Source organism: Cupriavidus pauculus, assembly GCF_022179805.1.
Classification (GTDB): domain Bacteria; phylum Pseudomonadota; class Gammaproteobacteria; order Burkholderiales; family Burkholderiaceae; genus Cupriavidus; species Cupriavidus pauculus_E.
The window spans coordinates 1-51,546 of record NZ_BPUO01000001.1 but is presented as its reverse complement, the minus strand read 5'-3'; the positions used below and the strand labels follow the sequence as shown (position 1 = coordinate 51,546).

The following is a 51,546-nucleotide window of genomic DNA, read 5'->3' as shown; positions in this document are numbered from 1 at the left end:
AAGGCGGAGGCCCAAGCTTGGGCGTCTCAGCGCGAGACTGAACTGCGTTCGATCAGCGGCGGGACGGGGAGCAAGACCCACACCGTGCGCGACGTTCTGAAGACCTACGCCGAGAAGGTGAGCCCGGCCAAGAAGGGTGAGCGGTGGGAGGTCATCCGGCTGGACCTCATTGGCGACATTGCCGTCTTGGGGCGGAAGTTCGGAGACATCAAGCTGGCGGACCTCCAGCCCGCCCACATTGCTGCTTGGCGCGACGTCAGGCAGCGCGGGACGGACGAGCAGCCGGGTATCGCCGGCGCGTCGGTGTCGCGCGAAATGTCCCTGATTTCTCACGCCTTCAAGGTGGCGCATGAGGAGTGGGGCTGGCTGACACACAACCCCATGAAGAACGTCCGGCGGCCGCCCGACTCGCCGCCGCGCGACCGGCGCATCTCCGACAAGGAGATCGAGGATATAACCCTGGCCCTGGGCTACTACGAGGGTCACCCCGTCGCTTTGTCGTCCCAGCGAGTGGCCGTGGCGTTCCTGTTGGCCATCGAAACTGCAATGCGCTCTGGCGAGCTACTGGGCCTGACCTCCCACACGGTCGACTTGGAGCGGCGCGTCGCCCATCTTCCGATGACCAAGAATGGCGGTGCCCGGGACGTGCCACTCTCCACGCGCGCCATCGAACTGCTGAAGATGCTGCCGGAAGTGGACGACGGCAAGCCGCTGTTTGCGCTGCCAGCCGCCAGCCGGGATGCCCTGTTCCGGAAGGCAAAGGAAAAGGCCGGCATTGCCGACCTGACGTTCCACGATACCCGCCACGAAGCCATCACCAGGCTCTCGACGAAGCTCGACGTGCTCGCGCTGGCCCGGATGACCGGGCACACCAACCTCAGCGAGCTGCGGACCTACTACAACGAGTCCGCCGCCGAACTGGCGCTGCGGCTGGGCTAGTCCGGCTTGCGAGGGCGGCCCATCTTGCCGCCCTGGTACGACTCCACCCACTTGATGACCTCGATCGCCTTCCAGCGCGGCTGAGCCTTGCCGAGGCTGCCCGGGTTTGGAAGACGGATCGGTGCCGGGAAACCGGGCACGTTCACCACGCGTTCGCGCACCACCTTGGCGGGCCGCTGCAGGTATTCGCCGATCTCTTTCGTTGACCAAAGCTGCGCCTCAAGCGGGATGTGGGCCATCGGGCGGATTCTCTTGTCCAGTTCCTCGATGATGCGGTCGAGTAGTTCTTGTTCGCTCATTTCTCACTCCATTCCTGCGTTACATCATCCACGGGAGGCCCTGCGCGGCAGCGCGAGCCTTCCGTTCTGCCAATTCGGCTTCGAGTGCCGCGTCCAGCGCGGCGGGGTTGTCAGAAAGGCTCCCGTGGGCGTCGCAAAGCTCGACATAGCGGTCGACAGCTGGATTCCAGTTCCTGGCCAGATGGACGATCACGGCACCTGGCTGGCCGGCGGACCGTGGGCACAGGCGGCAAAGGTTCTGATGCCGGCGCTCGCCGACCGGGCGGGAGCTTCGGATCAGCGGATACTTTGCGCGCTCGGTGGCCACCTGGTCGTCGGTCAGATCGCGTGCGGCCAGTTGCAGGGCGGGCATGGTCGGAAAGCGCTGTTCGGGCAGCGCCTCCAGCCAGAACGAGTTCACAAAGGGTTTGCCGTACGACTCGCGTCGCGCATCCAGGTGAACGCCAAAGCCATCCTGATCGGCATAGCGGTAGAACGCCAGGCCGTTGGCGCCGTGGCCGTGGACCGTAGAGTAGAGGGTGAGGTCGTCAGGGATGTTCATGGCTCTGCCGTGCTGCTTCCTTAGCCAGATGTCGCTCGACCCATTCCCGCATGCGCTTCCAGCGCATCGGGCCCAGGTCGCTTTCCGGTATGTCAACCATCGTCCGGACGATGTGATTTCCGTACTCCGGGTAGTACGGGCGTACCGGGCCCGTGATCTCCACATCCACGTGCTTCCACGTGACCATGGCTTCGTCGTTCTCAAAGACGATCTCGCGCACCATGGCAGGGGCGAGATCGAAGGCCTTGGCCACTTGGTCAGGGTCTTCCGGATCGATAGGCGCCATGTCCAGGCCGCGAAACGCACCCAACACGCCTAGCGTGCAAAACTCGCCGTCAGTTGTGACGAGCGACTCGGCAGCAAGGACCTTGTTTGGCATCGCGTCCATGGCGGCAGCGATCTCCTTCAGAGCCTGCTGCCCGCGCTTGCCACGAATCGCCCGCTCGACGGCGCCGCGCCACAGGCCGAGGTTCTCGCAATCGTCGGTGTATCCGCTTCGGCTCATGCCGACACCTCCATCTTTGTTGGGCTGCAGCTGTAGGGCAGCATTAGCGGGTGAGCTGGCGTGCCGTCGGGAAGGATCCGCAGGGCATGTGCCGCAAAGCCTGTTCGTGCCATCTTCTCCAGCATGGAAGATGCCTCCGGCCGACCACGAGCATTCGCACCCCAGGCTGCAACTACGATGCCGTCACCGTGGATGGTGTCGAGCATCGCGTGGGATACGTGCTCATGGTTCTTCGGACCGACGGGCCAGCCCGCCGCCTTCAATGCCTTCGGATCCGTCGCACGATAGGCGTACAGGTTGACCACCTCAATTGCGCTGAAGCCAGCACGCGAGGCGAATCCCATGCATTTGCGGATGGTCGGGTCGTCGACTTCCGCGTCGGCCGTGCTCGGGTTGAGCATGACGAACAGCATGCAGCCGCCATCCGCCCAGCGCCGGCCGAGCCGATACCGGTAAGTGCCGCACTCGGAAATGATGGCCGTCTTTTTCATGCTTCCACCTCCGCATGCTTGCGGGAAATGGCGGCGTCGATGGCGGCGCGTGGGTCGTCGCGAAATACCTCGGCCACTACACGCTCATGTGGTGCGGCCTGGTGGTGTTCGACGACGCGCCAGCCGACATCGCCATCACCTTCGCTGCTGCCGATGTCAAAGCAACGTAGATCCCAGCTTTCGTCGATGAGTTTGTCCATGCGATCTGAATCACGCTTTCGCTGGCTCTCAGCTTGGCGCTGCCGGCGCGTCTTGTGCGGCTCGGCCGGCTTCTTTCGAATGAAGAGCGCAACGGGGCCATCCTCGGTGTCGTAGATGTCGGAAAGCATCCACCCGTCACCATCTGGCGGCGTCGGCGCCCACGGGGCGCAGCTCGCGCCCTCCCACACTGCTTCGATGAGTGCTTCATCGTCGCAATCCGTTTCCATGCGCACGGCCTCGCATTCGATACCAAATGCCAGAAGGAACCCGCGCACATCGTCGCCCTCATCGAGTTCCGGGAGCGCCGGGTTTGACAGCATGCCGCGCTCGTCTCTGGTGAGATCACGGGGAGCCAGCATTCGGTCAGCTAGGCCGACTAGGTCGAAGGCAACGGGCGTCACTTGTGCCGACGACTGTGCGAGCCAATCACGCACAGCGCGCATTTTCCCTTCCTCGACGCCTTCCAGGTAGGCCGATCTCTCGCTAGGCGTGCGAGGCGTCAGTTCGTCGCTGTACTGGATTGCAGGTTGTGCATCCTGTGCCCTCGATGCTGCATAGACGTCGGGAACATGCTGAGGGAGAGGTGAGTGCTTTGGCTTGGCTGCCTGCTTCGCGCGGATTTGATCTACCTTGGTCCAGACGCGGGCCAGCTCTGTTTCACCTGCAGCGTGCATGTCTAGCGACTGCGCGAGGCAAAGCGCGGCCAGCGTTACCATGACGCCACCGACCTCCTGGTGCTTTTCGCCAACCGGGCGGGAGAAAACGTAATCGACGAGCTGGTGCGCCTCACTGCGGGAGCAGCCGCACGCCTGAACCAGTTCCAGCGCCTCTTCGAGGAAGCGGTGGTTGCGTTCCTCCGCATCTGCCGAGATCTCCGCGCCGAAGCATTCGAGCATCCAGGGCTTCACGCGCAATTGGAAGGTCTGCTGGATCGCTTCGTCGATTGCGCGTAGCAGTGCGGTTCGGTACTGCCCCATTGTCTGGAAGGTGGCCGCGATGAAATTGTCGGCGGCCCAGTTACGAAGAGAGGCGAGTGTCATTGGAACAGTCTCCCGTGGATCTCGTCGAGCTTCTCCACTTCGTCGGCGGTCAGGTCGACAATGCTGGAACGCTGGACCTTTTCCTTGAGGCTTCGGACAAAGCTGGCTTCGTCCATACGGAGGTCGCGCGTGTCGATCCGCCTGGTGAGGCGATCGATCATCGTCGCGGTGCTGACGATTCCCATCGGGAGATCTCCTTCTGCAATCCGTTGCATCCAACGGAGGGTTTGGTGGGTGCCCCAAGCCATGGCGGCTATGAGCGCAGCGAGCAGGGCGATTGCGAACGCAAGCCGGGTCATGCCTGCCTCCGGTCCGCCTTGCGATAGGCTTTGGTGAGGGCGAAATCCACGGCGTGGCCCCGGCCCCGGATCACCTTTGCGAGGCAAGCGCGGTCTACGTGGCTGGCCGTAGCCTGGCGGGTGAGTCCCAAGTAGCTGTTGGCCGCATCGAAGACATCGGCGTCTGGCATCTGCGCCAGGCGTTGCGCCGCGACATTCACCGAGCGGGCGCGGGTATGACGTGCCCATGGCCGTACTACCTGCCCAACAAAGTCGATGCCGCGTGCGGCCGTTTGCAGGATCGTTTTCGTTGGGTTCAGACGTGCGTGCAGCTCGCGCGGCAGGAAGTCATCGATGCGCGACAGTGCGGCATTCAGCCACTGTGGCGACTGGTGCAGGATCAGAAAGTCATCGACATAGCGGATGTAATGCCGCGCGCCGATCTGGTGCTTCACGAACTGATCCAGCTCGTTGAGGTACACATTCGCGAAGAACTGGCTGCTGAGGTTGCCGATTGGCAGTCCCAGGTGTGCCGGCTGCTCCATGAGCCGCTTGTGCGGCGGCACGAGTTCCATCATCGAGCGATCGCCGAGGTAGACGAAATCAGCCCGTGGGTCGTGCATCAGCACAAGCTCGGCTAGCCATTGCCAGAACGGCTCAGTGATCTTCACGCGCAGCAGCTGCAGCAGGATGCTCTTGTCGATGCTTACGAAGAAGTTGGCTAGATCGCACTTCAGGTAGAACGCAGGCCGCGACCAGTTCTGGGTGATGCTTCGCACCTTCGCTTCCAGGCGGCGAGCGGCGTACAGGGTGCCCCGTCCCTTGATGCAGGCGCAAGAGTCGGCGATAAAGGAGCTCTCGAAACGAGGGCCGATCTTCCGGTACAGAAGGTGGTGCACGATGCGATCGCGGAACTCTGCCGCCCACACTTCACGGGGCTTTGGTCGCGTGATGACGAAGCACTTCGACCGTCCCGGTGTGTAGATACCTTCGGCCAGCTCGTCGTACAGACATCGCAGGTTTTGCTCCAGGTTGACCTCGAACGCCAGCGCGCTCGCGCTGTTGCGCTTTGTGCGGCGGCAGTCGATATAGGCTTCGAGCAGTTCGTAAAACGAGAAGGGGGCGCTTTCGTTCCAATCTGCGGACGGCGCGAGCGCGAAGCTCGTTGTTCTGGTGGTTGTTGTTCTGGTTGCCGTTGTTGAAGTTCTGATACCAGGCCCAGCCGTATCCATCATGCTATCCACGTCGCCCGTCCGATTGCTCAGCTGGGAAACTGCGCCGGACGCTGCCCGGAAGCTACCGGAGGTATCCGTGATGCGCCTGTCGGTGGCCTCGTGAGCCAGCGGCATGACCAGATTGAAAGATCGCTCAGTCATGGCGGCCTTGACCTCCGTGAAGCGGGCGATTTGCGAACTTTTTCCAGCCGTTTGCCTGCTTGCCAATCCCGGTCGTGATCTCGATGGCCTTGGCGTAGCCGGTCCGGGAAATCAGTCGCTTGTCCATGCTGAGACGCAGAAGCAGCTCGATCACTTGCAGGCGCTCCAGCAGTTCCACCAGATGCGGCGACTTGTCGGCGGCGACATTAGCCCGGAACACGAGCACCATGATCTCAATGCACTCGGCGTTGATCTTTTCGCCGATGCTGCGCTTGAAATCGCGGGCCATGTTCTTGACCAAGTCGGTGACAACGTCCAGGAGACCGTATGCCGCCTTGTAGATCGGAAGTTGGGTGTGCAGAGCCACGGTGGTTCAAATGGTTAAATTACTGAAGGAATGAATCTGCGGACGGCGCGAGCGCGAAGCTCGAGGTCCTGGGGGTTGCCGTACTGGCGGCCGTAGCCGAAGTACTGAAACCAGGCCCAGCCGTCGTTTTCCTCGTGCTCCTCACCGGACCAGTACCAGGCTGACTCAAACTCGCCCTTCAGGTTGGAAAACAGGAGGGATTGCTCGCGGCGTGTAGGGAGCGAAGCGTCGCGGTCACCGGCCCAGATGCAGGCATCCTTCCACGTGGCGCTCTCGACTTCGCCGGGCAGCAGGATTAGGTGGTAGTCCGGCTGTCCTTCATCGCCGAGGACGAGGCCCGCGTAGCGTTCACCTGGCGCGAGCGGGATCTTCACGCCGGCGACGGTGTACTCCGTGGGCAGCAGCTGTTCGCGGAAGGCCTCGATCATTGCGGCTACGCGCGAGTGTTCGGCCTCGATCTGTTCAAGCGTGATCATGTGATGCGCTCCAGAGGAATGGATGAAGGGTTAAATGGGCAATCTGCGGACGGCGCGAGCGCGAAGCTCGCTGCCCTGGTGGCGGTAGTCCTGGGTGCCGTAGCCGAAGCTCTGACACCAGGCCCAGCCGTCGTTGTTGTGGTGGACTTCGTTGCTCCAGTACCAATCCTTCTGAAACTGGTCGCGGAAGTTGGCCCACAACATGGCCTGCTCGACGCGGTTCGGAAGATCGCCGCCAACCGACTTGGCCCATTCCATCTGGGCTTGCCACGTGGCGTCGCCGTTGTCGCCCGGCAGCAGGATCACGTGGTGGAAGTCACCGTTCTTGTCGCCGATGGCACCGACATAGATTTCGCCCTCGGACAGCGGCGGGATTTGCAGTTGTTGCATGCGGAGTCCTATTGAGTTGCGTGGGTACTGCGTTGGGTCGGGTACTTGCGGCGGGGAGGGTCTCGGAGGCTTCCCACGGTGTTTAGTGACTTGGGGCTGTCGATGCCGCTTTCCCCGGTTGATCAGGCCGCCATTTCGAGCGGGAAGAGCGTTGGAGCGTCGTCGGGCTCGCCAATGAAGTGGCCATTGATGTCCGACATCGCATAGATGCCGTCGGAGCGCATCCACTGGATGCGGGTTTCACCATTCGGCCCGGCACCTCGGAACAGGCGAATCGGCGAAGCGAGGATCACTGCGCGGTCGCCGTCATAGCTGGAGTCGGCCACGGTGAGCGGAACGGCCAGCTTGATGTAGGCAAGTTCAAGCTCGTCCATCTTGGCCACGTCGCCGCGTCTTGCTGCCTTGGCTGCCTGCCGCTTGAGTTCGTCGATAGTCATGTCAGGGTCCTCGTTACACGCGAAGGGAGGTGAGAATGCCGCGCCAGCTACCGTCCTGAAGGAGGTAGACGGAGAAGTCCTGCTTCCCCTGGCTGGCCCATGAAAGCGCGACGTCGTCGGTCTTCACCTGGCCGAGCAGGCGCAGGAGATTCGGGCCGTCGAATGAGTTGTCTAGGTGCGCTTCTTCGCTACGCGCCTTGACCGGAATTTCGGCGTCGACGGCCTGCATGCCGTCGGTGATCGTGATTGCGCAGTCAGCGCCGTCTTGCTCGAAGCGGATCACGCCCTTCTGATCGAAGACGCGATGCAGCGGGCAGATCTGCAGCAGCTCGTCGCGCGAGAACGTCACGAACTGGTCAGCCTTGGGGATCATCCGGCGCCAATCGAAGTACTTGGCGCCCTGGTGTCCGCACTCGATGCGGATCCCGTCACGGCTCCCAACAATGTGCTTCTCATAGATCTCAAACCGGGTCGCGCCAACCTTCGAGAGCAGATCCGCACCATCGGCCGCAAGGCAAACGCCGAACGGCGCGATGGTCTCGCCGAACTCTGCCGGCGCTACCAGCAATGAATTCGCGGCCAGCATGAAGCTGTCGCAGCCGACCATGTGTACCGCCTCGCCGTCGCACTCGATCCATAGGTTTCGCAGGATGGGCTTGTCATGGCGGAACATCCCGGCCACGGCGAACGACACCGTCGGGATCATCTCCGTGAGGCCCGGCGCGTCGAGCACGGCAATGGGCTCGCCTTCGATCCTCGCTTCAGGAAAGTCCCGCCCAGGCAGGGACGGAATGGTCAAGCGGCACGAGCCAGCGCGCGCAATCACCTTCGCGTCCTTCGCCGTGAAACTCACATCCTCTGCGGTCATCCCGACCAGGGCGGAAAGCTTGTCGGCGGGCAGGCAAATGTCGATGCAGTCCCCGAAGATTTCAGCAGGAACCGTCGCTTGGACGGTCATGTGGGTGTTTGATCCCGTGAGGGTCACTGCCTGGACGTCCTCCGTGGCCTGCAGCCTGATGTGGGTCAGAATGTGCAGCGGCGATTTGGACGGTGCAGCCTGGCTGGCGGCCTTGAAGGCATCGCTCAGGTGCTTTCTCGTTATGGTGAGCATCAGCGACTCGGTGTTCGTTGCTTTGGTCTTGGTCTTAGCCATGGCAGATCTCAGTGGAGGCGGACGTATTCGAGGTCGCCGTTCGGCAGCAGGCGGCCGCTCAGCTTCCAGCCCTTGGCGCGCATCTCGCGCACGTGGTCGTGCATGAAGATCTCGGTGTTCATGACTGCCTCCAGATACGGGTGGCGGTGGGCGCTTCCGGATTGAAAGCGGCATAGAGGCCGGAGAGGGCAATTACGCCGATGGCGGTACCGACCCAGAAGGCGATGGCGCGGAGAAGCTTCACGCTGGACTCCCCGTAGCGATGGCCATGGCCGCGTCGATCTGCCTGAGGACCAGGTCGTATGCAGCGATTCCCGCTTTGCCCAGCTCGTCGTGGACTTCACCGGTTTGGAAGTTCACATGGCAGTCGAACATGTTCTTGCGATCTTGGTAGATCGTCTGCCGTGCGGCGGCGAGCGCGTCAAACATGGTCGGTGCCGCGGCGATCAGGCGGGCGTCGGCCTCTGCGCCGCCGGACGTGTCTTGGCGCAGATGAACCAGGATGAGATTCGGCTTGCTGGCCGCGCGCACGATGTGCGTATAGGCGTCCGAGTTCTCCTGGTAGAACCAGGGGCCGGGGGTGTGCGTGGCGCTCATGCTGCGCTCCCGGTGGCTTCAGCAATGACGGCGGCGCCTGCAGCCTTGCAGGCAGCGCTGAGGCGGGCGGCAGCGGTGGCATTCCGCTCGCCCCACACCAGCCGCTGGTTGATGGTCATCAACTGCCAGGCGTTTCCAATGATGATCTGCGCGAGTTGGTACTCGCGGAGCAATTTGTCGTAGTCATTGGCCGCGGCGGCCTGGCGTTGAACAGCGTGATCGTTGTTCATGCCGCCTCCTTGATCTCAACCGGAGCCTCGGCGCGCGCCAAGTCTTTCGGCGCCATGTACATGCGCAGGCGGAGGCGGCCCTTCTTGAAGAGAAGCGTCGCGGTGTGAGTGCTGTCATCGCGCTCGCTGAGCACGAAGCCAGCCTTCAGCAGTGCCCTATACAGGCGCACACCACCATCAAAGATGGAAGCCATGACGTGGAGCGTCAGCTTCTCTCGGAAGGCAGGCGTGAGCGAGTCGGCGTGGATGTCGTAGCCGGCGGCCTTGATGGCGGCGTGCTCCGCATCGAGGAGCAGCAGTGCCGGGGCCATAGCCTTGAGTTCAGCCTGGCGGGCGCGGAGCTTGTATTCCGCCATCGCCGCGCCCTGTTGGGAGAGCGGCAATGCCAGGATCTGTTCGTGGGTGAGGGGCTTGGCCATGGCTCAGACCCACCCACGCGAGGACGCAAAAGCGAACGCTGCGACTATGCCGAGCGTCTGCAACATGATTCCGATAGGTACGAGCAGATCCATCCCTCTATCTCCCAGTGAGCGCCGTGGCGCGTCGATGGAGGGAACTATACACCAACGAATAGAAATAGCAATACGCGAATGAATAGTTCGGGCCGCTACGTCCCCTCGAGGCGTTTGGCCCGCGCGAGTCGGCGCGCCAGGTCGGTCAGATGCTCCACGGAGAGGAGGTCGTCTTCCGAATAGGCGCCGTTGACGAAGGCCCTGTAGGTGCCGTCGTCCTGGCGGAATAGGTGGATTGCGTCTTCTTGTTTGGTGCGCGGTAGCGCGGCGGAACGATCAATTCGGCCTGTCCGGCGTTTGTGCTCGGCGAGGCTGACTACGTTGCTCATGTGACCCCTCATACGCAGGCATTCTTGGCGGCCTGAAGTTCTGAGGTACTCACTTAACTCGGATGGGGTGTGGGAATAACCCCACGTCCGTCGGATGCAACGGGTTTGGCCGGCTAGGTGGCCAATGCCTCTGCCGCCCAGGGGCGAAAAAAAGCCCGCTATCGCGGGCGTCGTCTAGCGATGGCGTGTCAACGGGTTTTTAGCCGCTTGTTGCTTTGTGGCACGGGGTCTGGCTCTCCACCTGAAATCTCTTTGGCGGCTTTTGCCCTAACGTCGTCAAGGTTGATGTCAAAGGGCGTATCGAACACCGAGAAGTCGCTCGTCTCGGTGGATTGCTGCAGGGCGCCCAGCAACTTGGACAGGACTGCCGAGGGAAGAAGTCCGATCAGGTGATTTGCTGCCTCTAGCTGCGCGCTCCTCACCCGTTCCTCTAGCGACATATTGGCCGCCACCAGAAGCCCGGCGCTTCCCTGCCTTGGGTCGACGTTGGGTGGATCGTCGCCGGGGCCTTCAGCAAGCCAGGTGGCTGGAACATTGAAGGTGGTCGCAATCTTCTTGATCGTCCCGAGCTCCGGAGTGTCCGTCTGTCCTTTGAGTATGCGATTGATCGTGGGCTGGGGGACGCCAGTCATGCGTGCAAGGGCGCTCTGGCTCTTCACGTTCCGGGCGCGCATCAGGCGATCAAGGCGGGTTGCGATTGTCATGGTTCCGATATACGGCGGCGAATAGCGATGGTCAAACATCTATTCACGCGCGCATTGACAAGCTATGCGGCAATGAATAGACTAAGGCATGGACAAGACCCACCAAGTCAAGCTTGCCGAACTGAAGGCTCACACCGGGATGAGCGAGGTAGCGCTTAGTCGCCGCCTGCAAATTTCCCAGCCGACGGTGAACCGAATTCTGAACGGCCAAGGGGACTGCAAAGGCAGCACCCTTGTCGCGATCGACCGGATGCACGCCGAGGTGTTTGGCCGGCCGTTGGCCGCCTGACTAGTTCCCGCTCTGGCCGTCTTCCAGTGCTTGTGCGATGCGTTCCAGTCGCGCGAGCAGTTCACGCACGTCCCGGATGCAGTCATGAAGGGCAGGGCGCTGATCGACAGGCTGTTTGCGACCGCGGTGGGGTTTGCCTTTTCCAGTAGCGAGCCATTGGGCGGAAACGCCGAGGGCGCGCGCAATGGCTTCTGTGTGGCGGCTGCCCTGCGCGTTGCGGTTTGGGTCAGCCAGGTACTGGATGGATTGGTACTCGATGCCGACGCGCAGAGCCAGAGCGCGCCGAGAGGTCGGCGGTTCGGTCTGTTGCATTGCCCAGCGGAGGCGTTCGGCGTACGTGTACATGCGGTTGAGTGTGTCATTGCCTCTATGCAGATGTGTCTGTGTTTTGCCGGTAGAAGCTTCTGCCGGGCCGGGCGAAGTGATCACCTGGCAAAAAAATTTTCGGCTCCGCGCAACTGTGGATTCAACCGTGGAACCGATGAAATCTTTCTATAAGGACAAGAACGATGCGGACAGCGAACCTGCTTGAATGCGGCCCCAGTACTGGCTTGCAGCCAGTCAGCGAGCAGCAATCGGGCGCGCAAGGCCCGTTTCTCTCGCCCAGCCTGATCGCGGAGTGCAAGACGTTCCGTGACGCGTGCGCGCTCGCCTGGGAACACCGGGCGAACCATGGGCTGACGAAGCAGATTCTTGCGGCCATGGCTGACCTGTACCCATCGCACTCGAGCGACTACTTCCACCGGGAGAAGGTGAATGCCAACGGGAAACCGAGGCGGGACCTGCCGGCGGAAAAGATCGCGGACGTGGAGCGCGTCCTTGGTAACCGGGCAATCAGCCAGTACCTGGCGCGCCGAGCGATGCTGACCTTGATGGAAGAGATCGCAGCGAGGATCCATGGATGAAGGGGTGGCGCTGCGGATTGCCAGGAGCGCAGTCCGGCAGGCGATGAAAAAGCACGGAGACAACAAGCAACGCGCATTCCTAGAGCTGCAGGAGATGGCCAAAGCGGATGCGCAATTGAACGAGGCGTTCACCAAGACTGGCTGGCTTGACCTCAAGGCCGAGCAGTCTGTGAAGCACTAGGGGAGCGGGGATGTACGAAATCATGAGCCGCGCGGCGGTGCGCGAGCAGGGCGCCGAGGCGTTCCGGCAAGGCCGCGCGGCGGGGGAGAACCCGTACATGCCCGGTACCGACGCCCACCTCGAGTGGAACGCCGGATACAAGGACGAGAAGTACAAGCCGACCAGACAGCAGGCGTAGGGGAGAGGGCATGCACACACAAGTCGCGCACACCAGCATTCAGACATACCGGGACATTGGGAAGGACGGCACGGTCTCGGCCAGACAGCGCCAGATCATGCTGGTCATCCAGCCGTACCCGGCCGACTACTCGCTGCAGGAACTGTGCGAGTTGACCAGCCCGCCCATCAACACCGTCAGCGGCCGTGTCAACGAGCTGCGCACCAAGCTGGGCGAGCTGGAGCACGGCCCGGCGCGCGAATGCCGCATCACCGGACGCACGATCAAGCCGGTCCGCCGCCCGCATCCGCAGGGGGCGCTGTTCTGATGGTCGTCGTCATCATTGCGAACGGCAAGGCCGTCCGCGTCAACCCGCTGCTGCACCCGGACCTGCTGTGTCACGGCCAGCAGTGCTATCTCCGCTTCCCGGGCATCTGCCGGAACCGCCCAGACACGGTGGTACCGGCCCATTCCAACCAGCTGAAGCACGGCAAGGGGAAGGGCATCAAGGCTGACGATCGCATGTCGGTACCCGGCTGCTTCTGGTGCCATACCGAGCTCGATCAGGGCGGCCGCTACACGAAGGAACAAAAGCGTCTGGCGTGGGATGAGGCCTACGACCGGTGGGCGCCATATCGCCTGAGGATGTACGGCGTGCCGGCGGTGCGCGTGGAGGAGAGCGCATGACCGCCCACATCGACTCAATCGGGCTTATTGTCCCTGTCCGGGCCAGTGTGCTTGAGCATCTTCGCGGCGCGCTCGAAGGCTTCATTCTGAATCTGCTCGATGGTCTTTCCCTCGGTGGGAAATACGAAGGTCGCGACCAGGCTGCTGGGGAAGTCTTCGTCTTCTATCGCTGCATCCCGAGCGAGTTCGAGGGTAACTCGGCTCGCTGTCTTGCCCCCGAAAGCGGTGGTGTGAAACGGTTCAACGGCGCATCTGGTAACGCGGCCGGTGAACATCATTGCGTCCAACAGCCATTCCTCGCGTTCTGGGGTCATTGCAGTGCTCCTGCGGTGGTTGAACGGGCATTGTCTCACGGCGCCGGGAGGGGGTAAGGCATGGACTGGTTCCGCTGGTGGCATGGCTCCCTCAATGACCCGAAGTTCAAGTGGGTCGCCCGGAAGTCTGGCCAGAACTTCACGACCGTGATCACCCTTTGGGTGGCCATCCTCGAATACGCAAGCTCTGTGACGCAGTGTGACGCAGATGTGACGCGAGGCAGTGTCACGGGGTTTGACTGTGACGCGCATGACGTTCTCTTCGATGTCGACGACGGTTCGTGCCTGGCAATTCTGGATTCGATGGCGGCCAAGGGGCTGATCGTCGACGGTCGAATTGCCAACTGGGACAAGCGACAACCGAAGCGCGAAGACTCAAGCGCAGGGCGAACTCGGGACTACCGAGACAGGAAGCGCGCGGCTCAGGCACAAGTTGATCAGCCTCCCACTACTCCTGTCGAAAACGTCACGGTGACGCACGGTGACGCACATGTGACGCAGTGTGACGCCCCAGATAAGAGTAGAGGAGAGGAGATAAGAGAAAAACAATGTGGTGATGGAGGCGGTAGTGGTCGCGCGGAAGCCGGGGATCACACCACATCGCATTTGCAGAACAAGCAGACCGGCGAGGAAAACTCGCGCCCCGTGCAGATCCGCATCCTGCTACGCAAACACGGCATGCCGGTCACCAGCAACTCGGCGGAAGTCCTGGACATGGTCCGCCTGGCGGTCACCGACCAGGAGATCGTCGAGACAGTGGACGTGTTCCAGCAGCGGAAGCCAGGCGACAAGCCGAATGCCAAGTACATCCTTTCGATGATCACCACCGCCCGCGAGAAGGCGGCCAAGGCCGTTGCAAGTGCCGGCACGGTGCCAGACGCCAGGGCATCGCCATCAGAATCCGGGCAGTGGTGGCGCGGCGGAGCAAGCGCGATTGAGGCAAAGGGCGGTGAGCACGGGGTGAAGTGGCGCCGCGACCGGAACGAGAACTTCCAAGACTTCAAGGTCAGGGTGTTCAAGGCCGCTGGCGAGGGGCCTTGGATGGAAGACATGCTCGGTCAGCTACTCAAGGACAAGAGCGACCGCTACGCCAGTGTCCACGAGCATTTCTACGGGCACCCGCCCATCGAGGTGCAGGCATGACGAGCATGTGGGGGCGGTATGCGAACGGACGAGGCCTGGCGGCACGAGTGCGAGGTGCGGTGGCTGGCGGGAAGGCCGGACGATCAGGTGACGGCGTATCTGGTCAAGGTGGAGAAGTACCGGGGGCGGCCAGCGGCGGTGCAACTGGCATCGGACATGCGGGCATACCGGCGCGCAAGCCGAGTAAGTACGGCAACCGGAAGCACGAATACCAGGGAATGAAGTTCGACAGCCGGCGCGAGCTGGACCGATGGATTCAACTGGTGGCATTGCAGAAAGCAGGACAGATCAGCGAGCTGGAGCGGCAGGTGGTGTTTCTCCTGTCACCGCCGGTGGTGATCCAAGGGCGGAAGCGCCCGGCACTGAAGTACATCGCGGACTTTGTCTACACGGACAGCGATGGCCAGACGATTACCGAAGACGTAAAGGGCGTAGTGACAGAGGGGTACCGGATCAAGCGGCACCTCATGGCAGCGATGGGTATCCAGATCAAGGAGGTTCGGTGAAGCCGTGTGCGCGCAACTTCTTCCTGATGGCAATAGCCGTGGTGATGGGTTTGTCCACCAGATATATCGATGCGCATCCGGCGGTAATCCTTGCTGTGGGCGCTTTCCTATGTGTGCTGCTGGCCCTGCTGGTCGATGTGGAGTGAGGAATGGAGAACAAGGAGCCTCGTAGCCCTCTGGCAATACCGCAGCCCAGACCGGCGCGGCCGGCATCGAATCATCACTGGACGATGCAGTTGTTCGTGTTCGAGCTGATCGTAGGTGCCGCCTTCGCTTGGTGGCTGTCATCGAAGGGTGCGCTATGACTTCTGCTGACATCTGCGACGCGTTTGCAGGCTTGGTAATGGCTGCCGTAGCACTTTCGATTCTGTGGGGGATGAAGCGATGATCAGGAGACCGTGGACCGAGGCCGACGACGCTGCGCTGGCCCAATGCTACCGGGAGGGTATGAAGTCGCCCGACATCGCCGCCAAGCTGGGGCGGCCACGCGGGTCGGTGAACTGCCGGGCCGTGAAGCTGGGGCTGACGAAGAAGGCCCAGCGCGGCGACCAGAACCCCGTCTGGATCGCCATCAAGGAGATCTGTGCGGACGGCATTGCGCGGACGGTCCATGAGCTGGCGGATGCCACCGGAGAGAAGCACGCGAACATCGAGAGGCTGTTCTACGTCCGCCGCGACATGCACCAGGCGCACATCGTCGACTACGAGCCGGTAGCGCGCGGTACGTCCCGCCCGATGTGGCTGCCGGTGCCCGGCGTGGACGTGCCACGGGGCGAGCCAACGGCTGCGGCACTCGAGCAAAAGGTACGCCGCGCCCTGCGTAAGACAGAAGACCCCGATAAGACGGCTGAGTGGAAGCGACGGGTGAAGACGCAGCCCGCGCCCCGTGTCATCGAGGCGCCGCAGCACCCGCTGATGGTCGCCTTCTACGGAATGGGGGCTCAGGTATGACCGAAAAGCGGAAGGGCGGCCCGCTGTCCAACCTGGCGGCGAGGCTCTGCAACAACCCCGAATTTCGTCGAATGGTGGCTGTAAGGACCGGACGGCCGTGCGAGACGTCGGAGGACGCAAAGGCCCGCATCTTGGAGCGCTGCGACATTACCTCCCGGGCGGATCTGGACCACGTTGCCAAGGCAGAGGCGGAGTTTCACGCGGCGTTCCGCTTGCCGTGGATCCGTTGGCAGCGGGAGGCGCGCCGGTGATCCATCCCAGCTACATGTACCGCCTGACGCCTGAGGAGATCGCGATGCGACGCCAGGAAGAGCAGCGGCGGGCAGACAAAGCGTGCGGGGACTGTGCCAATCGGTCCCCGTTCCTGGATGCCACAGGCGAAAGACAAAGAGAGTGCAAGTTCAAGCGCCGTCAGTACGGCAGACGGTGTGAGTTGTTCCAGCGGGGGAATTGATGACGATTGAGGCGAGATTGGAGAATTGGGGCAGGGTGGTCAGAGACCCACGATGGCAGCCCAAGCACTGCGCGTCCTGGGCAAAGCTGGCGACGGCACTCAGCCGGCAGGATGAGACGGGCGCACCGCAGCAGATTGTTCCGAAGGATGTGGCGGATGGATGGCTGCTCGAACAGGCCTGGCAGTCGATTCACGACCCGCTAGCCAAGCGCCTTCTGCAGTACCACTACGTGCATGGGATGTCAGCTGAGTTGGTGTGCCGGATCCTGGTGAGGAAGTATGGCCAGTCGCCCAACACGCTCACGCACTGGAAGGTGCGCCACGCGAAGGCGTTGATGGTGATGTCGAGGGTCCTGGAGGGCATCAAAGCCCGCGAGCAGATCAAGGCGCAAGCCGAAAGGCTGATTGCGAGGGCTTCAGAAATGGGGGAAATGGCGTGACACCAACGGACCAAGAATTCACCCACCAGCCCGATGCCGGGCAATACGGAGACTGCCAGCGCGCCGTGCTGGCGTCCCTGCTAGACCTGCCGCGTGAGCAGGTGCCGCACTTCTACCGGGATGAGGTGGAGGGCGGCAAACCGTTCTGGGAGGCCGTGGCTGACTTCTGCGTATTGCACGGCTACGTCTTCGTGCAGATCCCGACGGTGGCCAACATGTGGTCGAACAACCCCGTCTATCACGCCATTAGCGGGCCGTCGCCGCGCGGGAATGGCGTTTTCCATACGGTGGTGGGCTGCAACGGTCAGATCGTGTTCGATCCGCACCCGTCGCGCGCTGGCCTGGCGGGGGATCCGTCCGAATGGCGCTTTGAATTCCTTGTGCGGTGCGGGGTGATTGCGCAGGAGGCGGCATGACGGATTCCGGAATTGCGGCGGAGATTGTGCTCGCGTGCCTGGTGGCGCCGTTGCTGGTTTTCATGGTGTGGTGTGGCATCAGTACGCAGCGGGAGCGCCAGCGCAACGAACAACGGTGGGATCGAGCCGAGAGCGACAGGCACAGGCGGGCGATCCTCGATGGGAAGCCATTCATACCCAACCCCAATCCTTACAGGAGACCGCGATGAGCCAAGCCCCCGTTTCGGAAGCGGCGGAAAAGATCTGCCGCGCGCTGTTGGGCGATGCACGAAAGGTAGATTGCGACATCATCGAAAGTCACATCCGGGAGTTGCTTGGGTGGGCCCCGGACGCCGAGGAAGTTTGCGGGCTGAAGCCGGGCTGCTGCCACAAATGCGGGCTGCCACTGAGCGTGAACCCGCACCCTGAGGCTGGTAAGCCAGACCACTACCTGGAGGTGGGCTGCCCGAAGGAGTGCATCCCGTGCCTGGTACGCGGTCGCCACAACTGGGCCGGGCGCGCCATGAGGGATGCTGTCGACGCGGCACGTTGGCGTGCGACCAAGGCAACGGCGACTCGTTGGCAGCTTTCAGGCCTCATCGACACCCCGCGCGAGGGGTGGGATTCGTATGTAGATGGACTGCCCGCACTGTCGCGTGAGCAACCACAGGAAGGAGAGAACAATGGCTGACACCTATCAGACGCTGATGCCCGTGTGTCCCCACTGCGGCCATGAGTTTGATGCCAACGATATGAACGACAGCCCGGGCGATCTTTGGGCGCTGGCGTCAGACGAGGGGCAAGCCGAAGCAGTTTGCCCCGCCGTCCTGTGTGGCGAGATGTTTTATGTGCAAGGCGGCTACAGGCCGCATTACACCACGGCAGTCAGCGAGGACGACCTGTGAAAGAGAAGCTGGATTTGGACGCATTGGAGCGTGCCAACCTTGGCAGGGTGGTCCGCCCCGAGGACTGGATGGCGCTGCTGGCGTACGCGCGTGACCTAGAGCGCCGAGCGGAGCTTCGCAGCATGCTTCTGCGTGAGCAGACAGACCGCCTCGGCGCCGCCAACCTCCGAGTGATCGAACTGGAGAGCGCCAGCCAGCGTGAGGTCGAGGAGATCACGGAGATCATCGAGCTCATGGCAGCTGATGAGGAGGCCGACGCCACCCCGACGACTGCGCTTGCCCGGTCTCTCAAGGTTCAGGCGGGCAGGCTGCGCGAAAGGATGCGCGAGATTGCCGAGGTGGAGTATGTGCTGAATTGCATGGCCGAGGGCGATCGCACTGGTTGCGGGTCCAAGACGGACTTGGGCCGCGACCTGGAATACCAGGTGCGGAAACTCTACGAGGAGACCGACCGTCTGGAGGAGGCGCAGCGAGAGGTGGACGGCATGCGCTACCAACGTGATGCCTGGCGGGCTGATGCTGAGCGGCTGGACTACCTGGACCGCCTAAACGCCGGCCTGAACCGGCACTACGGCACCGACTACGGCTGGCAATTGATCCTGAGCCCGAACATCGTCCGACTGATGAGTGGGCCTGGTGGGCGTGGCCATTGCGCAGCCATTGACCTGAACGACAGCAAGGCCCGTGGCGTGAAGTCCTGCCGCGCGGTGATTGACGACGCAATGAAGCGCAGCGGGGAGCAGAAGGCATGACGGTGACCGAAGCACAACTGCGGGCCGAATTCGAGCGCCAGCATGCCGGCCGCAACCTCAAGCAGCATGGGCTGCGCGGCACCTACTTCGCGGCGCAGATCGCTGCACTGTGGAACCAGCACCGCCGCACCGCCACCTGGATGGAGTCCCGGGCCGCGCTGGGCCGCGCCGACCTCAAGCCGGCCGACGGCAAATGGGTAGACGACTGGAACCGCCTGGCGTCGCCCGAGGTGCAAGCAGCCTTCATGCGCGACTGCTGCGCCGGGATGTCCAGGCCCCTCGAATGGGGGCAGCAGACGATGGACTTCATGACGTTCGCGCTGAAGATGTACCAAACTGGCTGGGCTGCTGCCTCTCAGCGAGCCGCCGCGGGACAAAAGGAGGGCTTGAAAATTGGCTGAAGGTGTCTTATCCTTCGCCACAGATTACTGATTGCCCATCGCGGCGTTACCGGTTCAGACCGAGACATAGCATCCTTTAGGAGGGATGCGTGTCTCTGAACGGAAAGCGATGGGCCCAAAGCCCGCCCGGTTCGCCGCGCGGGCTTTTTCGTTTTCCCTTTGCGGAGTTGCTCATGAACATCCTCGCCTTCAAGTCGGATTTCCGGAAGCTGGTCGACGCATTCGTGCGTCTCGCGGTGGTTCTCGCGGCGTCGTTCCGTAAGGCCTTCGAGGGACTGTGCCGCTGGGTTCGGGAGCGGCTGCCGGCGACGAATGCGCACCTGGCATTGCTGGGGCTGCCCCGGGTTTGCGGCCTGAATGCTTCCGAGACCTTCCGCCTGCGTGCAACCAAGCGCGGTCGTCCGACCGTAACGGCGCGCTGGCGCCTGTGCTCGTCCATCTGATTTCTTCCTGGTTGTCTCCTCCCTGGTCTCTCGCCCGGGTTTGGGTACGGTAGGCCGCTACCTTCCGTACCCGTTTCTTTTTCCGTTTCCGTGGCTATTGACATCTCAGTTCGTGCTGACGTGAAAGCGTTGCAGCGCGCATTGGACAACTTTGCCCGGAAACAGGTGCCTTTCGCGGTGTCGACGGCAATCAATGCCACTCTGAAGCGGGCGCAAGAAGCCGAGCGCGAAAACATGCGTAAGGTGCTCGACCGGCCGACGCCGTTCACCTTGAGTTCTGTAGCGATCAAGCGCGCGGACAAGCGCAGCTTGACTGGCGTTCTCTACGTTAAGGACATCGCTGCTGCCTATCTGTTGCCCTTCGAAAAGGGCGGAACGCACAAGCTTATTGGCAGTGGGCGCACCTGGCTGAACCCGAAGGACAAGTCGCTACTGAACAAGTACGGCAACTTCTCTGCTGGGAAGCTGGCTTCCATGCGTGGACGCGCCGATACATTTGTGGGTTCGATCACGACCAAGACCGGTGAGACGATCAGTGGTTTGTGGCAGCGTCCGGTTGCTGCAAAGGTCAAAAGGGGCAAGGGCAAAGCCAAAGTCACCAGGGCCGCGAAGGGCGCGAACACGACTGGCAAGCTCAAGCTGCTGATGCGATTCGGCGATGCGATGCCAGTCAAGCAGCAGCTGAATTACCGTTCCGTGGCCGCCCAGGTGGTCGCGAAGCACTTCCGGCCCGAGCTCGAGAAGGCCCTGGCACAGGCTATGGCGACGGCTCGTCGATGATGTTGCATGTATACCACGGGTCCCTTCTGAGGGGCTCTGCATCACGGGCACTGCGCACCGCGACTTTCGTCTAGCTACAGACTTTTCAAATTTGGGTAACAGGTAACAGATCGCCATGAAGCAGAGCGAGTTCGCAGCACTCCACAACGTCAGCCGGAAGACGGTGACAAAGTGGAAGGAGCGCGGCTGGCTTGTGTTTGCGGGCGATGAGGTCGACGTCGAGGCATCGAATGCGAACCTCAAAAAATACCGCCGTGACGGGGTTGCACCTGTTACCCAAACTGTTACCCAAGGTACGGGGGGTAACAGCTCGGCGCGCAAGCGTAAGGCTGTTACCCCACCTGATTCCGAGGTAACAGTTCGCAGCGGCGAGACGCCGAGCCGGGCGGCGGAGCGCATCCTGATCGCGACCGGCGCCGAGATGGATTACGACCAGGCCCGCTGCATGAAGGAGAACTACCTGGCGCTCCAGGCACAGCTCCAGTATGACCAGGAGGCCGGCTTGGTGGTCGCGGTTGCCGATGTGGCCAAGGCTGTCGGTGATGAGTACGCCAAGGTCCGGACCCGGCTGCTGGCGATCCCGGCAGAGCATTCCCCGCGAATCCATCGGCTGAAGACGGTCATCGAGATTCAGGATGCACTGCAAGAACTCATTGTTGACGCGCTCGAGGAACTGACACGTGATGGAGTCGTACGCCCCGCCTGACGCGCGGCGGTACGCCACCGGGTACGCAGCGCTACAGCAGGAGTTACTGGTAGCGCGCAGGCGAAACATTCAGCCTCCGCCCAAGCTGACCCTTAGCCAATGGGCGGATAAGTACGCGGTGCTGTCGCGCGAGACGAGCGCGCAGACCGGCCGCTTCCGTGCGTTCCCGTATCAGAACGGGATCATGGACGCGGTGACGGACCCGACCGTGGAGATGATCACGGTCCAGAAGTCGGCCCGGGTGGGCTACACGAAGATCCTCGACCACGTCGCGGGATACTTCATCCACCAGGACCCGTCACCGATGCTTGTGGTCCAGCCCCGCGTGGAGGATGCGGAGGACTACAGCACGACAGAAATCGAGCCGATGCTGCGGGACACCCCCGCCATCGCGGAGATCGTTGGCGACCTGAAGAAGAAGGATTCGAAGCAGAAGATCCTGAAGCGGGTCTTCCGAAATGGCTCGTCCATCTCGTTCGTGGGTGCGAATAGCCCTGGCGGCTTTCGCCGGATCACGGCACGCATCGTCGCGTTTGACGAGGTGGACGGCTACCCCGTGCAGGGTGCTGGCAAGGAAGGCGACCAGATCAAGCTGGGGATCAAGCGGACCGAGTCGTTCTGGAACCGCAAGATCATCCTTGGCAGCACGCCGACGGTGAAGGGTTTCAGTCGGATCGAGAAAAGCTACGCCAACAGCGATCAGCGGCGCTACCACGTGCCGTGTCCGCATTGCGGCGAGATGCAGGTGCTCGAGTGGGGAGGCCCGGACACGGCCTACGGCTTCAAGTGGGACAAGGACGAGCACGGTACCGGGCTGCCCGACACGGTGTACTACGTCTGCCGCCACAACGGCTGCGTCATCCACGACGTGGACAAGCCGGAGATGGTGGCGCGCGGCGAGTGGCGAGCAACAAGGCCATTTGCGGGGCATGCCGGCTTCCATATCTGGGCCGGCTACAGCCTGTTTCCGAATGCCTCCTGGCGCAACCTGGTGGCGGAATGGCTGGACGTGAAGGACGACCCGCTTGCGCGGCAGACGTTCATTAACCTGGTGCTCGGCGAGACCTATGAGGACCGGGGCGACCGGGCGCTGAAGGAAGACAAGCTTGTAGCCCGATGCGAGGTCTGGCCTGCCGAGGTGCAAGACGGCGTCGCCGTTGTAACGGTCGGGGTGGACACCCAGGACGATCGCTTCGAATGCGAAGTGGTTGGATGGGGGCGGAACGAGGAAAGCTGGTCGATCGCACATGAGGTGATCGAGGGAGATCTTGAGACCCCAGAGCCCTGGGAGCGTTTGGATGCCTTCCTTAAGCGGATCTGGTACCGCGCTGATGGACGCGGGTTCGAGGCGATGGCGACTTGCATGGACTCCGGCGGACACCACACCCAGAAGGTCTACGAATTTTGTAAGGAGCGGCTTGGCCGCCGGGTTTGGGCGATCAAGGGGGAGTCGGCAGTTCGTGGGAAGCGCAATCCGGTGTGGCCGACGAAGAAGCCCAGCCGGCGGACGAAGGCATCCTTCCGCCCTGTGATTCTCGGTGTGAATGCTGCGAAAGACACGATCCGGAACCGGCTGCACATCGATGAACCCGGCCCGGGCTACATGCACTTCCCGGTTGATCGAGACATCAACTACTTTGCGCAGCTCACGTCCGAGCGTGTAATCGTGAAGGTGGCGAACGGCCAGCGGTATCGGGTCTGGGATCTGCCGAACGGGCGTGCGAATGAGGCTCTGGATTGCCGGGTCTATGCCTACGGCGCGTTATGCGGTTTGTTCCATCTTGGTCTGAAGCTGAACCAGCGCGCAGACGAAGCGGCGGCCACCGTGCTCCCCGATGCAATGACCTTGGCAGAGCCGGCGCGGGTTGCGGAAGACGTGTCGATCGATGTGCGGCCGCCAACCGTCGTCGAGCGGATGCCGCGGGTCATCGTGGCGGAGCCTGTGGCTAAGTCGAGAGTAAGCCGACTTGCGTAAATGCGCGGGCTCGCTGGAATTTCACTGGAGACGGAATGTTTGACCCCACGACCTCGATCTTTGCCGGGATGTCGCAGGCTGCCTTACAGAAGGCGCTTTCCGACGCCCAAGCGGCTTTGATCGCGTTGCAGACTGGCTCAAAGGGTGTCTCCTTTAGCTACACGCAGGGGGACGGGGCGAAAACCGTTACCTATCAGCAGGCGGACATTGGTGCCCTGACCGCGTTGATCCGCCAACTACAACAGCAGCTCGGCATCATTCCGCGTGCCCGTCGCCGCATTGGTTTCGTGTACCGATAATGGAAAACACCGTATCCATCGTGGGCGCCGACGGAAGTCCGCTGCAGCCAAGTCGGGCGCGGATGCTGACGGGAGGCTCGCACACGCCGTACGATGCGGCCGACATCCGTGGCGATCATGTTGCGGACTGGAATCCATACCTGTGGTCGCCTGATGGCGAGCTCAACATGTACCGCGACCGCATCGTGTCGCGTGTGCGTGACCTCGTTCGGAATGACGGGTGGGCATCGGCCGCGGTAACGCGGACCTTGGACACCGTGGTGGGCGCAAACTTCCACCCCGTGTTCAAGCCGGACTATCAGGCGCTGCGCGCCTACAGCGGGAACAAGGGGTTTGATCACGTCTGGGCCGAGGAGTATGGCCAGGCGCTCGAAGCTCACTACCGATCCTGGTCGGAAGACCTTGGGTTGTACTGCGACGCGCAGCGCAACATGACGATCGCCGAGATGATGGCGGTCGCATTCCGCCACGAGCTCGTGGATGGGGACTCGCTCGCTCAGGTGCTTTGGCTTCCGGAGCGCATGGGTGTCGGTAGGGCGCGATACGCGACGACGATCATGCTCGTCGACCCGGACCGGCTGTCGAACCCCCAACTTCGCTACGACCAGAAGTCGCAGCGCGGAGGCGTCGAGGTCGATGAATACGGTGCTGCAGTCGGTTACCACATCCGCCGGGCGCACCAGGGTGATTGGTTCAGCGCGGGCGACTCCGTGCGCTGGGATCTGATCCCGCGCGAGACGAGCTGGGGCCGGCCGGTGATCGTGCACAACTTCACGCCGGATCGGGCCGGCCAACACCGCGGCGGCGCTGGCATCCTGACTCCCGTATTGCAGCGTCTCAAGATGCTGATCAAATACGACGGTGTAGAGCTGGACGCGGCCATCATCAATGCGATCTTTGGGGCCTACATCACCAGCCCTTTTGACCAGGAGTTTGTCGAGGAGGCGTTGGGAGACGGAAAGCTCGGTGCCTACCAGGAGGGCCGGTCGGAGTTCCATAAGGAGCGTCGCATCCGGCTAGGCGGAGCGCAGCTTACGTCGCTATATCCGGGGGAGAGCATCGAGACGGTGGCCGCAGCACGGCCAAACGCCAACTTCCAGGCGTTTGAGGCGGCGATGCTGCGCAACGTTGCGGCGGGCGCCGGAGTATCCGCCCAGCAGATCAGCCAGAACTGGAGCGACGTCAACTACTCGTCGTACCGTGCGGCGATGCTGGAGGCATGGAAGACATTCCATCGCCGACGGATCAATTTCGCCAGAGGATTTGCCCAGCCAATCGGCAGCGCCTTCGTGGAAGAGTCGTTTGAACTCGATGACCTGCCCATGCCAAATGGGCCGGTCCCCGAGTTCGCCGAATGCCGTACCGCATTTGCGCGGGCAAAGTGGATGGGACCAGGCAAGGGATACGTCGACCCGACAAAGGAGAAGGAGGGCGCCGTACTGGGTATGGGCGCCGGACTGTCCACGCTGGAAGACGAGTGTGCCGATCTTGCTGGCGCCGATTGGCGCGAAGTGCTCGATCGTCGCGCAGTTGAAATCAAGAAGTTCAGGGATCTGGGCATTCCGCTTCCCACATGGGCAGCGGGCACCGGGGAAACAAAGGCCGGACAGCCGTCCGAGGAGCCGAAAGCCGAATGAACAACCTGCTTCCGCGCCTGGCGCAAAAAATGTTCAACGTGCCGGTCGCTATCCATCCACGCAAGGCCGAGATCGTCATTGCGGCGCTGGCTGACCGACTGGGCGTCAGCCAGATGGTACGTCTGGACGGCTCGACCATCGTCCCAATGGCGATGGAAGACGATGAGTACGGGTTTGCCGAACCGGGCCGGACGCCGCGGAATGGCTATGACAACGTTTGCGGCGTAGCTGTGATTGCGGTGCAGGGCACGCTGGTGCAGAAGCTTGGTTCGTTGCGGCCATACTCCGGCATGTCGGGTTATGACGGTATCCGTCAGAACCTGTTCATGGCGCTGGATGACCCGGATGTCAAGGCGATTGCCTTGGACATTGACAGCCCTGGCGGCGAAGTCGCCGGCTGCTTTGATCTGGTCGACACGATTCACAGCTTGCGTGGCCAAAAGCCGATCTGGTCGATTCTGAACGAGTCGGCCTACTCGGCCGGCTATGCGATTGCCAGTGCCGCCGATCGAATCGTCGTGCCGCGAACAGGTGGGGTGGGAAGCATCGGCGTGATCTGTGCACACGTCGACCTGTCCAAGGCGCTTTCCGCAGCCGGCGTCAAGGTGACTTTCATCACCTACGGTGATCGAAAGGCGGATGGTCATTCCGAAATCCCGCTGTCCGACGAGGCGCTGGCGCGCTTTCAGGCGGACATCAACACGATGGGCGAGCTCTTTGTTGAAACGGTCGCCCGCAACCGGAATATCTCAGCCGCCACGGTTCGAGATACCCAGGCCGCAACGTTCCTGGGCGCCGAAGGCGTCGCCCTTGGACTTGCGGACGAAGTGGCGGCACCAGACGCCGCGTTTCGGGCTCTGATCCAGTCGATCTCGGCCTAGACCAACTCTAGAGGATGTCCCACATGAAGCTCACGAAGATGGCGAGCGCGATGCCGTTCGCCCATTTCCTTGGCCTGGCGCCCGGCGCAACGTCTGCCCGCGCGGAGGACGATGACGATGACGAGCGCAAGCAGCGCGAAGGTGAATCCGATGAGGACTACGCCAAGCGCATGGACGAGCTTGACGACAAGGAAGAAAAGGACAAGGAGTCCAAGTCCAGCAAGGCGGAGGGTGATGACCCTGATGACAAAGACGCCGAAGACGAAGACTTGGAAGACGGCGACGACGAAGACAACAAGGACGACAAGGAAACTGGCAAGCGCGCCGGCCGAGCCATGGGCGCCCGCCAGCGCGAGCGCGCCCGCTGCGCTGCGATCGTTGCCGCGGGCATCAAGGCGGGTGCCGTGAACCAGGCATGCGTGTTTGCGTTCGACACCAGCATGACGTCGAAGCAGGCGATCGCCGCCCTTGGCGCGTCCGCGCTCGACAAGCCGAAAGGTCGGTCCGGCCTGGCAGACCGTATGGCATCTGTGAAGGTAAAGACTGTCACGCCGCAAGGTGAGGCACTGCCCGTCTCCGATGCAAAGGCGATCGCTGACCGTGCGATTGCTGCCGCCGCCCGCGCCCGCGGCGAAGCTTAAACCCTCCCCGATAAGGAGAAATCACCATGTCGCTTTCCGTAAGCACTATCGGGGACAACCCCCAACAGCCGGGCATCACCGCCCAAGCCTACGTTCCCGATCAGCTGATCGCAGGTCCGCTGCAGATCGTCACCGACTCCGTGACGATCACCGGCGGTCCTTTCAAGCGCGGTACCGTGCTTGGCAAGATCACCGCGAGCGGCAAGTACACGCAGGCTTTGTCGGCTTCGAGCGACGGCAGCCAGACCCCGGTGGCGATTCTTGCTGATGACGCCGATGGCAGCGCGGCGGACGTCATCAGCGGCGTCTATCTGATGGCCGAGGTGAACGGCGCAGCTCTCTTTCTCGGTACCGGCATCACGCTGGCGGCTGCGAAAACGGCGCTTCGTGCGGTCGGCATCTTCGTGAAAACCTCGGTCACCGCCGCCGACCCGACGTAACCAACATCCCCCCATCAAGAACCGAAGCCCCCGATTCGTCGGGGGCTTTGTTTTTGGGTCAAAGCATACCTCGCACGGAGCCAAAACAATGCCTGGCACTCTGGTTTTCGACACCAACGTACTGATTCAGATGGTCCCCAATCTGAAGAAGTCGCAAAAGTTCCTGCTCGACAAGTTCTTCCCGAACGTGGTCGAGTCGGACACCGAATTTGTCTCGATCGACGTTGACGTGGGCAAGCGCCGCATGTCGCCGTTCGTGTCGCCGCTGGTGGAGGGGAGGCTCGTCGAGCAGCGCCGCTACCAGACGAACACGTTCAAGCCGGCCTACATCAAGGACAAGCGCGCCCCGGATCTGCGCAAGCCTGTTCGCCGCATGATCGGCGAGCGCATTGGCGGCGAAATGAATGCAGGGGAGCGCGAGATGGCGAACCTGACGTTCGAACTCGAAGACCAGATCGACATGATCGATCGCCGCCTGGAGTGGATGGCGGCTCAAGCACTCCTTGGTGGTTCGGTGACCATCGCCGGCGACGGCTTCCCGACCGTCGTGGTGGACTTTGGCCGCGATGCCGCGCTGACGATCGCGTTGACCGGCGGCGCCAAATGGACGCCTGCCAACGTTGTAGCTGGCACGGCGACGCCGTCGGCCAACCTTGAGGCATGGGGCCACACCATGCTGAAGAAGTCGGGTGGCGTGGCGACGGACCTCGTGTTCACCACCAGTGCGTGGACGGCCTTCCTGGCCGACCCGGTCGTCAAGGCGGCGATCTGGTTCCCGGGCGGTGGCCAAGGCAACACGATCAACGTGGGCGCCCAGATTCAGCGCGGTGCGCAGTACAAGGGGGTGTGGGGCCAGTACTCCCTCTGGGTCTACAACGACTGGTATGTCGACGACAACAACGTCGAGCAGCCGATGATTCCCGACGGCACCGTGGTCATGTGCGGTCCGGACCTGATGGGCACGCGCGCGTTTGGCTCGGTGCTGGACCCGGCGTTTAACTACCAGGCGATGGCATATGCGCCCAAGACGTGGGTGTCTGAAGACCCGGCGCAGCGCTTCATCCTGATGCAGTCGTCGCCGATCGTCATCCCGAGCCGGGTGAACGCCGCCGTGGCGATCACCGTCTGCGATCCGGTGGTGAACTAATGGCGGCCGCTGAGAAGCCGGCGCGCGCAACCGTCGCGCGCGGCCGGACTGTCACGGTAGACGGCAAGAACTTCGGTCCAGGGGAGGAGGTGACCCTGCCGGCCGACGAGATCAAGCAACTGCGGATTTCTGGCCACCTCACGACGCCGGGCGCCGTGGAGCCACCTCGTGGCGATGGTCCGGTGTTCTCGCCTGAGGACGGCCCGACTGTGACGGTGTCCTGATGATCGACTGGGACGCCGAGGTCATTGGCCCGTTGATGGGGGTGTTTGGCGAAGCCATTCAGTACACACCGGTTGGCGGAATCGCCCTCACTGTCACCGGCGTTTTCGACGACGCCTTCGTCAAGGAGGTGCTGTTCGACGACGCCAGCAGTGGTGTGACAGAGGTGTCGGCGGTCCTCGGCGTCCAGATCTCCCAGTTCGCGTCCGCGCCGGCCCAGAACGACCAGCTCGTGGTTGTTCGCACCGGGGCGCGCTTCATTGTCCGCGAGGCGAGGCTCGATGGACATGGAGCCGCGAAGTTGCGTCTCAGCAGGATGGAGTGACATGACCACATCGACGCAGATCCGTGACTTGTTCGTCCAGGCGCTGAAGGGGCATACGGATGCCGGCCAGGCTGTTTATTCGCCGTTCGACTGGCCAACGGCGCCGGATTCCTATCCTCTCATCCTGGTTCATTGCCGGAAGGAGCGGAAGGTGTCATTGGGGCCGAATGTCCCGCAGTTTGACGTCTATTCCATCCTCGACATCACCGCTCGGACGAAATCGCCCGCCTTGGCAGGTGATGAGGGGTCGAAGGTTGCGCTCGCAGCGGTGGAAGCGCTCAAAGGGCAGATCGAAGTCGCGCTCATCAACAACCCAGCAGTCTGGGTTGACCCGAACGGTGGGCAGCGCATCGAGCAGTTTTCGTCGATCGACTCGGAGGTCAACACCAGTTCCGAGGGTGACATGCCGATGGGCGAGCTTTCGATGCAGATCGAAGTGAAGTTCTACCAAGGTCCCGAGGATTTCTACCCGATTCCGAAGGCTCCGCTCCAAACCATCGGTCTGACGATCCTGGCGCCGGAAGGCACGCAGCAATTGGGTCTGACGATCGACCTTCCTCAGTAGGTACCGAGATGAAGATCAAACCAGCTCCGGGATTGAAGGTTCGCGATCCCGTGACGAAGCAGCTCATCGAGCCGGGGCACGAGGTCGATGTCACCGACTTCTATTGGCACGCCCGTCTCCGCGACGGTGACGTGCTGCCCATCGAAGAACAGTCGTCGGCCCAAGCCGGCGCATCGACGAAAGGTGGAGCTAAGGAATGACGATCCCCTTCAAGAATATTCCGCAGAACCTGCGGGTGCCGCTGTTCTATGCTGAGCTGGACAACAGTCACGCCAACACGGGCGCGACCACCCAGCGAGCACTGATCATCGGTCAGATCGCCTCGTCCGGCAACGGCGTCGCCAACACGCCACAGATCTGCCAGGGGGTGAGCGACGCGAAGGCCGTGGGCGGCCCCGGTTCGATGCTGGCGCTGATGGCGGCGGCCTATCGTGGGCAGGATCCATTCGGCGAAGTTTGGTATTTGCCGCTTGCTGATGGCGGGTCCTCTGTGGCGGCGGCCGGCGCGGTCGCATTCACTGCAGCGGCCACCGCAACTGGCGTGATGTCCCTCTACATTGCTGGGACGCTGGTGTCGCTGACCGTCATGTCCACGCAGACGATTGCGCAACTAGCCACGGCGCTCGCGGCAGCGATCAATGCCAATACGGATCTACCCGCTACGGCGGCGGTGGACGGCACAGTGGCAAGCAAGGTCAACATCACGGCCAAAAACAAGGGGCTGGCGGGCAATGACATCGACCTGCGCCTGAACTACCGTGGTGCGGCGGGTGGAGAAGTCATGCCAACGGGCCTCGCGGTGACAATCACAGCTATGTCCGGCGGCCTGGTCAATCCGGACCTGACGGCGGGGCTGGCGAACCTGCTGGACAAGGAATTCGATTTTATCGCGTTCCCGTACACGGACACGGCGTCTCTCGACGCAATGAAATCGTTCCTCAGCAGCACGACCGGCCGATGGAGCTGGGCCAAGCAACTCTATGGCGGTGCCTATGGGGCTACTCGAGGCACGCTTGGAACCCTGACGACGTTCGGGTCTGCGCGCAACGACGAGCACATGTCCATCATGGGCTTCAACGATTCTCCGACACCGAGCTGGATCTGGGCCGCAAATATCACGGCGGCGGTGGCGGTATCGGCGAAGGCTGATCCGGCTTTACCGTTGCAGACGCTCGTGCTGTCGCAGGTGCTCGCGCCGCCGCTGGCGTCGCGGTTCCGCATCGAGGATCGAAACGTCTTGCTTTGGGACGGCATCTCGACGTTCACCGTCGGGAATGACGGGACGGTTGCGATCGATGATCTCATCACGACGTACCAGCTCAATAGTTTCGGCCAACCGGACGACAGCTATCTGCAGGTGGAAACGCTGCTCACGGCCCAGTTCGTGCTGCGCCAGCTAAAGGCGGACATCACCAGCAAGTATTCGCGCGTCAAGCTCGCGGCCAACGGCACGCGGTTCGCGCCAGGTTCTGCGATCGTTACCCCAAACACGATCCGCGCCAGCCAGATCGCGAAGTATCAGGAGCTGGAATATAACGGCTACGTTCAGAAGAGTGACGTATTCGCCGAGGGGCTAATCGTGGAGCTGAACCCTTCGAATCCGAGCCGTGTCGACGTGTTGTATCCGGCCACTCTGATCAATCAGCTGCGCATCTTTGCGCTGCTCTTCCAGTTCCGCAACAGCTAAAAGCGGAGGGGCGGTCGCGTGATCGCTCCGCGCATCTTGGAGCATAAGCAATGGCTGACAACACGAACCGTATTGCGGGGACGGCAAATATCACTGTCGACGGCAAGGCGCTGATGCTGGCTGGCGACTTTGAATACAACCCCTCGACGCGCACGCGCACCACTCTGACTGGCCAGGACTCCGTTCACGGTTACAGCGAGGTCCCGAAGGCTGGATCGATTTCGGGGACCTTGCGAGACGCGGGTGGCCTGCGCGTGAGCGACCTCAACGACATGACGAACGTCACGATCGTTACTGAGCTGGCAAATGGCAAGGTCATCATCGGCCGCAACATGTGGACCGTCGAAGATCAAACCGCAAAGTCCACCGACGGCACCATCGAGGTCCGTTGGGAGGGTCCTAGCGTCACGGAGAACTGAAATGGATCAACCCGAAGAGAAAGTCATCAAGCTACGCAAGCCGGTCGTTCTCGGTACTGGTGATAGCGCCATCACCTACGAGACCCTGACTCTGCGCGAACCTCTCGCCGGCGAGCTGGAAAAAGCGACTGCCACGGCAACCAACAACATCGCGATGAGCATTACGCTGATTCACCTGGTAGCGGGTATTCCTCGCGCTGCAGTTGCCAGAATCGGGCAGCGGGACTTGCGGGAGGCAAGCGACTACCTCGGGGGTTTTACCGAGGATGGCCCGACGACTGGACAAACGGAGTAGCCGAGGTCACGAAGTTCTTCCAGTGGGGGCCGTTTGATGCCTGGTTGCTCCCACTGTCGCGGTTGCTCTGGTGGAGCGACCAGATGAAACGCATGATGAAAGCCACTGTCCCGTAATGGCAAATCCGTTCACGATCACCATCACTGCCGTAGACAAGGCGACCGCTACGGTACGCAAAGTCAACCAGTCGATGGCGCGCCTCACGAGCCCGGTCCGCGACCTGAAGCAATCTTTTGGGTCTCTCGGTCGCGAGCTGGGCGTGGACAAGATTAGCGCATCGTTTGGGAAGGTGGCTTCGTCTGCGCGTGGCGCGGTGTCTGCAGTCTCTTCACTGGCGCCTGCCTTGGGGACACTCGCCGGGGTGGCTACCGTCGCCGGGATCGCGAATCTGGCCAACAACTGGGGGAAGCTTGGCGCCGAGATCACCAAGACTTCGGCGGTCCTTGGGGTGTCGACGTCCGAGCTGCAGGCGTACCAGGCGGCCGCGAAGCTCGCGGGCGGGTCGGCGGAGGATATGACCGGCGCTTTGAAGTCCTTGGGCGACACGCTGGAAGATGCCAGCTTTAATCGGAACAACCAGGCGTTGGTTCTGATGAACCAGCTTGGCATCACGATGACCAAGACGAAGTCGGGCGCTGTCGATGCGACGCGGGCACTTCGCCAGGTCGCTGAAGCTATCTCGAAGCAGAACGGGAACGTGCAGGCCCAGCGTCTGATCGCGCGGACCTTTGGCGTGGAGCAGCTGCTGCCGATGCTGCAGAAGGGTGCTGCAGGAATCGAAGCGTATGTCTCCCAGGCTCGCGCGCTGGGGACAGTGATGAGCCCCGCCCAGATCGCCGCTGCGAACGAGTATGCGCAGAACATGACAAAGCTGGACATTGCGGTCGATGGCCTCAAGCAGTCGATCGGGAATGCCCTCGTGCCTGTGCTGTCGCCGTTGCTTGAGCAACTGTCGCAGTGGGTGAGTCAGAACAAGGAACTTATTGCGACAAATGTTGCTGAGTTTGTGAAGGACATTGCGGGTTGGGTAAAGAGCGTCGACTGGAGAAAGGTTGGCAATGACGTTGGCGGTTTCGTGGATGCAATTGGTGGCGTCAAAGGCGTGGCAATCGGTCTTGCTGCCATTACGTTTGCTGGCCCGATCGCAGGGGTGCTGAGCCTCATCGCGAGCCTGACAAAGCTTGCCACCGTAGCGGCGCCGGCAGCGGCGAGCGCGCTGGGCGCTGTTGGCTCAACTGGATTGATTGGCAAACTTGGCGTTGCCGGTCTGCTGGCCTGGGGAGGCCTGAAGGCTGCAAAGGCCGCTGGGCTTCCGGATACCGATACCGACAAGGGGCGCGATGCCGTTCGGTCAGGCGATTGGTTGGGGGCATCGACACGGCTTCCAGCTTCGGACTTCCTCGGGGCACTGTGGGGGAAGGCGACCGGAAAGTCGAACGCCGAGATTGCGGCCGGCATTTCAGGCGCCGCAGGTACCGCCGATGCTGTTGGGTACTTTGAGCGGAAGGGCTGGACCCGAGATCAGGCATCCGGGATTGTTTCCAACCTCCATGCAGAGAGCGGCATTCGAGCTAATGCGACTGGGGACAATGGCAAAGCGTACGGTGTCGCTCAGTGGCATCCGGACCGCCAGGCGGCATTCGCCAAGTGGGCCGGGAAGGATATTCGGAGCGCATCGCTCGAGGAGCAACTGGGCTTCGTCCATCACGAGCTGACAGAAGGCGCGGAGCGGCGCGCTGGCCAGCGCCTGCGCGCTGCCGGGTCTGCGGCTGAGGCTGGCGAAGTGGTGTCGAGGTTCTACGAGCGACCGGCGAAGGCAGATGAAGAGGCGGCGAAGCGGGCGGCAAATGCAGCGCAACTCGCCGGCAGCGCTCCGATGTCGTCTGTCTATGCGGCGACCTCGGGCGGGAGGCCGTCTTCAGCCGGGGCTAGTGGAACGCCTCAAAGCGGTGGAAAGGTGCTGGTCGAAGTGGTGCTGTCTGGTGCGACGCAAGGCGTCAAAGCCACCTCCAAGGCGAGCGGCAACGTCGAGGCAACGACGCGCGTCCGAGAACCGATGCTGACCGAAAGCGTGGTGTAACCGAATGAGCCAAGCAAAAATCCTGAACTTCGTCGGCAGCATCGGCGGGGTGGGCGGAGCTTTGTCCTCGCTTGCGTCGGCGTTGGGTGGCGATCTGCCTGGGGGATGGAAATCATCCCTCCGGCAGGCGTCGTACCGCGGCGTTCCTTTCGCAATTCTGGCCGGCGAGACAACGTTCGGCCGCAAGAATGCCGTTCACCAGTACCCGCAACGGGATGGCGTGTGGGTGGAGGATCTCGGGCGATCTGCTCGGGTCTATCACCTGAACGCCTTTCTTGTCGAGAACAGCCTCGTCTATGGCGGCGGCGGTGTCGTCGGCCAGCGCGAGCGGCTGATCAAGGCGTTTGAGCTGGGCGGTGACGGGGAACTGGTCCACCCTACGTTGGGGCGGGTCAAGGTTTCGGCTCTGGAGGGCCATTCGCTTGAGCGGTGGGATGCGGGGCGGTTCTTTGAGCTTTCTCTGACATTTATCGAGGCAGGGGAGCGCAGGTATCCCGCTGCAGTAGCCGCTACGACCGACGCGCTTACGGATGCAGCGGACGAGATCGACGCTGCGTCGATCGCCGCCTTTATCCAGTCGACGGCAGATGCGGTGGCGCTGGGCGCTGCGGTCGTGCAGCAGGCGGTATCCACGGCGCTTGGTTGGTACACAGCAGCCGTTGACCTGGTGCACGATGTCAAGCGCTTCTTTGGGGCGATCTCGACATTGGCGGGGAACTTCGGGCGGCTGTTCGGAGGGGGTAACAGCGGATATTCGGCAGCCAAGCGAACCGTGCAGCAGGCGAACACGGTTGGAAAGCTCATCGCGAATGATGCTGCGGCGAGGACGTCGGTCACCAAGGCCGGGTCGACTTTGACGTCAGCTGCGGCCAGTGTGACAGATGGCGCCGCATTCGGTGCGGCCGCGCAGGGCATGGCGGCCGCCCTGGCGGTGTCCGCCGTCGATCCAGCTGATCGGATCCGCTTGCTGTCGTCACTGATTCAAGTTCAGAGCAAGGACGCGACGTCCGGCTCCGAGATTGGCGCGGCAATGGCGACCATGCAGACGTCCTGCAACGCATTGTTTCGTCGCGTGGCGTTGACGCAGGTGCTGTATGCGGTTGGTGCCTATCAACCAACCTCGGCGGACGATGCAGCAAGCGTTCGTGAGGGTGTGTCCTCCCTGCTTGAGGATGAGATTCTGGCAGCTGCGGACGATGGAGATGACGATGTCTATCAGGCCCTTATCGGAGCCAGACAGGCGGTAATAGCGGATCTGAACGCGCGCGGCGGAAATCTTGCGACGGTGACATCGTTCGCGTTCCCCGCGAGCGTGCCGGCGCTTTCGCTGGCGCAGCGGATCTACCGAGATGCCAGCCGGAGTGATGACCTAGTAAAGCAGGCAGATCCAGTGCACCCGGCGTTCATGCCAACGACCTTCAACGCGCTGTCTTCATAAGCGGAAAACCGTATGGCTGATGACGTATCCCTGAACGAGGCAAGCCTCGTGATCGGGGCGCAGGCGCGCGCGTTGAAGGGCTGGCAGCAGATCCGGATTACCCGCGGCATCGAGCGTATGCCGTCGGACTTCAGCATCACGATGTCTGAGCGATTTGTCTCGGGTGGGGATGTCTCGGTTAGCCCGGGGGATTCCTTCCAGCTTCGGCTCGGTGCAGACCTGGTGATGACGGGATATGTGGACACGGTATCGCCGGCCCTATCGGATGGGGCTCATTCCATCTCGGTAGCCGGCCGTAGCAAGTGCGCAGATCTGGTGGACTGTGCGGCCGAATGGCCTGGCATGCAGATCGTCAACAGCAACATCCAGCAGATCGCCACGCAGCTCGCTGTGCCATACACCGGGCTTGGGGTGGTGTGCGATGTGACGGACATGCCTTATGTGCAGCAACTGAACATCATGCTCGGCGAGACGCCGTACTCGGTGCTTGAGCGTGTGGCGCGCTATAGCGCGGTCTTGCTGTACGACAACGCAGAGGGGAACCTCGTCATTACCCGGGTAGGCGATCGGGTGGCAGCCGGAGGTTTCGCTGAGGGAATCAACGTCGAGAGCATCCGCGGAGTGTTCTCCGTGTTAGATCGCTTCTCCGAATACATGGCGGTCCAGCAGGCGCTTGACATGCTTTCCGACCTGTCCGGCGGAAGCCTGAATGTGATCACGCGAGTGGCCGATCAGGGCGTCACGCGACGCCGACAGCGAGTGATCGTGGCCGAAAACCTGAGTGCCATCGGCATCGAGGTAACGCAACGCCGCGCGGTGTGGGAGATGAACCGGAGAATTGCGCGGGGGAACATCGTCACGCTCACAACGGACTCGTGGCGCGACGCTGACGGCGCACTCTGGGAGCCGAACACGCTGGTGCATATCACCGCGCCAACGGTCAAGGTTCCCGACGCAATGATGCTTATCGGATCGGTGACGTATCGGCTGGATGAGAGCGGTACGCATGCTGACCTTGTCCTGATGCCGTCCGATGCATTTACACCGGAGCCTTACCAGCTGCAACCGCAGTTCGCGGATGTAATCGGAACCGATGTGCGGGGGATTCAATGAACGGCGCGCTCGAAGCGATTGGTGCCCGCCTGCGCATGCTGGTAGGCCGTGGGCGTATCCGGACTGGAAACGACGATGGCGGCGTCCAACGACAGCAAGTCCAGATGGCCGGCGTCGAGACGGGAGACAACCGTGCGCGGGTGGCTGAGTTCGGATTTTCGTCGATGCCGCCGCCCGACTCGGATGCGGTGGTTGTGTTCCTGGCTGGTGATCGTACTGCCGGCGTAGTGATCGCGACGAACCATCAGGCGTCGAGGCCGCGTGGGCTGAAGTCTGGGGAAACGATCATTTATAGCCTGGACGGGAAGGTGGTTTATCTGTCCGATGAGGGCGTTCGAATTGACGCGAAGGGGCAGACGGTGGACATCCAGAATGCCTCGGTCGTCACGGTCCAAGCGGATCTGCTTCGGTGTTCCGGAGACATCCAGGACAACTATGAAACGAACGCCCACACGATGGCCGAAATGCGGGCGATTTACAACGGCCACAACCACGACGTGAAGAACGTCCAGGGCGGCGGCAGCACGGTCACCTCTGAACACCCGAATCAAACCGAATGAGCGATACGACAACGGTGTGGGACGTCAGCCGGTCCCGAGGGGATTGGGTGCTCGACGGGGCGGCGCTGCGCACGGGTAGCGATCTCCAAACCGCGATCCTCATCTCGGTCTTCACGGACCGCGTGGCAAATCTTGATGACGAGATCCCGGACGGATCTGGAGACCCGCGGGGCTGGTGGGGAGACGAGGGGGAAACGGTGCCGATCGGCTCCCGTCTCTGGTTGCTCGAGCGAGCCAAGCAGAACGACGACACGCTGCAGCGTGCCTATGACTACCTGATCGAGTGCCTGCAGTGGCTGATAGACGACGGGGTCGTGGCGAAATTTGACGTCCTCGTCGAATGGACTAGGACGAGCATGCTCGGCGCTCAAATTGTTGCCTATCGAAAGGACGGAACCACGGAGGCGGTTGCTTTTTCGTGGGTTTGGAAAGGGATCTCTTAAATGCCTTTTGCTCGACCGACACTGACGCAGCTCCGCAAGAACGTTGCTGCGGACATCGCGGCCAACCTAGTTGGGTCGGATCCCCAGCTTCGCTTTTCGAATCTGAACATCATGGGGACGGCGCAGGCCGGCCTCGCGCACTTGCACTATGGGTACCTGGACTGGATCGCCAAGCAGGCTGTGCCGTACACGGCCACGGGCGAATACCTTGAGGCCTGGGGCGCACTGAAGGGGGTTTACCGCAAAGACGCTACGGCGTCTGGCGGTAGCGTGATCCTCATCGGTGAGGTAGGTAAGACGATCGCCGCGGGCGCGAAGGTGGTTCGCGGTGATGGCGAAACGTATGTTGTGCAGGTATCGGTAACCGTCGGTGCAGACCGCACGGCGACTGTCCTCGTTGTCGACCAAGCAACCGGGGCGCAAGGCAATTGCGCTGCGGGTACCGTGTTGTCGCTGAGCATGCCTATCGACGGTGTGCAGGCGAACGGCACTGCGGCAACTGCCTTCACCGGCGGCGCGGATGTGGAGTTGGATGACGACTTCCGCGTGCGTGTGCTGGATGCATTCCAAAGTCCGGCGGAGGGTGGAAATGCAGATGACTACGTAAAGTGGGCAACGGCCGTTCCAGGTGTCACGCGCGCGTGGATCGTGCGGAATGGCTTTGGTGCGGGTTCGGTTGTGGTCTACACGATGTTCGACCAAGCGAATTCAGCAAGTGGCGGATTCCCACAAGGGTCTGACGGGGTTGCGACGCTCGAAAGCCGATCCGCAGTCAAGGCGACTGGCGATCAATTGACCGTAGCGAACGCTATCTATCCTAAGCAGCCTGTAACGGCGCTGGTGTATTCCGTCGCGCCCATCGCCAGCCCGGTGAACTTCACGATTACGGGGCTGACGTCGTCCACCAGCGCGACAAGAGCCGCAATCCTAGTTGCGATCGCTGATGTCATGTTCCGCAAGGGGGCGCCTGGAGGGACCGTGAACCTGTCGGACATCGAGTCGGCAATTGCTGCCGTGCCGAGCACGGCAGGTTTCGTGATCACCGTCCCATCTGGGAACATCGTTGCCACGGCCGGCCATATCCCGACCGTGGGGATCATTTCGTATCCATAAGGCGGAAATGGGAGCTCCAGTTCTGTTGGCAGCGGATTTTCTCCGCGCCTTCCAATCACTCATGCCGCGAGGGCGGGTGTGGGATACCGATCCGTCGTCTGTTCAAACGAAGGTGCAGGCCGGCCTGACGGCTTCCTATGAGGCCCAGACGGCGCGATGCAACTACCTCCTCGCCGACTCGTTTCCAGCCACTACCTACGAATTGCTGCCGGAGTGGGAGTCGACGCTTGGCCTGCCTGATCCGTGCGCCGGCCCGGCCCCATCGGTGCAGGTGCGTCGGCAGCAGGTTGTGGCGCGTCTTGCGAATGCGGGCGGTCAGTCGGCCGCCTATTACATCGGCTTCGCGCAGAGGCTTGGTTACGGAATTACGGTGACGAACTATGCGCCATTCCGTTGCGGCCAGAGCACGGCTGGCCAGCAACTGGGCAACCAAGATTGGTTTTTCACCTGGTCGATCAACGCTGCCCTCAATACCGTGGTGCGTTTTGCCGCTGGGCAGTCAGCCGCTGGGGATCCGCTGGCGAGTTGGGGAAACCAGGTTCTTGAGTGCGAGATGAGCGAAGTGGCTCCTGCTCACACGATTTTGCAATTCCATTACGCATGAGGTCACATGTACCAAATTGACAACGCAACTGCCGCGACAACTCAGCCAGCCTCGACCCCAGCGGGTACAGCCGGATTCTTTACAGATGGAAACCCGGCGACGAATGTTCCAGCAACGATCGTCCCCGCTGAGTGGCTGAATGCCGTGATGATGGAGTTGGCCAACGTCGTCACTGGAGCGGGCTTGACGCTTAATAAGTCGGCCTTCAACCAACTGCTTGCGGCCATCAAGCGGCTTGGACAAAGCACGGTCATCCTTGCGGATACTGGTGCAGCAAATGCCTACACTGCCACCAACTCGACCCCCTTGGTGGCGGGTACATGGGTCGATGGCGTTGTGCAGGCAGTGAAGATCGCGCACGCGAACACCGGCGCATCGACCTATGCCCCGGATGGGCTGACCGCGATCCCGATTTATGGCCTCGGCCTGCAGCCGCTGCAGGGGGGCGAGCTGGCGCTGAACGGGACGGCGGTGCTGATGCGCGCGACCATCGCTGGCGTCAACAGCGGTAACCCAATCGCCGTGCTTATGGAATGCGCCGGTGGCGCACAGCAGGTCGCTCCGGCCACGCAGAGCCGGCATGCGGTGAACCTTGGGCAGATGGCCGCTTCCCTCGGTGCAAGTGGCTATCAGAAGTACCCGTCCGGGCTAATCGTACAGTGGGGTACATACACGCAGGCAACCGGGGGTGGGCAGTCGAGCAATGCCGTTACCTTCCCGATTGCCTTCCAAACTGCATGCCAATTCGCCAGCGGTAATTCGACCGACCCGGGTGTTTTTGTTACGGCATCAAGCAAATCCACGACGGGCGCAACGTTCCAAAATTACCAGCGCAATACGGCAGTTTCCATCAATGCTGTGGCGGCGCAGTGGTTCGCCATCGGCTACTAAGGACTGAACATCATGGGTCAAAAAATCGCAGCCTTCGACAGACAAGGACACATCACTGCGTTCTACGACAGCGCGGACAGTCCGGTTCCGTCAGGCGTCACGAACACCATTCAGATCACACAGGAACAGTGGCAGACATGCATCAGTCAACCTGGGTATTGGTATGTGACTGACGGGGCGCTCGCGCCAGTTCCTCCTCTTACTGCGGCACAGCAGCTTGCTGCAGCACAGTCGGCGCAGATAGGCGTCCTGAGCGCCGCATGCGCGACCGCCATCGCGTCCGGTTTCTCGTCTGGCGCGCTCGGCTCTGCCTACGGCTACCCGAGCGCGCTTACCGATCAAGCGAACCAGAACACCGTCGCTCAATGCTCGTCTGGCGGCTTACTCTGGTGCGTGACTGGCGGTGCATGGTCGTTCAAGCAACACACGCAGGCGCAAGCGCAGGCTGTCGTCTGGGCGTTTGCGGCATGGCTCAATAAGTGCCAACAGCAACTCGTGGCACTTACGGAGCAGGTCAATGCGGCAACCTCGCCTGACGCTGCGCAGGCGGTCGCGTGGGCGAACCCGCAGTGACCTACAGCGGTGACAGCGGAGGACCGATCAGTTCCAGCACCTTGTTCTGATCGTAGCTGACTGCTATCCGTCCCTGCCCGTTAATCTCGATGTACGTCGGATCGCAGACGTCTATGCCGGGCTGCTCGATGAGCAGCTTATCGCGGCGGATCGTCCATGTCGTGGGGTTGGCGGGGTCAGCCACGCTCATCGTGGTGTACCACGGGTCGGTGGCGCTACGGTCGCGGAATAGGCCGTGGATCGCCACCATCTTGCCGTCCAACAGCATCATCTCCGGATTCCCGCCGTTTGGGATAACGACTGGTCCCTGATTAGGCGTGAAGTCCATCGAGACTGCTGGATCGGCCCAGGCATAGGCGATGTCCATGTGGCCGAGGGTACTGTGAGACTCGGCAAGCATGTGCCACCGGTTGCCGACAGGAAGAATTGCGACATTCCAGACGTGCGCCCAGTTGGTCCCAGGTTGCCTGCGGACGATAGGCTGTCCGTTATTCTGAATAGCCCAGGTCACGAGGTCCTTTGAGCGGTATAGGTAGATGTCGCCATCGCCCGGGTCGCTGTTGTTGCAGGCCAGGAAGGTGGCGCCTTGGTAGGCAAAGACATATGGAAACCGGCAACGGTCGGGGAAAACGAGGCTTCCCGCGCTCTGCTGCGGGGTTGCCTGGTAGTCTGGGATGAGACACGTTTGAGTGTCTGCGCAGCCAAAGAAGAGACCGAAGCTATGGCCGATGGCGTAATAACTTGCCTCGACGACGACTTTTGCATCGAAAAGCGGGCCAAGCAATTGGTACGCGCCGGCCCGGATCGGGTAGGTGGGCTGGGTAGGAGTAGGGGCAGGTGACGGCGTAGGAGTGGGAGCTGGCGCGACTTGAGTCGGAGCAACGGCTTCCGCCTCAGGCGATTCGCCGCCACCGCATGCTGCCAGCGAGAGGCAGGTTACAACCGCAGCGATTCCAATTCGACTTGCGCGCCGACGACACGCATGCGGCTCAGAATGCGTTCGATTGTTTCCGCATCCAGTTCTAGCCTGGCCATCGCGAAGAACAGGATCTGCGGGCTGATCTCCCGCTCGCCGCCTGTGTACTTGCGCCACTGGCGGCCATCGGAGACACCGAATAGCTGAGCCATCTCGGCGCTCGATAGACCCAGGTCCGTTTTTAGCTTCATGAGTTCTTCGGGCGATGGCGGTGCATATAGCATTGGCAAGGCGAAACATAGTCATTCCTTTCGGAGATAGGTCCGCGCGGGGTGCGCTTACGCATGCAGATAGAATAGGACCAATGGTCCTAGGTGGCAAGGGAAATTTGGAGGCGTCGTTATAATCACTGCCGAACAAGAGACGAGGGGCGACACTTTGGGAGTGATCAGGTTCTGGCTCGCCATCGCGGTGGTATTTGCCCACATGGGTCCGCTGTATGGCTTCCACATGATGGACGGCAGGACAGCCGTCCAAATGTTTTTCGTTATCTCAGGCTTCTATACCGCGCTGATCCTTAGCGAGAAGTACCCGACCGGACGAGAAGGCGTGCTGCTCTTTTATGGGAACCGGTTCCTCCGGATATTCCCGTCATATTGGCTGGTGCTCGCGCTGTCGGTGATCATCGGCCTCTTGGAGGTGCATTGGGGCGGGATGTTTCATACGTTCGGCGCGGTTAGAAGCTGGATCGAGCGCGCAAGCACGCTCCCGGCGGATGCGTTGGCTTACATGGTGCTCAGCAATCTGTTTCTGTTCGGGATGGATTGGGGCTATTTTCTGGTGATCGGACAGGACGGTCTGGCGTGGTCGGCTAACTCGCTAGTGGCAGGTAATGGGCGCCTAGACTTCTTCGCGCCGGTTCCGCAGGCGTGGGCGCTTGGCCTGGAGTGCGCAGTGTATGTCGTGGCGCCGTTCCTGTTCAGGGCGCGCACGGCAGTCATCGTCGCGGTTATTGTCGGGTCGCTGGCACTGAGGGAAACCGCTCTACACTACGGTGCCACGTTCGACCCCTGGACGTACCGGCTGCTCCCATTCGAAATTTGCTTCTTCCTCTTCGGTGTGCTCTCGTACCGGATATATCGGGGCGTTGGCACGGCAGCGTTGCGACCCTATGCGTTGCCGGGCTTTCTCGCGCTGCTCGCTTCGGTCGTCCTGTACAAGTGGTCACCTGGCGCGGTGCCGGCAGTGCTGGGCTTCGATCCCAGGGCAGTGCAGGGTTTTGTACTGCTGACGCTGCTGATGCCGTTCGTGTTTGCCGCCACGAAATCGAATCGACTGGACAAGCTGCTTGGGGATATGTCGTTTCCGATCTACCTAATTCATGTGCTGCTTATACCCCTCATCGGCAGCGATACGGAACGTCAACGCTCGGTCGTTCTCCTGGCGACACTGATTGCCTCCGGGCTCATGATCAAGGTCATCGAGATACCGATCGACCGGTTCCGGCAAAGGCGTGTCGCCGCCTTGGCCTGATAGTTTCGACATCAACCGCCTTCGGGCGGTTTTTTCATGCCCGCCACGCGCGGGCATTTCCATTTCTGGAGGACGTATGCCATTCACCAGAGCCGATCAGCTACCTGGCGGGCAGAACATGGCCGGGTTCCTCGACATGCTGGGCTTCAGCGAGGGCACGGACGACGGGCGGCAGCCGACGCGCAATCACGGTTACGACGTCATCGTGGGCGGCAGCCTCTTCACGGACTATTCGGACCACCCGCGCCAGCGCATCTACATCCCGCGCATCAGCGACTGGAGCACGGCGGCAGGGCGCTATCAGCTGCTGTCGCGCTATTTCGATGTCTACAGGCGGCAGCTCGGCCTGCGCGACTTCGGGCCGGCCGCGCAGGATGCCATCGCGGTCCAGCAGATCCGGGAGTGCCGCGCCATTCCAGACATTCAGGCCGGGCTACTGGCCGCAGCCATCAACAAGTGCCGTCGCATTTGGGCCAGTTTGCCTGGAGCGGGGTACGGACAGCACGAACAGAAATTCGAAGCCCTCAGGGCGCAATACCTGCTGCACGGTGGGGTCGACAACGGGGTCTGACAATGAGCGATGAAGTATTGGTGGTAGCGAAGGTTGGCGGGGCTGCGGCGCTGGGCTCTGCCATCGCATTGAAGTTCATTCCGGGGAACTGGTGGCAGCGCGGCATCTCCTTTCTGGGGAGTATGGGCGTCGGCTGTCTGGTTGGCGGCGCTGCAGTGGAGCGGTTCAGCCTGGTACCAGGCAGCTACACCCACATGCTGGCGGTGGCCGCCTCTGCGGTGTTCGGTCTGGCGATCGTCAACAACGGGATGCAACAGATCCCCGAGTGGATGAACGCCATCCGTCGCCGCGTCTGGGGGAGCTGAGATGCATAGCATCAACCTGGCGGCAAACGCCATCATCTTCGCCGGCTCGATCTGGGCCGTGCTCACGCACAAGGTGCCGAATCGCACGGGCGGTGCGCTGGTCCTGTTGTTGGTCAACTTCGCGGCGTTCGGAAACATGGTGTCGCCCTGGGCATGCCACAGCGATCCTGAGGTGGCACTGAACGCCGCCATCGCGCTGGGTGTGCTGTGGGGCGTCTGGCGGCTTGAGCTGCGGCATCACTGGAGGCCCCATGATCTTTCTTGATCCACGCGCAGCGTTGGCTGCGATCCCTTGGCGTGCGATAGGCGCCGCGGTGCTGTCCGCAGCCATCTTCGCCGCCGGCTGGGTGGCCAACGGCTGGCGTAAGGATGCCGAAATCGACCGGATGAAGACGGCCAGCGCCCAGGCTGACCTGGCCAGCGCCAATGCCGCGCTGGGAGACCTGCGCCAGGCCGGGGAGACCATCCGGACCAAGGCCGACGAGTTCAACGCCACCCAGACCGCCCTCGGCGCCAAGGTCGACGCTGCCGTGAAGGAATTTCGAAATGCGAAGAAGCCATTGCCTGCTGATTGCCGCCCTGATGATCTGCGGGTGCGCAAGCTCACCGACGCCTACGAGGCTGCCAAGCAAGCCGCCGGCGCTCGATAGCGCGCTGGCCGCGCCGTGCCGGTGGCCGCATGACCCGCCAGCCGAACGCGACTATGACGCCTGGCAGGAATGGGTGATGGGGGACGTGCTTAAGGCGCTGGGGGAGTGTGCGGCCAAGCACCGAAAGACGGTGGAGGCGTGGCCGAACTAGTTCCGGTCTGGGGCCGAGTGAGCGAAGTCAATGAGATCGGACGGAGCTCTAAGTGGCTCGCTCGCAGATCCCGAAGTTTGAGAGGCTCAATCGTCGCCAGTGAGCCGGACGCAATATGCCACGGCCATCTATTGCGCAGAAACCGGACTTCGAGATTTCGTCGAGCACGGCCTCCGGATCGATACCGGGCATTGGAGTAGCGGCGTTCAGTTCGGCGAACTCTTCACAGAAAGGTGTGCCGAGCCACCGAGTTACAGCGACCGGGCAATCATGAAGCGCAAAGCCAGCAGGAATCAATATGGCTTTATCGCCGCTTCGGACGAGCAAGATGTTCATGGAGGATCTCTGAGGACTTCAGCCGGCGAGGCAGCTACAAGAGGATCCTCAGAGTGTCGGACGACGGCAAAGGCCGCTTCGACGATATGGAAGCATTCGGCCGGTCGCCTTGCTCCACTCGCGCGTCGTAGGCGCGTAAAGTCTCTTGGTCCGTTTGATTGTACACCCCTGCCAATTTGCTACGGACTGTCCTTGCAGGGCAGCGTTCGCAGCACCTTTTCCAACACCCGCCGGTGCTTGTCCTCTGCCTGCTCCCACGTTTCCGACTCGAAGCACTTGCTCAGGCTGCCGCTGACCATGGTCCGGAACATGGGCAGGTTGTCGTCTCTCATGCTGGCCCACCCCGAGAAGTAGGTCCAGACGTCGACCGCGTATTCCGGCAGGATGTCTTTGATCTGCCAGGCCTTGCCCTCGCAAGACTGCCACATGGCATGCTCGGTGTAGTCGTAGCACCGCACCGGCTGGCCGGCCTCGTCCAGGGTGTAGTAACGGTCGTAGTTCGGGTCTATCGGGCTGGGAGGGTAGCCGTCCGCTGGTTTGGGTGGGCGAGGCTTTGCAATGAGACGGGGCATGGCTAAGCATACTGTATAAATAAACAGTATTGGCGACCGCTGGTCGTAGATTGTCTTTGAGCGGCTACGCCTAAATTACGCCTTTGTGCGAAAGAGTATTTATCTACGGTGAAGTTCGAGTCCCCTCCCTCGCACCATCCTAACTTTTTGTTGCGTATCAGCAACTTTTACACTCTGCGCCAAAAACCGGCACTTTATGCCGCTAAGCCAAGCCCAGCAAGGGTTGGCGGGTATTTTCCTTTCTTGTTGTCACGCAATCGGTGCCCCTCCGCGCCACTCTATAATTTTCGCGCGCCCCCAGAAATCCCCCACGAACTCCGCGCGGATTTGGCTGTGGCACCCCATCCAAAAAGTGGTTTGAGCCCAGCAGTCTCGGCTCAGGTTCGCTATTGCCCTGACGCGCGTTACGATCCGAGCTTTCTACTGACAGACAAGGTGAATGCATGAGCTCCACTCAGGACAATCAAGTCGGCGCCTGTGTCTATGTTCTGCACATGCTGTTGCAACGACTGGAATCCCAGCGGCCCGGGATGCTGGTTGAGATGGCAGAGGGCATTGTGGCGGAGCAGACTGCGGCGTCCGTGACCGAGAGCGGGAAGACGCTTGGTCCAGTTTTTTCAGAAGCGCTGCGGATGGTGAATCTGGCGCAAGCGCAATTGCAGAGTGCCGATCGACACGGTGCTGACGACGACCGCTGGTGGAGGGCATGCAAAGCGTCAGCAGGCGCCCCTGGCGCCTTCGACTTGGTAGGCCGAATGATCCGGGGCGGCATGTCATCCGCCCCCACCTCTCTCACCCCTCAAAAAACCCCACCGGCGTCATCAGCCGATTCTCCTGGCTGATCAGATAGGCGGCCTCGGCGCTCATCTTCAAATAGGTGGCCCAGGCCGGGTCTTTCTGCAGCGCCTGGCGCTTGGCCTCGCGGTCGGCGGCGCTGTCGTAGACCCAGATGTGCATGTAGCTGTTGACGTTGCCGGTCTCGGTTTGCATGTAGGCCAGCGGTTTGCCCAGATGGCGGCTTTGCACCGGGTAGCCGTGCTCGGCGTAGAGCGCCAGGTGTTTCTTGATCGTGCCGGGCTGGCAGGTGTAGGTGCGAACGTCGTACAGCATGGTATTTCCTTGAAGATGGCGGATGAGTGGTGTCAGTCGACGGTGGCGCCGGATTGCTTCACAAGCACGGCCCAGCGCGACACTTCCTGATTCACGTATTTCTGGAATGCGGGCTGGCTGTCGCCGACGGGATCCGCGCCCAGGCCTTTCAGGCGGTCTTTGACGGCCGGGTCGGCAACGCTCTGGACGATGGCCTGCGACAGCTTCTCCACCACGGCCGGGGGTGTGCCGGTCGGGGCGAACAGGCCGAACCAGGAGCGTGCGGTCATGGCCGGGAAGGGCGTTTCGGAGAATGCGGGTACGTCGGGCAGCGCGGCATGGCGCTTGTTGCCGGTCACTGCCAGTGCCTTGAGCTTGCCGCCTTGCACCTGGCTCAGTACTTCGGGCAGGTTGGCGAACATCACCTGAACCTGGCCGCCCATCAGGTCGTTCAGTGCCTGCGAGCCACCCTTGTAGGCCACATGGGTCATCTTGGCGCCGGTCAGCGTGCTGAACTGCTCGCCGGCCAGGTGCGATGCGGTGCCGGTGCCGCCTGATCCGTAGTTGACGCGGCCGGCATTGGCCTTGGCGTACGTGGCGAGTTCGCTGGCCGAGCTGGCCGGTATTGACGGATTCACCACCAGCAGCAGCGGCACGGATGCCAGGTTCGACAGCGCGACAAAGTCGCGGGTAAGGCTGTAGTTGAGCTTCTGGTACAGCGTTGCGTTGATGGCGTGGCTCGACGTTGCCATCAGCAGCGTGTAGCCGTCGGCGTCCGAGCGGGCGGCGGCCACGGCGCCGATATTGCCGTTGGCGCCGGCTTTGTTCTCCACCACGACCGATTGCCCGAGGCGGGCCGACATCGCTTGCGCCACGGTGCGCGCGATGACGTCGGTGGCGCCGCCGGCCGCGAATGGCACGATGATGCGCAAGGGGCGGTCCGGATAGTCGGCCATCGCGTTGAGGGAAGTGGCGGCCAGTGCGGTGGCCACGGCAAGGCCACGCAACGCTGCGATTGCTTTGTACATGCTGTCTCCTGTGCTTCTGGTTCTGATGACCATTGGGCACACTCTACGCAACCGCGTGGCGGGGGCGTTAGGACGGATCAGACGCCGGGTTGGACTTTTTTGCGCTTCATTCCAGCGGCCGGCAGTGCTTCTTGCGGAAATCGCCCGGCGTGAGGCCGGTCTGCTTCTTGAAGAAGCGCGCGAAGTAGGCCGGATCCTCGATATTTAGTCGGAATGCGATCTCGGCGATGCCGGTCTCGGTATTGCTGAGCCAGCGCTTGGCTTCCAGCAGCACGCGTTCCTGCACCACCTGGCTGGCGGTGCGCGCCTGCGTCCGCTTGACCGCGTCGTTGAGCTGACGCTCGCTCACGCCCAGCGCCTCGGCGTACTGGCCCATCGCGGCAAAGCGCAGGTAGTGCGTTTCCACCAGCATCGTGAAGCGGCGCGTGAGCGCCTGGTGCGGACCGACGCCGCCCGGCTGCTCGCCGTCGGGGCACAGGCGGCGCAATCGGGTGAGCAGGATCAGCAGGCTGGCCTGCACTACGTCGCCAACGCCCGGCTGGCGCTCGCGGGCCTCGCGATCCATGTCGTCCAGCAGCGGCAGCATGGCGTCGTGCTGATCGGGCGTCAGATAGAGCGCGCTGTTGCCTTGCGACGGATGGAAGAACGGAAATTTCGCAACGTCGTCGGCGCGCGGAAACATCCTCGCGAAAAAATCGATGCTGAAGTTCAGCACATAGCCGTAAGGCTTGACCGACGACGTCCAGGCATGCACCTGGCCTGGAGAGAGGAAGAACACCGAATGATCGCGCACATCGAAATGCGCGAAGTCGAGCATGTGCGTGCCGCTCGCCCGGGTCATCCACAGCAGGTGATAGTAGTTGTGCCGATGCAGGAAGCCACGCGGAATGTCGTCGCGGTCCTGCAGCCGCACGAGGTCGAAATAGAACGACCCGTCGCCCGCGAAATCGGACGTCTCGAAGGTGGGAAATTCGCCCGGGTGGCTGGAGGGAAGGGCGGCAGGCAAACGCGGAATTCCTTGCGGTTTCGGATGCGGGTGACAACCGGAATCGTATCGCATCTTCCAGATTGCCGTGATTTTTGGAGATTCTTCGATCTACATTTGCCTCCGGAAAATGTAGTGCTCGCCCTGACAGTTCCCGAATTGATGCTCGGCCTGAGGATTTAGTAATCCTACGATTCCGCATCAACCCCTCCTTCCATACGATTCCCAGCGAGGAATCGCTAAAGCCGTCCTGGCGCGCAGTCAGGTTATTCGAGCGCAACAGTCACCCACATGTGCAAGCGCGGCCAAAGCCCCCGATGAATCAGAGACAGCAGGCCAAGCCTGCGCTCTCATCCGCCCGCCACATGCGGCCGGGTGCCGTGCAATCTATCGTCAGGAAGAATCATGAACAAGAATCGGTATCGCCGCGTATTCAGCAAGCACCTCGGCATGCTTGTGGCCGTTGCAGAGAACGTGAAGAGCCAGGGCAAGCAGCCCGGCGAAGGCGGCGCGCAGAGCGCATCCTCATCCTTTGGCGTTGTTTCCACGATGACGGCGGTGGCGCTGGCGCTGCTGCTCGTCGATATCAGTACGGCGCGCGCGCAAGCATTGCCGACCCATGGCAACGTCGTGGCCGGCCAGGCCACCATCTCCCAGCCTAACGGCAACACGATGAACATCGATCAGGGCAGCCAGCGCGCCGTGATCGACTGGAACACCTTCAACATCTGCAAGGGCAACACGGTGCAGTTCAACCAGCCCAACGCCCAGGCCCAGGCCCTGAATCGTGTGACGGGCGGCCTGCCTTCCAATATCCAGGGTTCGCTGCTGGCCAACGGCCAGGTGCTGATCCAAAACGCCAACGGCGTGCTGTTCGCCCACGGCGCCGTTGTGAACGTCGGTTCGCTGCTGGCCACCACCAAGTCCATCGACACCAATGCCTTCATGGCCGGCAATCCGCTGGCGCTGAGCGCCACCGGCACGCAAGCGGGCGTTATTAACGAAGGCACCATCAACGCGCAAGGCTACGTCACCCTGATGGGCGACCAGGTGCGCAACACCGGGAACATCCAGACCGCCGCGGGCGGTCAAGTCATTCTGGCCGCTGGCGACAGCGCCACGGTGGCGCTGCACAATGGCCAGGGCATCTCGCTGGTGCTGGACGATTCCACGGCCAAGGCGCTGGTGGAAAACAGCGGCAACATCCACGCGCAAGATGGCTCGGTGCTGCTGACCGCGCGCGGCAAGGACACGCTGCTCAGCACGGTGGTGAACCTGTCTGGCGTGGTGCGCGCCGGTACGGTGGTGGCCGATGCCGGCAAGACCGGCGACGTCACGCTGACTGGCAAGATCGATGTATCGAATACCAAAAGCGGCGCCAAGGGCGGCACGGCCGTGCTGTCGGGCGACCGCGTGGGCGTGTTCGGCAATGCCGAGATCGACGCGCATGGTGCCGCCGAGGGCGGCAAGGTGGTGCTGGGCGGCGACAGCCTGAACAAGCTGGCCGGCACCCAGGCCGAGAAGCTGCTGCAGGACGGCGCGATCTTTGCCAACTACACCCAGGTGGATGCAGGTGCAAGGGTTGATGCCGGAGCCACGCAGGGCGACGGTGGCTTCATCGAAACGTCGGGCCGCTATCTGGACGTGCAAGGCACGATCAGCGCGGCGGCACCGAACGGCAAATCAGGCCACTGGCTGATCGACCCGACCGACATCACGATCAGCACGGGCGCGGATGCGGGCTACACCGGCACGGTATCAAACGGCTTCCAGGGCACTGGCAACACCGCCACGGTCCGCAATACGTCGATCAACAATGCGCTGAACGCGGGCACGGACGTCACGATCACGACGGCCAGCTCGGGCACGGCCACGGGCAATATCGTTCAGCTCGCCGACGCGCACATCAGCAAGACTGCTGGCGGCGCCGCGAACCTGACCATGGCGGCCAACGGCAACATCACATTGAACGGCAATATCACGTCGACGTCGAACAGGCTGAATCTGAACCCGACGGCGGCGATAGGTGGGAATAATGGTGCCGTCGTTACGGCAGGTGCTCGCACCATTGATCTCAATGGTGGGGCATTGACAGTGTCCGGAAACACGACGGGCGGAACACAAGCTGCTGTGGTGTTTTGGGGCGACCTGCAAAACATTGGCGGCGGCACTGTGACGGGCGCTGCGACTCAGGGCCACGGCGTAATGTTCCGGGGAAGCCTGTCGCAAAACACGGGAGTCCTCAATGTCACGGGTTCGAGCACGGACATGCAAGGGATCTATTCGACCGCGCGCCTGGATATTTCTGATCGTGCCACATTGAATCTTCAAGGGCGCTCTGTGAATTCCGTCGGCACGCATCTGTCAGGAAGCATCAACGTTACGAGCAACGCTACGTTCAATGTTACGGGTCAATCCACCAATAGCTCTGGCGTATTTGTATCTGGCACTCTGAATATTCGAGACGATGCTGGCGTAAATGTTTGGGGGAACTCTGCGATTGCTCGCGCAGTGGACCTAGGGGGGGCAAGAATGGGCGGTCTCAAGAGTCAAGTGCAACGTTTAGCTAGTTTTTCGGCTTCCAGTTCCTTGGCCATTGCCTCTTCAGGCGTATCCCAGCCGAGTGTTTGACGTGGCCGTCCGTTGAGCAATTTGGCAATGGCGTTGAGCTGGGTCTGTGTGACCTGCGAAAGATCTGTGCCCTTAGGCAAAAACTGACGCAACAGGCCATTGGTGTTCTCATTGCTGCCACGTTGCCAAGGGGCATGCGGATCGGCAAACCAGATAT

78 protein-coding genes (1 of these 78 only partly in view) are annotated in these 51,546 nt (G+C 61.9%); 51 read left to right on the top strand and 27 right to left on the bottom strand.

Annotated features, from left to right (window positions below):
* On the top strand, positions 1-939 hold the 3' portion of the coding sequence (locus MFF62_RS00380; protein WP_238258966.1) for a tyrosine-type recombinase/integrase. Its footprint begins 84 nt before the window's first position; only the last 939 of its 1,023 coding nucleotides appear in the window; its start codon lies beyond the left edge, outside the window; it ends in the stop codon at positions 937-939.
* Here MFF62_RS00380 and MFF62_RS00375 read toward each other — a convergent pair.
* The 18 genes from MFF62_RS00375 to MFF62_RS00295 form a co-directional block, all read right to left on the bottom strand.
* Entirely contained in the window at positions 936-1,238 is a 303-nt protein-coding gene (locus MFF62_RS00375) for a hypothetical protein (protein ID WP_238258965.1), read from the bottom strand. The two genes, MFF62_RS00380 and MFF62_RS00375, sit on opposite strands and share 4 nt — an antisense overlap.
* A gap of 19 nt (positions 1,239-1,257) precedes the next feature.
* Positions 1,258-1,779, bottom strand: a complete 522-nt coding sequence (locus MFF62_RS00370; RefSeq protein WP_238258964.1) for a hypothetical protein — start codon at positions 1,777-1,779, stop codon at positions 1,258-1,260.
* Positions 1,766-2,284 (bottom strand): hypothetical protein, encoded by a 519-nt coding sequence (locus MFF62_RS00365; protein WP_238258963.1) that lies wholly within the window; start codon positions 2,282-2,284, stop codon positions 1,766-1,768. Before MFF62_RS00365 ends, MFF62_RS00370 begins: the two co-directional genes overlap by 14 nt.
* The gene (locus tag MFF62_RS00360; protein WP_238258962.1) at positions 2,281-2,775 is read right to left on the bottom strand and encodes a DUF1643 domain-containing protein; all 495 of its coding nucleotides are present in this window, start codon (positions 2,773-2,775) and stop codon (positions 2,281-2,283) included. Before MFF62_RS00360 ends, MFF62_RS00365 begins: the two co-directional genes overlap by 4 nt.
* On the bottom strand, positions 2,772-4,016 hold the full coding sequence (locus MFF62_RS00355) for a hypothetical protein (RefSeq protein WP_238258961.1): 1,245 nt from the start codon (positions 4,014-4,016) through the stop codon (positions 2,772-2,774). The genes MFF62_RS00360 and MFF62_RS00355 overlap by 4 nt, the downstream gene beginning before the upstream one ends.
* Positions 4,013-4,315: a hypothetical protein gene (locus MFF62_RS00350; protein ID WP_238258960.1), complete on the bottom strand. Its 303-nt coding sequence runs from the start codon at positions 4,313-4,315 to the stop codon at positions 4,013-4,015. Before MFF62_RS00350 ends, MFF62_RS00355 begins: the two co-directional genes overlap by 4 nt.
* Positions 4,312-5,670 carry an RNA-directed DNA polymerase gene (locus MFF62_RS00345; RefSeq protein WP_473700877.1) on the bottom strand — a complete coding sequence of 453 codons (1,359 nt, stop codon included), beginning with the start codon at positions 5,668-5,670 and terminating at the stop codon, positions 4,312-4,314. Before MFF62_RS00345 ends, MFF62_RS00350 begins: the two co-directional genes overlap by 4 nt.
* Complete coding sequence (locus MFF62_RS00340) at positions 5,663-6,037, bottom strand: four helix bundle protein (protein ID WP_238258959.1); 375 nt, start codon at positions 6,035-6,037, stop codon at positions 5,663-5,665. The genes MFF62_RS00345 and MFF62_RS00340 overlap by 8 nt, the downstream gene beginning before the upstream one ends.
* Before the next feature lie 14 nt (positions 6,038-6,051).
* Positions 6,052-6,513, bottom strand: a complete 462-nt coding sequence (locus MFF62_RS00335) for an Lcl C-terminal domain-containing protein (RefSeq protein ID WP_238258958.1) — start codon at positions 6,511-6,513, stop codon at positions 6,052-6,054.
* Positions 6,514-6,543: 30 nt separating this feature from the next.
* Entirely contained in the window at positions 6,544-6,903 is a 360-nt protein-coding gene (locus MFF62_RS00330) for a DUF1566 domain-containing protein (RefSeq protein WP_238258957.1), read from the bottom strand.
* 122 nt (positions 6,904-7,025) lie between these two features.
* Positions 7,026-7,340 (bottom strand): hypothetical protein, encoded by a 315-nt coding sequence (locus MFF62_RS00325; protein ID WP_101684935.1) that lies wholly within the window; start codon positions 7,338-7,340, stop codon positions 7,026-7,028.
* 13 nt (positions 7,341-7,353) lie between these two features.
* A complete protein-coding gene (locus MFF62_RS00320) occupies positions 7,354-8,493 on the bottom strand; it encodes a beta clamp domain-containing protein (RefSeq protein ID WP_238258956.1) in 1,140 nt (379 codons plus the stop codon).
* A 118-nt stretch (positions 8,494-8,611) separates the two neighbouring features.
* The gene (locus tag MFF62_RS30735; RefSeq protein ID WP_283205295.1) at positions 8,612-8,737 is read right to left on the bottom strand and encodes a hypothetical protein; all 126 of its coding nucleotides are present in this window, start codon (positions 8,735-8,737) and stop codon (positions 8,612-8,614) included.
* Positions 8,734-9,090 (bottom strand): hypothetical protein, encoded by a 357-nt coding sequence (locus tag MFF62_RS00315; protein ID WP_238258955.1) that lies wholly within the window; start codon positions 9,088-9,090, stop codon positions 8,734-8,736. Before MFF62_RS00315 ends, MFF62_RS30735 begins: the two co-directional genes overlap by 4 nt.
* Positions 9,087-9,320, bottom strand: a complete 234-nt coding sequence (locus tag MFF62_RS00310) for a hypothetical protein (RefSeq protein WP_238258954.1) — start codon at positions 9,318-9,320, stop codon at positions 9,087-9,089. Before MFF62_RS00310 ends, MFF62_RS00315 begins: the two co-directional genes overlap by 4 nt.
* Complete coding sequence (locus MFF62_RS00305) at positions 9,317-9,739, bottom strand: hypothetical protein (protein WP_238258953.1); 423 nt, start codon at positions 9,737-9,739, stop codon at positions 9,317-9,319. The genes MFF62_RS00310 and MFF62_RS00305 overlap by 4 nt, the downstream gene beginning before the upstream one ends.
* A 188-nt stretch (positions 9,740-9,927) precedes the next feature.
* Positions 9,928-10,161 (bottom strand): hypothetical protein, encoded by a 234-nt coding sequence (locus MFF62_RS00300; protein ID WP_238258952.1) that lies wholly within the window; start codon positions 10,159-10,161, stop codon positions 9,928-9,930.
* A gap of 188 nt (positions 10,162-10,349) precedes the next feature.
* Positions 10,350-10,904, bottom strand: a complete 555-nt coding sequence (locus MFF62_RS00295) for a helix-turn-helix domain-containing protein (RefSeq protein ID WP_238258951.1) — start codon at positions 10,902-10,904, stop codon at positions 10,350-10,352.
* A 49-nt stretch (positions 10,905-10,953) separates the two neighbouring features.
* On the opposite strand from MFF62_RS00295, the gene MFF62_RS00290 reads away from it, so the two are divergent.
* On the top strand, positions 10,954-11,154 hold the full coding sequence (locus tag MFF62_RS00290; protein WP_238258950.1) for a helix-turn-helix domain-containing protein: 201 nt from the start codon (positions 10,954-10,956) through the stop codon (positions 11,152-11,154).
* Here the strand turns inward: MFF62_RS00290 and MFF62_RS00285 are convergent, their stop codons facing one another.
* Positions 11,155-11,499, bottom strand: a complete 345-nt coding sequence (locus MFF62_RS00285) for a hypothetical protein (RefSeq protein ID WP_238258949.1) — start codon at positions 11,497-11,499, stop codon at positions 11,155-11,157.
* 164 nt (positions 11,500-11,663) lie between these two features.
* Between MFF62_RS00285 and MFF62_RS00280 the strand changes: the two genes are divergently transcribed.
* The 43 genes from MFF62_RS00280 (at position 11,664) to MFF62_RS00075 (ending at position 40,622) form a co-directional block, all read left to right on the top strand.
* The gene (locus MFF62_RS00280) at positions 11,664-12,059 is read left to right on the top strand and encodes an XRE family transcriptional regulator (protein WP_238258948.1); all 396 of its coding nucleotides are present in this window, start codon (positions 11,664-11,666) and stop codon (positions 12,057-12,059) included.
* Positions 12,052-12,240: a hypothetical protein gene (locus MFF62_RS00275; RefSeq protein WP_238258947.1), complete on the top strand. Its 189-nt coding sequence runs from the start codon at positions 12,052-12,054 to the stop codon at positions 12,238-12,240. Before MFF62_RS00280 ends, MFF62_RS00275 begins: the two co-directional genes overlap by 8 nt.
* A 10-nt stretch (positions 12,241-12,250) precedes the next feature.
* Positions 12,251-12,418: a hypothetical protein gene (locus MFF62_RS00270; RefSeq protein ID WP_238258946.1), complete on the top strand. Its 168-nt coding sequence runs from the start codon at positions 12,251-12,253 to the stop codon at positions 12,416-12,418.
* Positions 12,419-12,428: 10 nt separating this feature from the next.
* Positions 12,429-12,725 carry a hypothetical protein gene (locus MFF62_RS00265; RefSeq protein WP_238258945.1) on the top strand — a complete coding sequence of 99 codons (297 nt, stop codon included), beginning with the start codon at positions 12,429-12,431 and terminating at the stop codon, positions 12,723-12,725.
* Complete coding sequence (locus MFF62_RS00260; RefSeq protein WP_238258944.1) at positions 12,725-13,084, top strand: nuclease domain-containing protein; 360 nt, start codon at positions 12,725-12,727, stop codon at positions 13,082-13,084. The genes MFF62_RS00265 and MFF62_RS00260 overlap by 1 nt, the downstream gene beginning before the upstream one ends.
* Complete coding sequence (locus tag MFF62_RS00255) at positions 13,081-13,455, top strand: hypothetical protein (RefSeq protein WP_238258943.1); 375 nt, start codon at positions 13,081-13,083, stop codon at positions 13,453-13,455. The genes MFF62_RS00260 and MFF62_RS00255 overlap by 4 nt, the downstream gene beginning before the upstream one ends.
* A gap of 3 nt (positions 13,456-13,458) precedes the next feature.
* Positions 13,459-14,541, top strand: a complete 1,083-nt coding sequence (locus MFF62_RS00250; RefSeq protein ID WP_238258942.1) for a hypothetical protein — start codon at positions 13,459-13,461, stop codon at positions 14,539-14,541.
* Between the two features lie 18 nt (positions 14,542-14,559).
* Positions 14,560-14,763, top strand: coding sequence for a DUF7696 family protein (locus tag MFF62_RS30990; RefSeq protein ID WP_473700876.1), 204 nt, complete (start codon positions 14,560-14,562; stop codon positions 14,761-14,763).
* On the top strand, positions 14,691-15,047 hold the full coding sequence (locus MFF62_RS00245) for a DUF1064 domain-containing protein (RefSeq protein ID WP_309295890.1): 357 nt from the start codon (positions 14,691-14,693) through the stop codon (positions 15,045-15,047). Before MFF62_RS30990 ends, MFF62_RS00245 begins: the two co-directional genes overlap by 73 nt.
* The gene (locus tag MFF62_RS00240) at positions 15,044-15,193 is read left to right on the top strand and encodes a hypothetical protein (protein ID WP_238258940.1); all 150 of its coding nucleotides are present in this window, start codon (positions 15,044-15,046) and stop codon (positions 15,191-15,193) included. The genes MFF62_RS00245 and MFF62_RS00240 overlap by 4 nt, the downstream gene beginning before the upstream one ends.
* Positions 15,194-15,494: 301 nt before the next feature.
* Positions 15,495-15,998: a hypothetical protein gene (locus MFF62_RS00235; RefSeq protein WP_238258939.1), complete on the top strand. Its 504-nt coding sequence runs from the start codon at positions 15,495-15,497 to the stop codon at positions 15,996-15,998.
* A gap of 453 nt (positions 15,999-16,451) precedes the next feature.
* Complete coding sequence (locus MFF62_RS00230) at positions 16,452-16,892, top strand: hypothetical protein (RefSeq protein WP_238258938.1); 441 nt, start codon at positions 16,452-16,454, stop codon at positions 16,890-16,892.
* The gene (locus MFF62_RS00225; RefSeq protein ID WP_238258937.1) at positions 16,889-17,308 is read left to right on the top strand and encodes a hypothetical protein; all 420 of its coding nucleotides are present in this window, start codon (positions 16,889-16,891) and stop codon (positions 17,306-17,308) included. The genes MFF62_RS00230 and MFF62_RS00225 overlap by 4 nt, the downstream gene beginning before the upstream one ends.
* Before the next feature lie 205 nt (positions 17,309-17,513).
* Positions 17,514-17,978 (top strand): hypothetical protein, encoded by a 465-nt coding sequence (locus MFF62_RS00220; RefSeq protein WP_238258936.1) that lies wholly within the window; start codon positions 17,514-17,516, stop codon positions 17,976-17,978.
* Positions 17,971-18,192 (top strand): hypothetical protein, encoded by a 222-nt coding sequence (locus MFF62_RS00215; protein WP_238258935.1) that lies wholly within the window; start codon positions 17,971-17,973, stop codon positions 18,190-18,192. The genes MFF62_RS00220 and MFF62_RS00215 overlap by 8 nt, the downstream gene beginning before the upstream one ends.
* Positions 18,189-18,944, top strand: coding sequence for a hypothetical protein (locus MFF62_RS00210; RefSeq protein WP_238258934.1), 756 nt, complete (start codon positions 18,189-18,191; stop codon positions 18,942-18,944). Before MFF62_RS00215 ends, MFF62_RS00210 begins: the two co-directional genes overlap by 4 nt.
* Positions 18,941-19,345, top strand: a complete 405-nt coding sequence (locus tag MFF62_RS00205; RefSeq protein WP_238258933.1) for a hypothetical protein — start codon at positions 18,941-18,943, stop codon at positions 19,343-19,345. The genes MFF62_RS00210 and MFF62_RS00205 overlap by 4 nt, the downstream gene beginning before the upstream one ends.
* A gap of 173 nt (positions 19,346-19,518) precedes the next feature.
* Positions 19,519-19,788, top strand: a complete 270-nt coding sequence (locus MFF62_RS00200; protein WP_238258932.1) for a hypothetical protein — start codon at positions 19,519-19,521, stop codon at positions 19,786-19,788.
* Positions 19,789-19,908: 120 nt separating this feature from the next.
* A complete protein-coding gene (locus tag MFF62_RS00195; RefSeq protein WP_238258931.1) occupies positions 19,909-20,568 on the top strand; it encodes a hypothetical protein in 660 nt (219 codons plus the stop codon).
* 115 nt (positions 20,569-20,683) lie between these two features.
* On the top strand, positions 20,684-21,274 hold the full coding sequence (locus MFF62_RS00190; RefSeq protein ID WP_238258930.1) for a hypothetical protein: 591 nt from the start codon (positions 20,684-20,686) through the stop codon (positions 21,272-21,274).
* Positions 21,252-23,249, top strand: a complete 1,998-nt coding sequence (locus MFF62_RS00185) for a phage terminase large subunit family protein (protein ID WP_238258929.1) — start codon at positions 21,252-21,254, stop codon at positions 23,247-23,249. Before MFF62_RS00190 ends, MFF62_RS00185 begins: the two co-directional genes overlap by 23 nt.
* Before the next feature lie 35 nt (positions 23,250-23,284).
* A complete protein-coding gene (gpW, locus tag MFF62_RS00180) occupies positions 23,285-23,548 on the top strand; it encodes a gpW family protein (protein WP_238258928.1) in 264 nt (87 codons plus the stop codon).
* Complete coding sequence (locus MFF62_RS00175; RefSeq protein ID WP_238258927.1) at positions 23,548-25,185, top strand: phage portal protein; 1,638 nt, start codon at positions 23,548-23,550, stop codon at positions 25,183-25,185. The genes gpW and MFF62_RS00175 overlap by 1 nt, the downstream gene beginning before the upstream one ends.
* Positions 25,182-26,066 (top strand): S49 family peptidase, encoded by an 885-nt coding sequence (locus tag MFF62_RS00170; RefSeq protein ID WP_238258926.1) that lies wholly within the window; start codon positions 25,182-25,184, stop codon positions 26,064-26,066. The genes MFF62_RS00175 and MFF62_RS00170 overlap by 4 nt, the downstream gene beginning before the upstream one ends.
* 23 nt (positions 26,067-26,089) lie before the next feature.
* Positions 26,090-26,707, top strand: coding sequence for a hypothetical protein (locus tag MFF62_RS00165; RefSeq protein ID WP_238258925.1), 618 nt, complete (start codon positions 26,090-26,092; stop codon positions 26,705-26,707).
* 26 nt (positions 26,708-26,733) lie between these two features.
* Positions 26,734-27,147, top strand: coding sequence for a head decoration protein (locus MFF62_RS00160; RefSeq protein WP_238258924.1), 414 nt, complete (start codon positions 26,734-26,736; stop codon positions 27,145-27,147).
* 88 nt (positions 27,148-27,235) lie between these two features.
* On the top strand, positions 27,236-28,294 hold the full coding sequence (locus tag MFF62_RS00155; protein ID WP_238258923.1) for a major capsid protein: 1,059 nt from the start codon (positions 27,236-27,238) through the stop codon (positions 28,292-28,294).
* Complete coding sequence (locus MFF62_RS00150; RefSeq protein WP_238258922.1) at positions 28,294-28,518, top strand: hypothetical protein; 225 nt, start codon at positions 28,294-28,296, stop codon at positions 28,516-28,518. Before MFF62_RS00155 ends, MFF62_RS00150 begins: the two co-directional genes overlap by 1 nt.
* Positions 28,518-28,841: a head-tail joining protein gene (locus tag MFF62_RS00145; RefSeq protein WP_238258921.1), complete on the top strand. Its 324-nt coding sequence runs from the start codon at positions 28,518-28,520 to the stop codon at positions 28,839-28,841. Before MFF62_RS00150 ends, MFF62_RS00145 begins: the two co-directional genes overlap by 1 nt.
* 1 nt (position 28,842) lies before the next feature.
* Entirely contained in the window at positions 28,843-29,406 is a 564-nt protein-coding gene (locus MFF62_RS00140) for an ABC transporter permease (protein ID WP_238258920.1), read from the top strand.
* Positions 29,407-29,414: 8 nt separating this feature from the next.
* On the top strand, positions 29,415-29,606 hold the full coding sequence (locus tag MFF62_RS00135; protein ID WP_238258919.1) for a DUF2635 domain-containing protein: 192 nt from the start codon (positions 29,415-29,417) through the stop codon (positions 29,604-29,606).
* Positions 29,603-31,093, top strand: coding sequence for a phage tail sheath subtilisin-like domain-containing protein (locus tag MFF62_RS00130; RefSeq protein WP_238258918.1), 1,491 nt, complete (start codon positions 29,603-29,605; stop codon positions 31,091-31,093). The genes MFF62_RS00135 and MFF62_RS00130 overlap by 4 nt, the downstream gene beginning before the upstream one ends.
* Before the next feature lie 50 nt (positions 31,094-31,143).
* Entirely contained in the window at positions 31,144-31,512 is a 369-nt protein-coding gene (locus tag MFF62_RS00125; protein WP_238258917.1) for a phage tail tube protein, read from the top strand.
* Position 31,513: 1 nt separating this feature from the next.
* On the top strand, positions 31,514-31,807 hold the full coding sequence (locus MFF62_RS00120; protein ID WP_238258916.1) for a phage tail assembly protein: 294 nt from the start codon (positions 31,514-31,516) through the stop codon (positions 31,805-31,807).
* Positions 31,808-31,922: 115 nt separating this feature from the next.
* Positions 31,923-33,887: a phage tail tip lysozyme gene (locus tag MFF62_RS00115; protein ID WP_238258915.1), complete on the top strand. Its 1,965-nt coding sequence runs from the start codon at positions 31,923-31,925 to the stop codon at positions 33,885-33,887.
* A 4-nt stretch (positions 33,888-33,891) separates the two neighbouring features.
* Positions 33,892-35,325, top strand: coding sequence for a DNA circularization protein (locus MFF62_RS00110; protein WP_238258914.1), 1,434 nt, complete (start codon positions 33,892-33,894; stop codon positions 35,323-35,325).
* 12 nt (positions 35,326-35,337) lie between these two features.
* A complete protein-coding gene (locus tag MFF62_RS00105) occupies positions 35,338-36,438 on the top strand; it encodes a phage baseplate assembly protein (RefSeq protein WP_238258913.1) in 1,101 nt (366 codons plus the stop codon).
* Positions 36,435-36,998, top strand: a complete 564-nt coding sequence (locus tag MFF62_RS00100; protein ID WP_238258912.1) for a phage baseplate assembly protein V — start codon at positions 36,435-36,437, stop codon at positions 36,996-36,998. The genes MFF62_RS00105 and MFF62_RS00100 overlap by 4 nt, the downstream gene beginning before the upstream one ends.
* Entirely contained in the window at positions 36,995-37,441 is a 447-nt protein-coding gene (locus MFF62_RS00095) for a phage GP46 family protein (protein ID WP_238258911.1), read from the top strand. Before MFF62_RS00100 ends, MFF62_RS00095 begins: the two co-directional genes overlap by 4 nt.
* Entirely contained in the window at positions 37,442-38,554 is a 1,113-nt protein-coding gene (locus tag MFF62_RS00090) for a baseplate J/gp47 family protein (protein ID WP_238258910.1), read from the top strand.
* 7 nt (positions 38,555-38,561) lie between these two features.
* Positions 38,562-39,158 (top strand): YmfQ family protein, encoded by a 597-nt coding sequence (locus tag MFF62_RS00085; protein WP_283205294.1) that lies wholly within the window; start codon positions 38,562-38,564, stop codon positions 39,156-39,158.
* Positions 39,159-39,164: 6 nt separating this feature from the next.
* Complete coding sequence (locus MFF62_RS00080; protein ID WP_238258908.1) at positions 39,165-40,049, top strand: gp53-like domain-containing protein; 885 nt, start codon at positions 39,165-39,167, stop codon at positions 40,047-40,049.
* 12 nt (positions 40,050-40,061) lie between these two features.
* On the top strand, positions 40,062-40,622 hold the full coding sequence (locus MFF62_RS00075) for a hypothetical protein (RefSeq protein WP_238258907.1): 561 nt from the start codon (positions 40,062-40,064) through the stop codon (positions 40,620-40,622).
* Position 40,623: 1 nt separating this feature from the next.
* Here MFF62_RS00075 and MFF62_RS00070 read toward each other — a convergent pair whose 3' ends face one another.
* Entirely contained in the window at positions 40,624-41,406 is a 783-nt protein-coding gene (locus MFF62_RS00070) for a hypothetical protein (RefSeq protein ID WP_238258906.1), read from the bottom strand.
* A 152-nt stretch (positions 41,407-41,558) separates the two neighbouring features.
* Entirely contained in the window at positions 41,559-41,789 is a 231-nt protein-coding gene (locus tag MFF62_RS00065) for an XRE family transcriptional regulator (RefSeq protein ID WP_309295868.1), read from the bottom strand.
* 193 nt (positions 41,790-41,982) lie between these two features.
* Here MFF62_RS00065 and MFF62_RS00060 point away from each other — a divergent pair, with 193 nt between their 5' ends.
* The 5 genes from MFF62_RS00060 to MFF62_RS00040 all read left to right on the top strand — a co-directional run bounded on the left by MFF62_RS00060 (position 41,983) and on the right by MFF62_RS00040 (position 44,597).
* On the top strand, positions 41,983-43,071 hold the full coding sequence (locus MFF62_RS00060; RefSeq protein ID WP_283205293.1) for an acyltransferase family protein: 1,089 nt from the start codon (positions 41,983-41,985) through the stop codon (positions 43,069-43,071).
* Between the two features lie 76 nt (positions 43,072-43,147).
* Entirely contained in the window at positions 43,148-43,642 is a 495-nt protein-coding gene (locus MFF62_RS00055; protein WP_238258905.1) for a glycoside hydrolase family 24 protein, read from the top strand.
* A 2-nt stretch (positions 43,643-43,644) separates the two neighbouring features.
* A complete protein-coding gene (locus MFF62_RS00050) occupies positions 43,645-43,947 on the top strand; it encodes a hypothetical protein (RefSeq protein ID WP_238258904.1) in 303 nt (100 codons plus the stop codon).
* Position 43,948: 1 nt separating this feature from the next.
* On the top strand, positions 43,949-44,212 hold the full coding sequence (locus tag MFF62_RS00045; protein WP_238258903.1) for a hypothetical protein: 264 nt from the start codon (positions 43,949-43,951) through the stop codon (positions 44,210-44,212).
* On the top strand, positions 44,199-44,597 hold the full coding sequence (locus tag MFF62_RS00040; protein WP_238258902.1) for a hypothetical protein: 399 nt from the start codon (positions 44,199-44,201) through the stop codon (positions 44,595-44,597). The genes MFF62_RS00045 and MFF62_RS00040 overlap by 14 nt, the downstream gene beginning before the upstream one ends.
* Positions 44,598-44,796: 199 nt before the next feature.
* Here the strand turns inward: MFF62_RS00040 and MFF62_RS00035 are convergent, their stop codons facing one another.
* The 5 genes from MFF62_RS00035 to MFF62_RS00015 form a co-directional block, all read right to left on the bottom strand.
* The gene (locus tag MFF62_RS00035; RefSeq protein WP_238258901.1) at positions 44,797-45,084 is read right to left on the bottom strand and encodes a hypothetical protein; all 288 of its coding nucleotides are present in this window, start codon (positions 45,082-45,084) and stop codon (positions 44,797-44,799) included.
* A gap of 179 nt (positions 45,085-45,263) precedes the next feature.
* A complete protein-coding gene (locus MFF62_RS00030) occupies positions 45,264-45,656 on the bottom strand; it encodes a hypothetical protein (RefSeq protein ID WP_238258900.1) in 393 nt (130 codons plus the stop codon).
* A gap of 792 nt (positions 45,657-46,448) precedes the next feature.
* Positions 46,449-46,766: an NIPSNAP family protein gene (locus MFF62_RS00025; RefSeq protein ID WP_238258899.1), complete on the bottom strand. Its 318-nt coding sequence runs from the start codon at positions 46,764-46,766 to the stop codon at positions 46,449-46,451.
* Positions 46,767-46,798: 32 nt separating this feature from the next.
* On the bottom strand, positions 46,799-47,773 hold the full coding sequence (locus tag MFF62_RS00020) for a Bug family tripartite tricarboxylate transporter substrate binding protein (RefSeq protein ID WP_238258898.1): 975 nt from the start codon (positions 47,771-47,773) through the stop codon (positions 46,799-46,801).
* A 106-nt stretch (positions 47,774-47,879) separates the two neighbouring features.
* Entirely contained in the window at positions 47,880-48,779 is a 900-nt protein-coding gene (locus MFF62_RS00015) for a helix-turn-helix domain-containing protein (protein ID WP_238258897.1), read from the bottom strand.
* Positions 48,780-49,163: 384 nt separating this feature from the next.
* Here MFF62_RS00015 and MFF62_RS00010 point away from each other — a divergent pair, with 384 nt between their 5' ends.
* The gene (locus tag MFF62_RS00010) at positions 49,164-51,389 is read left to right on the top strand and encodes a two-partner secretion domain-containing protein (RefSeq protein ID WP_283205292.1); all 2,226 of its coding nucleotides are present in this window, start codon (positions 49,164-49,166) and stop codon (positions 51,387-51,389) included.
* On the opposite strand, the gene MFF62_RS00005 is transcribed toward MFF62_RS00010, so the two are convergent.
* Positions 51,308-51,546: IS30 family transposase (locus MFF62_RS00005; protein WP_238258895.1), on the bottom strand; the 239-nt coding region annotated here is incomplete at its 5' end. The genes MFF62_RS00010 and MFF62_RS00005 overlap by 82 nt on opposite strands.

What these genes read in the sequence shown, in the direction of transcription:
- MFF62_RS00080 (WP_238258908.1), top strand. Translation starts at nt 39,165, where the DNA reads ATGTACCAAATTGACAACGCAACTGCCGCGACAACTCAGCCAGCCTCG.
- MFF62_RS00255 (WP_238258943.1), top strand. Translation starts at nt 13,081, where the DNA reads ATGACCGCCCACATCGACTCAATCGGGCTTATTGTCCCTGTCCGGGCC.
- MFF62_RS00100 (WP_238258912.1), top strand. Translation starts at nt 36,435, where the DNA reads ATGAACGGCGCGCTCGAAGCGATTGGTGCCCGCCTGCGCATGCTGGTA.
- MFF62_RS00115 (WP_238258915.1), top strand. Translation starts at nt 31,923, where the DNA reads ATGGCAAATCCGTTCACGATCACCATCACTGCCGTAGACAAGGCGACC.
- MFF62_RS00040 (WP_238258902.1), top strand. Translation starts at nt 44,199, where the DNA reads ATGATCTTTCTTGATCCACGCGCAGCGTTGGCTGCGATCCCTTGGCGT.
- MFF62_RS00170 (WP_238258926.1), top strand. Translation starts at nt 25,182, where the DNA reads ATGAACAACCTGCTTCCGCGCCTGGCGCAAAAAATGTTCAACGTGCCG.
- MFF62_RS00335 (WP_238258958.1), bottom strand. Translation starts at nt 6,513, where the DNA reads ATGATCACGCTTGAACAGATCGAGGCCGAACACTCGCGCGTAGCCGCA.
- MFF62_RS00020 (WP_238258898.1), bottom strand. Translation starts at nt 47,773, where the DNA reads ATGTACAAAGCAATCGCAGCGTTGCGTGGCCTTGCCGTGGCCACCGCA.
- MFF62_RS00305 (WP_238258953.1), bottom strand. Translation starts at nt 9,739, where the DNA reads ATGGCCAAGCCCCTCACCCACGAACAGATCCTGGCATTGCCGCTCTCC.
- MFF62_RS00345 (WP_473700877.1), bottom strand. Translation starts at nt 5,670, where the DNA reads ATGACTGAGCGATCTTTCAATCTGGTCATGCCGCTGGCTCACGAGGCC.
- MFF62_RS00260 (WP_238258944.1), top strand. Translation starts at nt 12,725, where the DNA reads ATGGTCGTCGTCATCATTGCGAACGGCAAGGCCGTCCGCGTCAACCCG.
- MFF62_RS00300 (WP_238258952.1), bottom strand. Translation starts at nt 10,161, where the DNA reads ATGAGCAACGTAGTCAGCCTCGCCGAGCACAAACGCCGGACAGGCCGA.
- MFF62_RS00270 (WP_238258946.1), top strand. Translation starts at nt 12,251, where the DNA reads ATGTACGAAATCATGAGCCGCGCGGCGGTGCGCGAGCAGGGCGCCGAG.
- MFF62_RS00010 (WP_283205292.1), top strand. Translation starts at nt 49,164, where the DNA reads ATGAACAAGAATCGGTATCGCCGCGTATTCAGCAAGCACCTCGGCATG.
- MFF62_RS00190 (WP_238258930.1), top strand. Translation starts at nt 20,684, where the DNA reads ATGAAGCAGAGCGAGTTCGCAGCACTCCACAACGTCAGCCGGAAGACG.
- MFF62_RS00280 (WP_238258948.1), top strand. Translation starts at nt 11,664, where the DNA reads ATGCGGACAGCGAACCTGCTTGAATGCGGCCCCAGTACTGGCTTGCAG.
- MFF62_RS00030 (WP_238258900.1), bottom strand. Translation starts at nt 45,656, where the DNA reads ATGCCCCGTCTCATTGCAAAGCCTCGCCCACCCAAACCAGCGGACGGC.
- MFF62_RS00085 (WP_283205294.1), top strand. Translation starts at nt 38,562, where the DNA reads ATGGGAGCTCCAGTTCTGTTGGCAGCGGATTTTCTCCGCGCCTTCCAA.
- MFF62_RS00150 (WP_238258922.1), top strand. Translation starts at nt 28,294, where the DNA reads ATGGCGGCCGCTGAGAAGCCGGCGCGCGCAACCGTCGCGCGCGGCCGG.
- MFF62_RS00205 (WP_238258933.1), top strand. Translation starts at nt 18,941, where the DNA reads ATGACGGTGACCGAAGCACAACTGCGGGCCGAATTCGAGCGCCAGCAT.
- MFF62_RS00050 (WP_238258904.1), top strand. Translation starts at nt 43,645, where the DNA reads ATGAGCGATGAAGTATTGGTGGTAGCGAAGGTTGGCGGGGCTGCGGCG.
- MFF62_RS00320 (WP_238258956.1), bottom strand. Translation starts at nt 8,493, where the DNA reads ATGGCTAAGACCAAGACCAAAGCAACGAACACCGAGTCGCTGATGCTC.
- MFF62_RS00025 (WP_238258899.1), bottom strand. Translation starts at nt 46,766, where the DNA reads ATGCTGTACGACGTTCGCACCTACACCTGCCAGCCCGGCACGATCAAG.
- MFF62_RS00370 (WP_238258964.1), bottom strand. Translation starts at nt 1,779, where the DNA reads ATGAACATCCCTGACGACCTCACCCTCTACTCTACGGTCCACGGCCAC.
- MFF62_RS00160 (WP_238258924.1), top strand. Translation starts at nt 26,734, where the DNA reads ATGTCGCTTTCCGTAAGCACTATCGGGGACAACCCCCAACAGCCGGGC.
- MFF62_RS00155 (WP_238258923.1), top strand. Translation starts at nt 27,236, where the DNA reads ATGCCTGGCACTCTGGTTTTCGACACCAACGTACTGATTCAGATGGTC.
- MFF62_RS00360 (WP_238258962.1), bottom strand. Translation starts at nt 2,775, where the DNA reads ATGAAAAAGACGGCCATCATTTCCGAGTGCGGCACTTACCGGTATCGG.
- MFF62_RS00065 (WP_309295868.1), bottom strand. Translation starts at nt 41,789, where the DNA reads ATGAAGCTAAAAACGGACCTGGGTCTATCGAGCGCCGAGATGGCTCAG.
- MFF62_RS00110 (WP_238258914.1), top strand. Translation starts at nt 33,892, where the DNA reads ATGAGCCAAGCAAAAATCCTGAACTTCGTCGGCAGCATCGGCGGGGTG.
- MFF62_RS00185 (WP_238258929.1), top strand. Translation starts at nt 21,252, where the DNA reads ATGGAGTCGTACGCCCCGCCTGACGCGCGGCGGTACGCCACCGGGTAC.
- MFF62_RS00290 (WP_238258950.1), top strand. Translation starts at nt 10,954, where the DNA reads ATGGACAAGACCCACCAAGTCAAGCTTGCCGAACTGAAGGCTCACACC.
- MFF62_RS00125 (WP_238258917.1), top strand. Translation starts at nt 31,144, where the DNA reads ATGGCTGACAACACGAACCGTATTGCGGGGACGGCAAATATCACTGTC.
- MFF62_RS00055 (WP_238258905.1), top strand. Translation starts at nt 43,148, where the DNA reads ATGCCATTCACCAGAGCCGATCAGCTACCTGGCGGGCAGAACATGGCC.
- MFF62_RS00275 (WP_238258947.1), top strand. Translation starts at nt 12,052, where the DNA reads ATGGATGAAGGGGTGGCGCTGCGGATTGCCAGGAGCGCAGTCCGGCAG.
- MFF62_RS00230 (WP_238258938.1), top strand. Translation starts at nt 16,452, where the DNA reads ATGACGATTGAGGCGAGATTGGAGAATTGGGGCAGGGTGGTCAGAGAC.
- MFF62_RS30990 (WP_473700876.1), top strand. Translation starts at nt 14,560, where the DNA reads ATGCGAACGGACGAGGCCTGGCGGCACGAGTGCGAGGTGCGGTGGCTG.
- MFF62_RS00130 (WP_238258918.1), top strand. Translation starts at nt 29,603, where the DNA reads ATGACGATCCCCTTCAAGAATATTCCGCAGAACCTGCGGGTGCCGCTG.
- MFF62_RS00325 (WP_101684935.1), bottom strand. Translation starts at nt 7,340, where the DNA reads ATGACTATCGACGAACTCAAGCGGCAGGCAGCCAAGGCAGCAAGACGC.
- MFF62_RS00350 (WP_238258960.1), bottom strand. Translation starts at nt 4,315, where the DNA reads ATGACCCGGCTTGCGTTCGCAATCGCCCTGCTCGCTGCGCTCATAGCC.
- MFF62_RS00105 (WP_238258913.1), top strand. Translation starts at nt 35,338, where the DNA reads ATGGCTGATGACGTATCCCTGAACGAGGCAAGCCTCGTGATCGGGGCG.
- MFF62_RS00035 (WP_238258901.1), bottom strand. Translation starts at nt 45,084, where the DNA reads ATGAACATCTTGCTCGTCCGAAGCGGCGATAAAGCCATATTGATTCCT.
- MFF62_RS00355 (WP_238258961.1), bottom strand. Translation starts at nt 4,016, where the DNA reads ATGACACTCGCCTCTCTTCGTAACTGGGCCGCCGACAATTTCATCGCG.
- MFF62_RS00140 (WP_238258920.1), top strand. Translation starts at nt 28,843, where the DNA reads ATGACCACATCGACGCAGATCCGTGACTTGTTCGTCCAGGCGCTGAAG.
- MFF62_RS00215 (WP_238258935.1), top strand. Translation starts at nt 17,971, where the DNA reads ATGGCTGACACCTATCAGACGCTGATGCCCGTGTGTCCCCACTGCGGC.
- MFF62_RS00315 (WP_238258955.1), bottom strand. Translation starts at nt 9,090, where the DNA reads ATGAGCGCCACGCACACCCCCGGCCCCTGGTTCTACCAGGAGAACTCG.
- MFF62_RS00285 (WP_238258949.1), bottom strand. Translation starts at nt 11,499, where the DNA reads ATGTACACGTACGCCGAACGCCTCCGCTGGGCAATGCAACAGACCGAA.
- MFF62_RS00200 (WP_238258932.1), top strand. Translation starts at nt 19,519, where the DNA reads ATGAACATCCTCGCCTTCAAGTCGGATTTCCGGAAGCTGGTCGACGCA.
- MFF62_RS00045 (WP_238258903.1), top strand. Translation starts at nt 43,949, where the DNA reads ATGCATAGCATCAACCTGGCGGCAAACGCCATCATCTTCGCCGGCTCG.
- MFF62_RS00295 (WP_238258951.1), bottom strand. Translation starts at nt 10,904, where the DNA reads ATGTTTGACCATCGCTATTCGCCGCCGTATATCGGAACCATGACAATC.
- MFF62_RS00375 (WP_238258965.1), bottom strand. Translation starts at nt 1,238, where the DNA reads ATGAGCGAACAAGAACTACTCGACCGCATCATCGAGGAACTGGACAAG.
- MFF62_RS00175 (WP_238258927.1), top strand. Translation starts at nt 23,548, where the DNA reads ATGGAAAACACCGTATCCATCGTGGGCGCCGACGGAAGTCCGCTGCAG.
- gpW (WP_238258928.1), top strand. Translation starts at nt 23,285, where the DNA reads ATGTTTGACCCCACGACCTCGATCTTTGCCGGGATGTCGCAGGCTGCC.
- MFF62_RS00165 (WP_238258925.1), top strand. Translation starts at nt 26,090, where the DNA reads ATGAAGCTCACGAAGATGGCGAGCGCGATGCCGTTCGCCCATTTCCTT.
- MFF62_RS00265 (WP_238258945.1), top strand. Translation starts at nt 12,429, where the DNA reads ATGCACACACAAGTCGCGCACACCAGCATTCAGACATACCGGGACATT.
- MFF62_RS00120 (WP_238258916.1), top strand. Translation starts at nt 31,514, where the DNA reads ATGGATCAACCCGAAGAGAAAGTCATCAAGCTACGCAAGCCGGTCGTT.
- MFF62_RS00135 (WP_238258919.1), top strand. Translation starts at nt 29,415, where the DNA reads ATGAAGATCAAACCAGCTCCGGGATTGAAGGTTCGCGATCCCGTGACG.
- MFF62_RS00095 (WP_238258911.1), top strand. Translation starts at nt 36,995, where the DNA reads ATGAGCGATACGACAACGGTGTGGGACGTCAGCCGGTCCCGAGGGGAT.
- MFF62_RS00310 (WP_238258954.1), bottom strand. Translation starts at nt 9,320, where the DNA reads ATGAACAACGATCACGCTGTTCAACGCCAGGCCGCCGCGGCCAATGAC.
- MFF62_RS00145 (WP_238258921.1), top strand. Translation starts at nt 28,518, where the DNA reads ATGATCGACTGGGACGCCGAGGTCATTGGCCCGTTGATGGGGGTGTTT.
- MFF62_RS00250 (WP_238258942.1), top strand. Translation starts at nt 13,459, where the DNA reads ATGGACTGGTTCCGCTGGTGGCATGGCTCCCTCAATGACCCGAAGTTC.
- MFF62_RS00365 (WP_238258963.1), bottom strand. Translation starts at nt 2,284, where the DNA reads ATGAGCCGAAGCGGATACACCGACGATTGCGAGAACCTCGGCCTGTGG.
- MFF62_RS00075 (WP_238258907.1), top strand. Translation starts at nt 40,062, where the DNA reads ATGGGTCAAAAAATCGCAGCCTTCGACAGACAAGGACACATCACTGCG.
- MFF62_RS00220 (WP_238258936.1), top strand. Translation starts at nt 17,514, where the DNA reads ATGAGCCAAGCCCCCGTTTCGGAAGCGGCGGAAAAGATCTGCCGCGCG.
- MFF62_RS00330 (WP_238258957.1), bottom strand. Translation starts at nt 6,903, where the DNA reads ATGCAACAACTGCAAATCCCGCCGCTGTCCGAGGGCGAAATCTATGTC.
- MFF62_RS00090 (WP_238258910.1), top strand. Translation starts at nt 37,442, where the DNA reads ATGCCTTTTGCTCGACCGACACTGACGCAGCTCCGCAAGAACGTTGCT.
- MFF62_RS00235 (WP_238258939.1), top strand. Translation starts at nt 15,495, where the DNA reads ATGAAGTCGCCCGACATCGCCGCCAAGCTGGGGCGGCCACGCGGGTCG.